Origin of the sequence: Spiroplasma endosymbiont of Amphibalanus improvisus (genome assembly GCF_964030645.1) — a bacterium.
GTDB lineage: Bacteria > Bacillota_I > Bacilli_A > Mycoplasmatales > Mycoplasmataceae > CAXIPX01.
On the sequence record NZ_CAXIPX010000003.1, the window covers coordinates 173,015 to 230,685 of the forward strand.

Genomic DNA, 57,671 nt, shown 5'->3' on the forward strand with positions numbered 1-57,671 from the left:
ATGTTAATAATATTAATGAAATAATCAAAAATAATAAAAAATATAAAATCATAATTGGTGCTTCAGCGGTTTTTTTAATTGCAATAATTATAATAATTACTTCAACACTTTTGGCGATCAATAGTTCAAACCCTGGACCTAATCCTGGACCAACACCGATCCCGGGTGATAAATTTGATTTTTCTCAATTAGGAATTGATGATGAATTAATTAAACAAGCAGGAATAAAAACATGGGACACAGAAAATGAGACAGGGGATGTCTACTTTCCATTAGAATGAGACCCTCAATATGGTTCAATTGTAAATGATGATAATCTATCGTGAATGTTTAACGAAGAAGCTGCTGCAAACTTCATTTTACCACTTATAGTCGAAGATATATTAGCGTCTGATAATAATAAAAATGGTGATTTTGATAATATCAGTGTCCATGATATTGCTTTAAGTTGAAATTATAATACAACAGCAGGGCAGTTCACCGAAACTATCAGTGCTAGTGACACTGATAATGCCCAACAACTATTAACTGGTAGTTATCAATTCATTATTTATAATTATCCACCAATTGATATTTCTAATTTTGGTGATAATGGGGTATTAACCATCCCTGGTAATAAAGTGTTCACTCCTGGTCAATGTCCTTCAGCTGAAAGTCCAAATTTAGATATTTATGCTTCACGTAAGTTAACTGATGCAATTAATGACTATTTCACACAAAATAATTTTTTTGAAGACCAAAATTTAAAAATGTATCAAAACTATTTTAACCAAACAAATCAAGATCCGAAAGGAACTTATTTTGTAACTCAGTATAAAATAAATAAAGAAGGCTTCTATAATGAACTTCCAAATACCGAATGTTTAATCGAAATTCCTATGGCTGAAAATGGTGATCAATTAAATGAATGGGTATCAGATGTCCCTAATAAAACTTTTAGTATTGATGTAAACACCAATAAGGAAAAATATAGTGATCCAACAGTGATCGGAACTTTAAAGGTTGTGTGTAGTTGAGAGGGAATTGGGCTATAAAAATTAAAATATATTAAAAAAAGACAATTTAAAGTGTCTTTTTTTAATATATAATTATTTAAGTTTAAATAACGATGATCATTAAAAAAGGACATTAATATGATTGATAAGCAAATTAAAAAATATTTAAATTTAGAATTAAATCGTCAGAAACAAAATGTCGAATTAATTGCTTCTGAGAATTTTGTCTCTGAAGAAATTTTAACAATTACCGGTAGTGTGTTGACCAACAAATACAGCGAAGGATATCCCTTCAAAAGATATTATGGTGGTTGCCAATATATTGATGAAATTGAACAATACGGTATTGATCAGGTAAAAAAAATATATAATGCTGAACACGCTAATATTCAACCACATTCTGGTAGTCAAGCAAATTTTGCCGCTTATTACGCACTACTAGAACCGCAAGATAAAATTTTGGGTATGAGTTTAGAAGCTGGCGGGCATTTAACACATGGTTATAAAATTAATTTTTCTGGTAAATTATACAATTCTAGAACTTATGGAGTTAATGCCGAAACAGGGTTATTAGACTATGAAGAAATTGAAAAAATTGCTCTTGAATTTAAACCAAAATTAATTATCGCTGGTGCAAGCGCTTATTCTAGAACAATTGATTTTGCTAAATTTAAAATGATTGCCGATAAGGTAGGAGCTTACTTAATGGTAGATATGGCGCATATTGCTGGTCTGATTGCTGCGGGTTTACATCCTGCACCATTTCCTTATGCTGATGTTGTAACTTCAACAACCCATAAAACTTTACGTGGACCTCGTGGAGGAATTATCCTGTGTAAAAAAGCATTGGCTAAAAAAATAGATAGTTCTGTTTTTCCTGGTAATCAAGGAGGGCCGTTGGAACATGTTATCGCTGGAAAGGCGCAATGTTTTTCAGAAGCGCTAAAACCAGAATTTATTGAATACCAAAAACAAGTAATTAGTAATGCACAAGCATTAAGCGAACGCTTAAAAGAACATGGTTTTAAATTGATAACAAATGGCACTGATAACCACTTAATTTTAGTCAATGTTAAAGATTCAATAAATATAACAGGTGCTCAAGCACAAGAAATCTTAGAAAAAATTAATATAACATGTAATAAAAATATGATCCCAAATGATACAGAATCGCCATTCATTACCAGTGGTATTCGTTTAGGAACCCCCGCAATGACAACTGTTGGTTTTAAAGAAAAAGAATTTAAAATCATTGCAGATGTTATGAATTTAATATTAAAAAATAATACATCAGACAATATAATTAAATGTCAAAAAATAATTTTGGACTTAATGAATAAATTTAAGATCTACAATAATATTAAATATTAATAAATTATATTTTTTAATTAGTAAGTATTACCAAACCATGCCATAAATTATAGATAGGTTATAATAAAATCTTAATAATATGATGATTATTAAAATAATCCTTTATTTTAATAAATAATTTCTCTAAAATATATTATAGTGTGCGTACCATTGGTTTTATTTTAGAGGAGTTATTATATGCATAAAAAAATAATAAACATTGCCGTTATTGCCCATGTTGACGCTGGTAAATCAACTTTAGTTGATGCGTTTTTAAAACAATCAAAAGTTTTTCGTGAAAATGAAGAAAAGTCAACACAAACACAAATTATGGATAATAATGATTTAGAAAAAGAACGTGGAATTACCATATATTCCAAAAATTGTTCTGTTCAATATAAAGACTACAAAATTAATATTGTAGACACTCCAGGTCACAGTGATTTTTCATCTGAAGTTGAACGTATTTTAAAAACTGTAGATACAGTCATTTTACTAGTCGATTCATCTGAAGGTCCAATGCCTCAAACTCGGTTCGTGTTATCAAAATCATTAGAATTAGGTTTAAAACCAATTTTATTAATAAACAAAATTGACAAACAAGACCAAAGAGCAACAGAAGTAGTTGACGAGGTTTTGGAATTGTTCATGAATTTAGACGCTAATGAAGAACAATTAGAATTCCCGGTATTATATGGGATTGCAAAAAATGGGATTGTTCAAAAAGAATTAACAGATAAGGGTGAAAATTTAGTTCCTTTATTTGAAGAAATTATCAATCATACTGGTGCTTACAATCCACAATTTGAAGAAGAACCAGTACAATTACAAATTTCTTCACTAGGTTATGATTCATTTATCGGTCGTTTAGGGATCGGTCGTTTATTCAAAGGTAAATTAAAGAAAAATCAAAATGTTGAAATTTCAACTAATAACGGTGATATTTTAAAAGGGAAAATAAATGATCTTTTTATTTATGAAGGATTAAAAAGAACAGAAACAGATTTAGCTTGTGCTGGAGAAATTGTAGTAATTTCAGGGATTGAAAACATTTCAATTGGAGATACTATTTGTGAGGTTGGCAAAATAAATGCGATGCCCAAAATAATTATTGAAGAACCAACAATGAGTATGAATTTTTTAGTTAACAATTCACCATTTGCTGGTAAATCTGGTAAATATATCACAACAAGAAATATTAAGGAACGTTTAGACAAAGAACAAGAAATCAATGTAGGTTTAAAGGTTGAACCTATGACCGATTCATCAGCTGATGGTTTTAAGGTATTTGGACGTGGCGAATTGCATTTATCAGTTTTAATTGAAAATATGCGTCGTGAAGGTTTTGAGTTAGGAGTTTCTAAACCTCAAGTAGTTTTTAAAGAAATTTCTGGTCAAAAACAAGAACCAATAGAAGAAGTGATCATTAATGTGCCGACTGAATATGGTGGAACGGTAATTAAGAAATTGAACTTAAGAAAAGGTTTGATGCAAGATATGGATTCTGATGGCGTTAGGGATAAAATAACATACCGTATTCCCACAAGAGGATTAATTGGTTTTCGTAAAGAATTCACTAATGATACACATGGTGAAGGTATCTTAGTCAGAAGAGTGGATGGTTTTGAACCATACAAAGGAGAAATCCCTAGAAGAGGAAATGGTGTTTTGGTGAGCATTATTGAAGGTGTAACTTTAGCTTATGCATTAAATGCTCTAGAAGAACGCGGAATTTTATTCATTGGACCTCAAACAAAAGTCTATGAAGGGATGATAGTAGGATTACATTCTAGAAATAATGATTTAAATGTCAACCCATGTAAAGCCAAAAAATTAACAAATACTAGATCTTCTGGGACAGATGACTCAGTTCGTTTAACACCACCAACAGTTTTTAATCTGGAAGAATCATTAGAATTTATAGAGAACGATGAATTAGTAGAAGTAACACCGGATGCTATTCGTTTAAGAAAAACCATATTAAAAGAAAACGAACGTAAAAAGGGGGGTAAAACAAATTTTTAAAAAAATATTTTTTATAAATTTGTTGCATATTGTGTTTTAGAAATGTATAAAATAATATTATGTTAAAGTAAAGGAATTTTAAAATTAAATATAAGAAGTATTTAAAATGAAAACGACAAATAGTGATGATTCAAATGTTAAAATTTTGAACAAAGATATTAAAAAAATTAGCAATTTAAAAGAAAAGAATGTTTTTGCCACTCGTATGCATAACGTTAATCTAGGTATTTTATCTTTTGGTTTAGGTATTTTAACCTTAGCTAATACATGATTTCAATACTTAGTAGTTACTGGAGATAGTGATCCTAACAAAATAATACCTTTTCAAGCAGTTTGCGCTGCCATTCAATTATCAATTATTGTAATAATTTTACTAAAATGAATTGTAGATTTTAAAACAATTAAAGTAGCTTTATTTGAACCGACAGAAACAGCACACTTACCATTGTTGTGGTTGTTATTAGTTTCATTCTCAACATTTTTATTTCAGTTAGCTGGAAGTGATGTGACAGGAGATCCTGAAAATAAATTTTTATTTATGTTTGGTCAAATTTTATGATGAATCGGAATGATTCCTCAAATTTTATATTTTGGGTTCTGATGATACGTTATGGTTAAAAATGGAAAATTTAAAGATATCGATTCTTCTATATTAATTCCAAATATAGGTTTATCTGTAGGGACAGCTGTGCCCGCAAATATGTTTGCTAACAATTCTATCTACAGTGTGATAATTCCAATTTTATGATTATTTAGTTTTTTAATGTATTTATTATGTTTAGTATTAATTTTATGAAGACATTTATTTGTTCAACCGGCATTAAGTGAAAAATTAGCTCCAACTATTGCAATCATCGGTTCTGGAGGTTCATTACTACTAGCTACATTCTATGGAATAGGGGTAGACGCTCATAACGCTGGTACTGATCAATTTTATGATAAATTATTCGGTACTAACTGAACTATATTTATGATTTGAATGTTATTCATTGTCTCAACTATGATGGGGTTCATTGTTTATATGTCTATATTTAAATATTTATTTGCAAAACAATTTAATCCAAATATGAATTCATTCACATTTCCAACTGCAATTAGTGCTGGTGGAACATTAACATTTGCAGCATTTTCAGGTGATATGGGTTATGGAAGTTCATTGATAAATGGATTAAAAATCGTTGGTTTAATTCAATTATGTGTATCAACATTAATTCATACACATCTACTGATTAGTAATACTTTTGCAACTGGTTATGCTTTATCTGTTAGTCCAGAAAATTACAAATTGGATAATACAAAAATCAAAAAATATTACCTTAATTTCTTAAAAGATTAATAATTAATTTTTAAATAAAAAAAACATTTGGTTAATCCAAATGTTTTTTTTATTTAAAGGAATTTTTTTTGCAATAATTAATTATTTTTGAAAGGAGGTAAGAATGAATGTACTAAATAAACAACAAACTCAAAATATAATCGGTGGAACACTGAGCGGGGCAGTTTTTTCAGGAATTGCCGATATAATACAACGGTCTATGTTTGGGGTTAATTCTTTGATAAGTTCAATTAATTCTTCTATTTTAGTTTCACAACATAGCGACACACCAAAGGGAAGTTACAAAACCAGTGATGGTGCTATGTTTGAATGAGATGATTCAGTATTATTGAGTGACAGTAGTTCTCTGATCAATTAAATGAAACTAATCGCAAATGAAAAATTATCAAATTATAAAGCTGGTTTTGGATGATTATTCATTCCTTTAGCAATTGATGCAGTTTATGTATTAACTAATGTGATTTCAGATATTGTTCAAACCAATACACAAAATAAACTTATTGCAGATGTTAATACTAGAAAAGAAGAGGAATGAAAGCAATTTTTAAATAATACTAATCTCATTTATTAAAATTAAAAAAAGATTATTTTTAAGTAATCTTTTTTTTATTTTTTTTACTACATTTTCATTTATTGGTTCTTCGGTTTTATTATCATTTTTACAATTTTTAACTTCCAAATCACCATCAGTTTTACTAAAATAGAATTTTTTTTCTTCACCATCTAACAAACGGTTTATATTTTTATGATGTTTACAGATCAAAATAATACCAGATAACAATAATATAATGTTGGAAATATATCATGAATCTAAACAAGTTTGTGAATAATTTAGCGCAAATGAATATTGATGAAAGTTAGAGAAATTTAATTCCCAATTAATATTATTTAAATCTAATCAAAAAGATGGCATCTGATCAAAGCCTGAAATTCAGGGTAACCAACAAAACAATACAATAACAATGGTTGCTATAATACTAGAAAATGAAACTTTTTTAAAAATAAAATATAATGACCATCACACAAAAGCAAATATTAAGAAATAAAAAATATTAATACAAATAGTCAAACCAATAAAAGTAGAAACAGCTTTTCCACCTTTGAATTTAAACCATATAGGTCAACAGTGACCAATTATAACTCCGAAAGCAGGGATATAGTATGAGATACCACCAAATAGTGCATATGTTTTTGTTGTTATTAAAGAAAATAAAAATGACATAATTATAGTAAATGGTACCTTCGATACATCTAAGAAAAAAACTAAAACACCTATCTTTGGGCCTAAAACCCTATACGTATTGGTTGCGCCTGCATTTTTGCTAGAATATTCTCTAACATCTGTATTATAAATTTTTTTGCTTAAAATTATTGATCAATTTATCGATCCTACAAAATAACCAATTATAAAGCAAATTATTGTCCCAATAATGGAATATCCTAAATCATTCATAATAACCTTCTTTTAATTTTGTTATTAATTATACAATATTATTTGTAAATATAATCATTAATTTTTTTTTAGTATATAATATACATAAGAATTTAAAAAATGAAGGTTATTAATTATTAAGTCTATAACTTATCAATTAATTCTTCGCAATTTTAAAAAATAATTCCAGATAATAATTTAAATAATATGAATGGTGAACGAAATGGCGAATAATAATTATGATGAATCTAGTATTATAATTCTTGAAGGTTTAGCGGCGGTCAGAAAAAGACCTGGTATGTATATTGGTTCGACTGATTCTCGTGGCTTGCATCACTTAATATGAGAAATTGTTGATAATTCAATAGACGAATCATTAGCAGGTTATTGTGATGAAATCACAGTTGATTTATTAACAGATGATTTTGTTTCGGTAGAAGATAATGGACGTGGAGTTCCTACCGGGAAACACAAGAATGGCAAATCTACGCCTGAAGTGATTTTTTCTATTTTACATGCAGGTGGTAAATTTGGTTCTGGAGGTTATAAAACCTCAGGTGGTTTACACGGAGTTGGTTCCAGTGTTGTTAATGCTTTATCTGATAAGTTTGATGTAGTGATCCATCGTGATAAACAAATTCATGCAATTTCCTTTGCAAACGGTGGGAATGTAGCTAAAAAATTAAAACAAATTGGAACAACTAAAAAAACAGGTACGATTGTTAAATTTCATCCTGATCCTTTAATTTTTAAAGAAATTAAATTTAGTTTTTCTACTATTTGTTATCGTTTACAAGAATCTGCTTTTTTAAATGATAACTTGAAAATTAACATAAATGATCATAAAAATAATCGACAAGTAACTTACCAGTACTCAGATGGTATTCAAGATTTTATGAATTTTTTGAATGAAAAGAAAAAAAAGTTAACTGACGTTATTTTATTAAAAGAACAAAAGGGTAAAGAATTAAACATTAAAATTGCCATTCAATATACAGATGATTTTAACGAAAACATTTTATCTTTTGCAAATAATGTTAAAACACCAGATGGTGGGACACATTTAACTGGTTTTAAGAGTGGTTTATTAAAAGCAGTTAATAAGTATGCACGAGATGAAGGAATTTTAAAGGAAAAAGAAAAGAATTTAGATTCTTATGATATTCGCGAAGGATTATCAGCTATTATTTCCATTCAAGTGAATGAAAAATTAATTCAATATGAGGGGCAAACTAAATCTAAATTAGGTACTCCAGAAGCTAAAGTGTTTGTTGATAATTTTGTTTCTACACAATTTTTATTTTGACTAAAAGAAAATAAAAAAATAGCTTATGAGATAATTCAAAAAGCTTTATTGGCAAGATCGGTTCGTGAACAAGCGCGAAAAGCGCGTGATGCTGCGCGAAAAAATAAAGGAAAAAGTCGAAGCAACTTATTAGTTGGTAAATTAACACCACCTCAGGGTAAAAATAAAGCAGTTAATGAATTGTTTTTAGTTGAGGGGGATTCTGCTGGTGGTAGTGCAAAGGGTGGACGTGATTCTTCTTTTCAAGGAATTTTACCCTTACGTGGAAAAGTGATAAACTCACAAAAATCTAAATTGGCTGATGTGTTAAAAAATGAAGAGATCAACGCGATCATTAACTCTATTGGTGCTGGCTTAGGAAATTCTTTTGAAATTGAAGATGCGAACTATGCTAAAATTATCATTATGACCGATGCTGATACTGATGGTGCACATATCCAAACTTTATTGTTGACATTTTTTTATCGATACATGCGACAACTAATTGAAAATAAACGAATTTATGTAGCGCTACCACCTTTGTATAAAATTACAAACAAAAGAACAAAAGAATATAGTTACGCCTGAGAAGATGATGAATTAGCGCAGATTTTAGAAAACATGAATGATAAATATGAATTGCAGCGTTACAAAGGTTTAGGTGAAATGAATGCTGATCAATTATGAGAAACAACGATGAACCCTGATACTCGACAATTAATATTAGTGAACATTGATGATTTATCAGTCGTAGATAAACAAGTAGACATTCTAATGGGTGATGATACTGCTAAAAGAAAAGATTGAATTAATGAAAATGTTAAATTCATTTCAGAGAAAAATGAATATATAAAAATTGAAAAAAATGATGATACACAATAAGGGAAAATAAGATGGTAAAAAATTTGACACCTGATGACGGGCAAATGAATTTAGATGAATCATTAGATTTTGATTCAAGCAACAATGGTGACGATGGAGATGGTGGTGATCATAAATCTTCTGAACTAGTATATAGTTTGGATTTTTTAATGTCTGAGCGATTCGGGAGATATGCGAAATACATTATACAAGAACGTGCCTTACCTGATGCTCGTGATGGTTTGAAACCTGTTCAAAGAAGAATTTTATATGCCATGAATGAATTGCGTTTATTTCACAATACCGCTTATAAGAAAACAGCGCGTATTGTTGGTGAAGTAATCGGGAAGTATCACCCACATGGTGATACTTCTGTAAATGATGCTTTGGTTCGTATGAGTCAAAAATGAAAATTGCGTTACCCATTAATAGATATGCACGGGAATAATGGTTCAATTGATGGTGACCCTGCTGCTGCGATGCGTTATACAGAGGCAAGACTGACAGAAATGTCTAGTTTTTTATTAATGGATCTTGATAAAGAGACAGTAGATTTTATAGCTAATTTTGATGATTCAGAAATTGAACCAGCGATTTTACCTGGTCGCGTCCCCAATTTATTACTAAATGGTGCAACCGGTATTGCTGCTGGATATGCGACTAATATTCCGCCGCACAATATTTTAGAAATTATTGATGGTTTAATTTATCAAATAATGAATCCGGAATGTAAAATTAAAGATTTGTTAAATTTTGTAAAGGGTCCTGATTTTCCCACAAAAGGGACTATTCAAGGTGTAAAAGGAATTAAAGAAGCTTACACCAAAGGGAAGGGTAAAATTATTATTCGTTCTAATTTTTATTTCGAAAAAAATAATATGATAATTGATGAAATTCCTTATGATGTTATTAAAAAAGATTTAGTAAAAAAGATTGACGATGCTCGTTATAACGAGCAATCTTTGCTGATAAAAGAAGTTCGTGATGAAACTGATCGTAATGGGTTGCGTATTGTTGTTGAATTAGAAAAGGATGCAAATCATGAATTAGTTCGTAAGTATTTGCTGAAAAATACAAATCTTCAAGTTTCATATAATATAAATATTGTTACAATTATTAACCAACAACCAAAATTAAGTAATTTAAAAGATTTGTTTTCAGCTTTTATAAAACATCAGATTGAAATTGTTACTCGACGTTCAAAATTTTTGCTAAATAAATTTAATAAGCGTTTAGAAATTATTGATGGTTTAATTAAAGCAGTTTCCATTTTAGATAAGATTATCAAAACTATTCGTTCCTCAAACAATCGTCAAGAAGCTATTGACAATTTAATTTTAAAATATAAATTTTCGACAGTTCAAGCAACCGCGATTGTTCAGTTGAGATTATATCGTTTAACATCGACTGACATTGTTAAAATTGAACAAGAAAAAGGGGAACTAATCAATAAAATTAATCGTTTAAAAACAATTTTAAATTACCCAAATGAATTAAACAATGTCATCATCGAACAATTAGAAGAAATCAAAAATAAATATGCAGATTCAAAACGTTTGTCACAAATTGAAAATAAAATGGAAGAAATTGAAATTGAATCCACCGAAACAATTATTGAAGAAAAAGTAGGAATTTGAGTATCTCGCGATGGTTATCTAAAATGCTTGGAAAAATCAGTTGCATTAAAAGTTAGTCCGGACAATTTTGCTCATAAACCTCAAGATATTTTTATCGCTAACTTTATAACTTCAAACTTAAATAAATTATTATTAATTACCGATCAAGGTAATTATGTAATTATTCCAATTCATCAAATTTCACGTCATAAAGCAAAAGATATCGGAGAGCACATTAATAAGATTGCTCAATTGCCAAGTGCTGAAAAAATAATTCAGTGTATCGTGATTAATGACTTTGATAATAAAGATAATTATAAAGTGGTAACTATTTCTTCAGAAGGATTTTACAAGCAAACTGTAATCAAAGAGTTAGAGGCAACAAGAATTTCTAAAGCCTTAAAAATAATGAAACTGCGAGAAGGTGATTATTTGGTGGGTGCCCAGTTGATAAGTGATGAAGATACTTTGGTAATTATCACGCAAAGCGGATTTATTTTCAAACATTCTACAATAGACTTCGCCAATACAGGTCCTAAATCATTAGGAGTCAAAACAATAAAATTAACAGATGACATTGTTGTAGGGGCTTATATTTATAATTCACATAATAAATATAGTTTAACTTTCTTTAATGATAATAATGGTGTTAAAAAAATTAATTTAGATGAAATTGATTATAACCGCAAACTTACCAAAGGGGTTTTAAGTTTTAAAAAGATGCAACGAACAAAAGTTCAAATAAAGAGCGCATTCTTGACCAATAAAAATACTATATTAAGTTTATTGGATAAAAATGACACTCTAATTAATTTTAGTTTAGAAAAGATTAGAAATACTTCGACTGCAACAGGCTTTACAAATTGTAGTTTAAATGATATTTCACAAATTGTACTACCTAAATATTACAAAATAATAAGATAAATAATTTAAGGAGTAATATAATGATGAAAAATTGAGAGCAATATAAAATTGATCGTAAACAAATATTAAAAAATAAAATGGTTGAAGATGGAGTTGATGGAATTTTATTTCATTCATCAATTAATCGTCAATGGTTTACCAATTTTAGCACTACTGAAGGATATTTATTATTTAGTGATAAAGCGATTATTTTATATTTAGACGGCCGATATATAACAGCTGGAAAAGAACAGGCTGCAAATGTTGATGAAATTAAATTAATGCCAACAAATTCGCAAAATGCTTTTATTGAATTATTGTCTAATGATTTAAAAAATAATAATATTAAAACTTTGGGGTTCGAGAGTGAATACACAAATTTTGATGAATATTTTAAATTAAAAACTCAATTAAAAAATTTTGTTTTAAAACCAATGAATGTAAATCAAATCAGAACTATTAAAGATGGTGAAGAGATCCAAAAAATTAATGGTGCTTGTGAAATTGCTGATAAAGCTTTTGCGTCAGTCTTGAAAAAAATTAAAAGCGGAATGCGTGAAAAAGAAATTGAAGCAATTATTGCTTCCTCATTTATATTAAATGGTGCCGATGGAGTTAGTTTTAATTCTATTGTGGTTTCAGGTAAACGCGGGGCCTTGCCACATGGGAGAGCAACTAATAAAATTATTGAAAAAGGTGATTATGTAACAATTGATTTTGGTTGTATTTTCGAAGGATATTGTTCAGATACGACAAGAACTATTTGCATAGAACAAGATAACTCAAAGATGAACGAAATATATGCAGTGGTTGCTCAGGCACAAAAACTAGGGATTGAAGCTGTTAAACCAGGGGTAACTACCAAACAAATTGATGATATTTGCCGAGAGTACATTACAAAGGCAGGATATGGAGAGTATTTTATCCATTCAACAGGACACGGACTAGGAGTTGAAGTCCATGAATTTCCAAGAGTTTCACCATTTTGTGATGTTCCATTAAAACCTGGGATGGTTATTACAGTAGAACCTGGAATTTACATCCCAGACTTAGGGGGAGTGCGCATTGAAGATGACATTTTAGTAACTTTTGAAGGTTATGAAGTTTTATCTAAAGCTCCAAAAACTTTGGATAAACCAATCATCGTTTAAGGTTAATCGAAAATGAATTATTCTGTGATAATTGTTGCCGCTGGTCAGGGTAAACGTTTTGGTTTTCAAAATAAATTACTTTTAAAAATTGGCGAACAAACTGTAATTGAAAAAAGTATTAGTGTTTTTTTACAAGATCCGAATTGTCAAAAAATAATAATTGGTGTTTCTAAAACTATTTCTGAATTTTTAGAAAATAAAATTAAAAATTTAACAAAACCAGTTTTATTGGTCGAAGGCGGACAAACAAGAGCTCACACTGTTTTAAGCTGCATAAAAAAAGTTAAAACAGGAAATTATTTATTAATACATGATGGAGCTCGTCCCTTTATTAATTTAGAGTTTATTCATAAGATTTTAGAACCACTAAAATCTTATGAAGGGGTAATTCCTGGAATTAAACCAAGTGATACAGTAAAGAAAATAACTACTTCTAATTTAGTTAGTCAAACATTAAACCGTGATGATTTAATGTTAATTCAAACTCCCCAAGCTTTTCATTTTAATAAAATTGAAGAAGCATATTATCGATGAAGTGATAATGACCTACATAATGTTAACGATGATAGTCAAATTTTAGAAAACTATAGTGATAATTGCTATATAAAAATTATCGAAGGAAATCCGAAAAACATCAAAATAACATTCCCCAGTGATTTTAAATCTTAGCTTTAAAAGGTTTTTAATAAATATGTTATAATTATAATAGAAGTAATGACTGGAGTTTTTCTTGTGGGTATTTTTAATTTTTCGCATAAAAAAAATAATGGTAACAACAAAACCCAAGATGGGGGAAAACCTGCTAATTTTTCTGGTATGCAAGATTATAATGAAAATATAGAATCTATTTCTAAAATTGTAAAGAAAGAAAATGACACTATTAACTTTTATAGTAATCTAAATAAAACTCATAATTTTACAAAGCCATTAAAACAACCAGAAGGGGTTACTCAAAAATTTATTCCAGATAATAATAATAATAACGGTTTGTCCCTGAATGAAAAACTGAGAAATGCTAGAATGAAGGTCAATGCTTTGCAAAAGGAATTACCTAACGATAACGAAGAATTAATAAGAAGACTTAACAAACGTCGTGAATTATCCAAAGAACAATATGAACAACAAGATTTTCAAAAAGTTTTAGATGATATTAAAAAAAGAAATTTTGACCAAAGAATGGATCGTATGTACAAAAGAATCCAACTGGCAAATCGAGACAACAAGGATAACTCTTATTGAGAAACTACTCGAAGTAATCTTAGTCCTTCTTCTTTACTAAATCCTAATAATAAAAGAAGACCAGAAATAATTAATAAAAGTTATCATCAAATTAAAAGACCTAATCCTATGCAAGGGCCACCGGAAATAGACATGACTATTGAGCATTATTCAGAATCACATGGATCAAAAGAAAATATGCAAAATATTAAAGACAAAAAAATACAATTAAATCATCAATCAATAAATCCTGCTGGAGTGCCAAATTTTTACAATAACCCCTATAAAAACAATGATTTAAAACAAAATCATAACAATGAAAATAATGTAGATCAAACAATAAAGACGAAACTAAATGAAAATACTGTCACAATGACGGTAAGTCAACTAAATAAAATTGTAAAAAATACTGTTAATGATGTTATTAAAAATATGAAAAACAAAAAGTAGAAAGCTATCCTTATGTTAATAGACTATATAATTTTAGGTATTCTTTCGTTTTGTATAATTGGTTATGTTTTGGTTTTAAAAAAATTTGGTTTTAAAAATCCGAAAGAATGAATATATTTGATTCAAATTTTTACTTTTTTTTTAGGATTTTTTATTATCTCTGATTTTAACTATGATTTTATTATCAATAGTCTTGATATAAATATTGCAAACAATTCGTGATTATTTGTATTTGGTACCACTAGCATTTATTCAGCGATTTTTTTTATTCCAGTTTCAATGATATCTGCGATGATTAGAAGTAGAAAAAATATTTTTTATATAGCCTACAGTTTCTTCTTTGTTAGTGCTGTTTTAACATTAGTTGTCCCTTCGTTACCTACTGTAATAATTTCAACTATATTTTGCGGGATGGCATTAAGTACTAATTCTTTATGGTATGTTTCATTTAACGAGAATTTTTTAAATGATTCTCGTCCTTTTTATGCAGTTGGATTTTTAATGCCAGCTTTCTTTTTAGGGAATCTAATTGCAATTAATTTACAAAATATCATTGGTTTAAATGGTAATGGTAATTTATTAATGGGAATAGCTATCGGAATTATTGCAATTAGTTTTTTAATGAATATTTTCTTAAAAGAAAATCAGAAAACACTTGGTGCTTTTGACATTAAAGTGCGTGATAGTTTAATGAAATTTAAATGAATTAAGGTTTTTAGTGTTTTATTTTTATTATTTATTATTACTAGTGTAATTTCTCTAGGTACAGGAGATTTTTATCGGTTATTTGTCGGTCAATTAGATTATCAAAATAATGTTAATTTTGATTCTTTTCGCCAGTATTTATTTATTGCTGGGGAAATGATTGGTGCATTTGTCGGTTGCAGATTAATTATTAATAGCGTTAGTGTTAAAAATAGCATTACTACATTTTTTGGGATAATTATATTATATTTTGCAGTCATACCATGAATTAATGATTCAATTATTATAATGTGTTTAAGCTTCGTTTTTGGAATTAGTGCTTCTAGTGTATTTTGTTTATTACTTAGTTTAATTTTGTCTTATAATGCCAGAATTGTCCTAAAACCCATAACCGGTATATTTTCTGGTCTAAACGCATTAATTGTTGGTTTAAATCAATATGGTCAACGCTTAATTTTAATTAATCATTTTGGAAATAATGTTGTCAATGAGTGACATATATCTAATAATGACATACCTCAAAATATCTTTTTCTGAATTTCTTGTTCTTTGATACTACTATGTTCTATAGGAATTTTATATAATAACTTAAGAGCAAAATATTTTATGAGTGAATATTATTGAACTCATAAAAATAATGCGTGATTAACCAATTTTGATAAACTAATGGAAATAGATAATCCGCATTTAAACTTAAAATTAATGGAATTTAAACCAAAAGGAAAAGGAATGAAAAATGATAAACGTTAATGATTTAAAACCAGGCTTAACAATTGAATTTGATAATAACATTTATATAGTAATCGATGCACAACATTCAAAAACTGGGCGCGCTCAATCACATGTTAAAACAAAAATTAAAAACTTACGCAATAATGCGATAATTACCTTTACTTTTACTGGTGGTCAAAAAGTTAAAAAAGCGATTATCGATAAGAAGGAAATGCAATATTTATATAGTGAAAAAGACGAAGTTTTTTTCATGGATAATGAAACTTATGAACAGATGTCTTTGTCAACAAACAAAATTAAATGAGAACAGAAGTTTTTGAAAGAAGGATTAAATGTAACTATTCAAATATTTGATGGAGAATTATTGAATATTGTTTTACCTGAAAAAATATCTTTAAAAATTACAGAATGTGAAGAAGCCATAAAAGGAGATACTACATCTACAGCTTTAAAAAAAGCGATTTTAGAAACTGGTCTAGAAGTGATGGTCCCTTTATTTATAACCAATGGTGAGAATATCTTAGTTTCTACATCTGATGGAAAATATTCAAAACGAGGATAATTTATCATATTGATTTTTCAATATGATAAAATGATATTAATTTTATGAAAAGGAGCATATTTATGGAATTATTAATTTCAAATTTTAATCATCGAGGTGATTTAATAATCAGTGAAAAGGTTATCAAAAAAATGACTTCATATTCACTAAAAAATTATATGGAAGAATTTATAATTAAAGATATTTGGATAAACACTGCAAACAATGACCTTCATTTATCCTTGACTGTTGAACTATTACAAGAAAAAAAATATACTGAACTTTCAAATTTAGTTCACCAAAATTTAACTCATTTTTTTAAAGATTCATTAGGTAAAAAAATTAAAAATATTAATTTAACTGTTATTAATAAATAATCATTTAATGAGAAAGGTTGAAATAATGCGATGGGGATACCAGTTTTTTGTGTAAAACATCAGAAAATTCATGAATGTGACTATAATAAAATTCAAGAAATTAGCCAAAGAAATGAAAACAATATTAAAAGCAGAATGCAACGAATATTAAATCCTGAAGTACCTGACAATAATGTGCACATTCCTGATGGTGGGATTAATGGAATATTAGATAATGCTCGCACCCGTTCTGATATAATAAAAAATAAAGTTTCTGGTATTCAATCTAAAATTTCAGAAGATGAAACAATCGCAATACCTGCTTCAGAAATTCAAAGTAAAATGGATCTGCTAAGAGCTAGGGTGATGGGTGGTCAGGAAGTTAAAAACACTGAAAAAAAACTTGACGGGGAACTGCAGGGACTGGCAAAAAAAGCGGCAGATGCTTATAAAAAAACTCACAAAGAATTATTAGATAAAATTAATAAAACCGAAGATATTTCTAAAATAACAAAAAAGAGTGCGATAAAAGAAGAAACTGCTATTCTTAAAGACGAAGAACAAAAATACATCACTGTAGAACAAGCGAAAAAAATGATTAAATCTGCTTTATCCAAAGTTGTTAAAAAAGAAATTGATGAAACGAAGAAAAAAATTGATCATCAAAATAATGGTAAAACTGTCAAAAAGTAAGATTTTTATTTACTGGAATAACTTGATTTTTTGTAAAAATAATGTAAAATATTTTTAACTATCATAATTGAATTAGGAGTTTAATTTATGTCATTAAGAATGAAAATGAAAATGAAAAATAAAAATAATTCTACTTTACCAGACATTCAAATGGACCAATATGGACAAAATCCACAAATGGACCAATATGGACAAAATCCACAAATGGACCAATATGGACAAAATCCACAAATGGACCAATATGGACAAAATCCACAAATGGACCAATATGGACAAAATCCACAAATGGACCAATATGGACAAAATCCACAAATGGACCAATATGGACAAAATCCACAAATGGACCAATATGGACAAAATCCACAAATGGACCAATATGGACAAAATCCACAAATGGACCAATATGGACAAAATCCACAAATGGACCAATATGGACAAAATCCACAAATGGACCAATATGGACAAAATCCACAAATGGACCAATATGGACAAAATCCACAAATGGACCAATATGGACAAAATCAAATAATAAACACAGAATTTCAACAACCAATAATGGAAAAAGAAATTGCAGAACAACCAATAATGGAAAAAGAAATTGCAGAACAACCAATAATGAACACAGAATTTCAACAACCAATAATGGAAAAAACTAGCAATGCTGTTGCGTTAAGTAATTTTGATATTCAAAACTCTAATTCTATTCAATTGCAAAATATTGAAAGAGCTAATAATTTAACATCCATCGATCCTCAAAATGTTGCTTCTAATTTTTATAATGATGCTGATTATGAAAACATAACACCAGAAGAAACAATTATTCAATTTAAAGAAATTTTGGATGGAAAACATGCTATGGTTCAAAAAATCTTAAAAAGATTGGTTACTTTAGGTTATTAATAATCAATATAAAAAATTTAAATTTAAAAACAAAAAACAGTTTGTTACTGTTTTTTGTTTTTTTTGATAAGGAATAAAAAATGGATTTAAATAACAATAAATTTAATTTAGCTGAACAAGACTTATTAGAATCTTTGCTAGAAAGTTATTACTTAGATGATGATCAATTAGATTACATAAATAAATTTTATAAGGAAATTTTTACTATAAATGATAATGAAAAATGTCTCTGTAACTCTAAATTAACATGAGAAAAATGTTGCAAAAAGAAAATGGATGATAATTCAACAGAAGAAAATTACATCAGTTTTTTTCAAACAATAAATAATCCTAAGTTGAAAAGCAAATATATTAATCAAATTAATAAATATAATAAGTTAAGCATTAAAGCAATTAAAGAGTCACCATGCTTTATAAATAATTGTCAAAATAAAAAAACTGCGATGAATCTATACAGTGCAGATGAATTGATGGAAATAAAGAATAAAAATTTAAAAGAAGATACTAATGAAGCTTATTTAATAAATGTTTTAGATAAAAAACACATTATTAAAAATATTGATACACCTTTTTTGAATAAAGAAAATGTTAATGATAATTATAAATTTTATGCTGTTTGTAAAGAACATAAAAAAATATTCAATAATTCAAAAGGTAAATTAAATAAAAATTTAATAGCGTTAATTAGCAAAATTTATAAATATGAAATTGTGAATAAATGTTATCAACATCAAGTTGTAAATTTTTATAAAAACTTACAAGTCGCTGAACAAGTATTTTTAATTATTAAATGAAGAATGCACAATAATGTTTTAATCGCTCTATATGATGATTTGCAATTAATGGCAGATAATGTTGATAATGAAAATAATAATTTTGTTACTAAACTATTTTTTTTACCCAACACCAATAATTTTTTATTAAATGATGTAATCTTACCGCCTGTAACACCAATAACTTTTCGACCAATCAATTCTATTAATAATCCATTTTTAAAAAAGAAACCTCTGTACATTCACACTAGTAAAACTCAACGTGATAAAGAAGATAAATTATTGGTGACTTTTACTTATCGAAAAGAATATAAAAATTTAGATTTATACTTTAAAGAATGAATTTCAAAATTTAAAAATAATAAACAAATTGAATCATGGATTTCTGGAATTGTAATTAGTTTATCTGATCAAATGCTAATTCAAAAACAATGATTTGAAAAGTTAAAAGATAGTGAAATCAAAATTATGAATTTACATTATTATTATCGTTTCGAGCACCCTTCAGGTTCTCAACAAGAATTATCTATTCAAACTTTTTATAATAATTTACATAAAAGCATTAACATTTTTAATAAAACTTTAAAAATAAGTTAAAGGTGGTATTAAAAATTGCCAATATTTTTAATCATTTTAATTGCCAATATTTCAATAGTGATTTTCATTATTTTTATTTTAGGTATTTTCCAACAATTTGTAATTAAAAAATACAATACAAAAGAGCAGGAGTTAACTGCCAAAATAAAAGAAATTAATAATTCTTATAAAGAATTAATCTCGATAAAGACTGAATGGAATTTAAAACCACAAGAAATTCTTTATTATCAAAGCAAATCTTGTAGTATTTACAAGGCGAATGAAAAAGAAAATAAAAAGAATCAAATTAATAAGTCTCAAAATAAAATTGTAAATTTTTCTATTTATAATTTAAATGGTTATTTAAATTTAAAATCACATAATTTTTCTAAAAATGATGTTTACGAAGGTATAATTTATATTACTAACAAAAGAATAATTATCAGTGGCGCGAAATTTAACACCAGCATTCAAATAGATAGTATTAATATGATCAATCCAAGCATCTTTCATATTAATGGGGAATATCATATTGGTTTTGTTATTTTTACTGAAAATAATATTTATAAAGGTATTAGTCAAGATTTAAAAATCAGTAAAATTATTCACTTACTTTTAAAGGTGAAAGGTTAGTATGAATGGATCATTAATTTCTATTTTAGTATTATTTTTTGCTAGTATTATTTTTTATGTAGTTTATCTTGCTAGGTATAAACGAATTAACGAATTTAAATCAAATGGTAACAATGTTTACAAAAATAAATTTTTAATATGATTTATTCATTTGTATTTAATTATAATTAATTTTGGATTAACCATAACAACCATAATTCTTTTTATTCTAATTGCCGAATGAAAAGAAGGCGATGGTTCTGAATTAGCTTACACATATTTTGGAATTTGGATAGCAGAATTTATTTCATATTTAGGGTATTTTATAGTGGTATTTTTGTGCAGTGAAAGTTCTATTGTTATTATCGATGAACATAATTATTATTTTTTAGATACAACTATTCCTAAAAATGAAGTTATAAGTATAACCACTAAAAAAATAATGTATAATGATAATGATATTGTGACAAAAAAACGTTTGATAGGTCCAATTTATAAACATTTATAATTAGATGTAGAGTAAAAAATGAAGTATATTGTAAAGAATTTTTTAAAATTTTTATCTAAAAATTTTATGCAATTAATAGGTTTATTTGTTGCGATTGTGACATTAGTTTGCTTAACTACTAGTTTTTTTATTTCATCTTCTTATGGTCAGGCGAAAATTGATGAAATGCAAAGTAGTGGTTTTTTAAATTCCATGATTGTAGAACCTCAGTATGCTGATTTTAATGTTAATGTTTTTCCGAATACAGATTATAATAATTTTAATAATGATTTATTATCATATATGGACACTGCTAAAATTCGCATTATTTCTAATGGTGATGGAAGTTATGGATTTCAGTTATCAGATCCCGAACATAATGATTTAGGGATTGGTGGTAATACTGGTGATTCAAAAATGGGACAAATCTATAATTTTGAACCACCAATTAATGATCAAGATGATGATTTATACATAGATTTTTTTCCATTAAAGGGTAAGTGGATTAATTTATTGCCCATTTCTAATGACCAAATATGAAATGATTATAATGGCGCAAGTAGTCAAGATAAAGATCAAATCAATCAAGATTTAGATTTATTATTTAGTATCAGCAATTATTCAAAAGACCAGAGTGCAACAACTTATACAAAAAAAGATTTTGATAGTGCAGCTAATATTTCAAAAACTATTGTGTGAGATTGTATTGTTGGTGTAGCGAAAGATGCAAGTAAATCACGTACAACAACAGTCGCAACCTATTATGATATTTTAAATCAAACTTCAATTATAATCAGTCCACAAAGTACTTTAGACAGTTCCTTTTCTGCAGCATTACCAGATAATAAATTTAAAGACATTACTTTGCAAGACGATGAATGTTTTATTTCAAAAGATTATATGAATAATAATAATCTGAATGTTGGTGATCAAATTGAAATGGGTGATCAAAAATTAACAATTAAGGGTACTGCTACTTCTTCAGTTTTTAATTCATTATATGGTAATGATTTAAAAAATAAAGAAGGTATTTGAGTGAGTGATGATATTGATGTCAGCGCCGGGCAAACAGAAAGTACCTTTGATCAAATTAATAATACAATCAAAGGTAATCCTAATTATACATATGATAATAATTATTATTTTAATATTAGTGATGATGATTTAACTATCAATCAAAACGATCAAAATTTTTACAATGGAAAATTATTAAACGCTTTCGTACGTATTGATAATTCAGATTTAAATAATCATTATTTTAAAATTGAATATCCTAATAGTACAAATAAAAATACAATAGGAGTTTATGGATTAAACGCTTTTCAAGAAGAAAGAAATCATTCATTATTTTCTATCATTTTAATTGCTTCAATTTTCTTGCAAGTTTTAACAATTGCGATGATTATCAATATTGTTGCATACATAATTAAAAATCATGTTAAAGCTATTGGAATTTTAAAGGCAAATGGTTTTAAGACAATAAGAATTGTGAATTCTATCGCTTCTGCTTTTGTAGCGATTTTATTAGCGATTGGATTGGCATCCGTTTTGTTTAGTTTTTTGTTTGGATTAGTCATCACATCTACTTATAACACTCAGATGGATATTAATAGTTGAAGTTTTAACGTTAATTGAACTATGACGTTAATTGCTTTTTTTTCACCTTTATTGATTGTATTGCCAATGATATATTTATCACTGATTTTATTCATTAAACGTCCAGCGCTATTCTTGATTAAAGATGTTAAAGATAATAAAAAAATTAAAATTTATAATAATCGTTTCGCTTTAAAAGGAATGTATACTTGAATATACAAAATAAAAGTAAGTTATCGGATAAAGTTTGCCTCTAAATTAATATGGGATTCTAAAACTAAAATTTTAAGTGTATTATTTTTCACCACACTAACTATTGTTGTTGTATTTTTAGTGATAAATATTAATTCCTTGATTTTAGAAACAAACACCACAGCACAAAAAGCAATTAATGGTAACTATGCCTATCAGTACAATAATCAGCAATTAATAAATAATAATCCGAAAGTTAAAACAAATTATCAATTCGAACCTGTCGAATATAACGATGATGATGCTAATAAATTAAAAGATCCCACACAAGCCGCTGGAAAATATATTATGGCAGAAGATATCCCTGATCAATTTATAGAAAAATTAAATGGTTTGCCTAAGGAATTGATAACACAACTACAATTGAATGGGGGGCGCATTTTATTCGGTTATCAAAGTTACGATCCAAACTTAGATCAATTGGGTATTTACCAATCTACAGATAACATTTATCCTGTATATCTTCAAAATAATAATTTTTGAAAGGGACATAATCCTTTTATTAATTACAAAAACAATTATAATTTAATTTTCCCTAGTACATTTTCAAACATCAGTTTTAATCCTTATCAAAATGAAAATATTGATAAAACCATTGATTTACAATTAACTAATTATGATTATAATGATTTTTTAAAAGCACCTTATTGCGACAAGGATAACATTGACAAGTTAAAAGATTATGCTCGTCAAACAAATAATATAGAGGATGCTAATAAAATTATTGCTGGAATCGATGAAATCGAAAACACACTAATACCGAAAATTGATGACAGCATTAGTATTTCATTGGTACCGGTCGCCATTAATAAAAGTTACAAGGAAGTGGAAAATGTTGAGCTAGGAGATTCTTTTTTAAGTTATTCAGAAAATAATGATTCTATAGACATTTATATTGTCTTTGATTGATTAGAAAGTTTAAATAATTCATTTATATTAACACCTTATGGTTTTGCTTGTGATAATATTTCCAACGAACAAAATAACATCAATACACCGATCGATAGCAAACCTACTGTTCCTTTATATAATTGAAAATTATCACTAAATACAGAATTAGAGTATACAAATAATTACATCTCTATTATCAGTCCCACAAACAATTATAATTTAACAGATCCTAACAGTGATTTAACTGTCAATATTTCCGGAATTATAAATAATGATTTTATATATGGTTCCATCGAAAGTGAATTAAATGGACTGCGGGCAATTATTGATATTATCGCTATTTTATCGATAGGTGTGACCTTAGTACAAACTTTACTTACTGTATTAGTGCTAATTAAATCCAATTTAAATATTATCAATACATTAAAAGCATTTGGTTATACAGATGCATGAATTAATGGCACTCTATTTTTTATTTATATACCTATCATATTATTAGCTTGTGCATTTGCAATGTTAATTGTTTCTATATTTAGTATTTTATTGTATTGGCAAGTTTTATCTATGACAGGCGTGTATGTAGTCTTTCATTTATTAGGTTACTTCATTATTATAATTGGCTTCTTCTTTTTATTAGCGTTTATTATATTATTATTGTTTGGTAGAAGATATAGCGATCGTAAGTTTCCACTTTACAAACACATTACTGCTTAATTTAAAATTATCAGTTAATTGCATTTGAAACATAACAATTATATAATTTAATAAAATAAATTACCAAAGGAAGATTTGTATGAGTAAAAATAGTAGAGTTAATTCCAATAAAAAACAAAATCAAACTGCATATACACAGCAACCTGCAAATATCAATAATCAAAGAGGGGTGGAAGAATTTTCTTATTTGCAAAAACAATTAGATAGAGTTAATGCAGAAACAAAGGATGGTAAGAAAAGGTTAGAAAATATTTTAACAAAAATTAATAGCAATAATAATCAACAAAATTTTTCTGATAATATTCAAAAAAAACCTGTTGAGAAAAAAACCGATTATAATCTACCTCAGCCATTTCAACAATCTCAGCCATTTCAACAATCTCAGCCATTTCAACAATCTCAGCCATTTCAACAATCTCAGCCATTTCAACAATCTCAGCCATTTCAACAATCTCAGCCATTTCAACAATCTCAGCCATTTCAACAACCTCAGCCATTTCAACAACCTCAGCCATTTCAACAATCTCAGCCATTTCAACAACCTCAGCCATTTCAACAATCTCAGCCATTTCAACAACCTCAGCTATTTCAACAACCTCAGCTATTTCAACAACCTCAGCTATTTCAACAACCTCAGCTATTTCAACAACCTCAGGAAAATCATGGACATGAAGAGATGCACCCTATTTCCGCTAGCGGAACCAAGGCTAGCGGAAATATTAATAATATTTATATCAATACTAATAAAAAGGATAAAGATAAAAAAGAAAAAACAAAGAAGTTGAATCGTTGAGAAGGCGATGGTCTTGAATTAACCGATGTATTCGGTGATATTCCTATTGAAGATGAAGATATTATTTTAAGTGATAATATTGCTTTAAATAATTTAGAAAAAAGTGAACAAAAAAGTGTGTCAAACCTTGATCGTGATGTTCAACCTAAAGAACAAAAAAGTAATTTAAATAAAAAGGAAATTGATTTAACAAAAAGTAATTTTCAAAATAAGACACAACTTGAAAAACTAAATAATAATTCTGAAACTGGAGAAATTGTTTCGAGGCATACTGCAAAAAATATTGATGAACAATTTTCCGAAGATGACATTATGCAAACTAGTAAATTCAAGAAAATTATTTTTATTGTTTTTATTATATTTGCAATAATATTATTAACTATCACTATAGTTTTTATCTTAAAAATTTTTGGAATATTTTAAATTATTATTAAATTAGTATAATTAATAATAATATTCAAATAAGGAAATAAATAAATATGGAAATTAAACAAGAACTATTTAATAAATATCGTGAAGAAGCGATTAAAGATTTAATAAATATTATGAAAATTCGTTCTGTGGCAGGAGGGTCTAAAATTACCCCTGAGGCACCGTTTGGAGTTGAAGTAAAGAAAGTATTAGATTATGCATTAAACCTTGCTGAAAAGATGGGTTTTAAGGTAAAATATGGGAAAAATAACAAGTATGGTTATGCCGAATTTGGAGAAGGGGAGCAAATAATGGGAATTATTTGTCATTTAGATGTTGTCCCTCCTGGAGATTTGTCAAAATGAGTAAAATCACCTTGGGACCCAATTATTGAAAATGATGAAGTTTTCGGTAGGGGAGCATTAGATGATAAAGGGCCTACCATCATGAATATGTATGCTCTAAAATATTTAAAAGATCAAGGTTGAACACCTAAAAAATATAAGGTTAGAATTATTTTTGGTCTAACAGAAGAGACTACTTGAGAATCAATTAAAAGTTACATTGAAAATGAACAAATACCTGACTTTTCATATACACCCGATGGTGAATGACCGTTAATTTATTCAGAAAAACGTATTGTTAATTTTGATATTGTAGGTCCTGGAATTAAAAGTATAGAAGTGACCGGAGAGGGTGCTTATAATGTTGTTAATGATATTTGTACATTAACAACTAAAAAAGATTGCAATTGTGTTTCTACAATAATCAATAATATTGCCAATGAATTTGAAACAAACAATTGAGAATATTCAAAAAATGAAAAATCACTAATTTCTAAAGGGAAAGCAGCTCACGGGAGCACTCCGGAATTAGGTGTTAACGCAGCAATTAATTTAGCAAGAGCTGTACATAAACATAAAAAAGGTACTAAAATAGCATTAATGGATTACATTCAACACCACTTCGCAGAAAATGCTCACACAATGCCAAAAGTTTTTACTGATTGAGAAGATGATTCTGGTGTAGTTTCAATTAACGTTGGAAAATTATACGTCAATGCAAATGAAACACGTGTTTGTTTAGATGGTCGTATGCCCGCTTCTTATAGCGAAAAAGACATTACTGATGCTATTGAAAAAGAATTGAAACTAAATTGACCAGACCTAAAATTAGAGGTTACTGATTGAGAAGATCCAGTTTACATTGATCCGAAATCAGAAATGGCAGTTAAATTATTAAAAATTTACCAAGATGTTACAAAAGATTATGAATCTAAACCTTTAGCAATAGGTGGTGGTACTTATGCTCGTGGCATTAAAAATTGTATTGCATTTGGGGCTGTAAGTTCTATGGAATTAATGCATAATGTTAATGAACGTATTTCAATTAAGGAATTGGAAAATATGCTAAAAATTTACATTAAGGCTATTTACGAATTAGCTTAATGTAAATTTAAAAAAAATATATGCAAAAAAAAGCAATTACACACTGTAATTGCTTTTTTTTGCATATTATAGTAAAATTATATTAACTATATAAACAATAATATTATCATATTATTGTTTATATTTCAAACAATATTTCATTGTATAATTTCAGCATTTAAATTTGAGGGTCGGTATGAAAAGAAATAACGTACAGTATTTTGAACAGCAACAAATTAATGATAATGTTGTTTATAATAATCAAATGCCGATGAATCCAAATCCGATGCAAGGACCACCGATGATGCCGATGAATCCAAATCCGATGCAAGGACCACCGATGATGCCGATGAATCCAAATCCGATGCAAGGACCACCGATGATGCCGATGAATCCAAATCCGATGCAAGGACCACCGATGATGCCGATGAATCCAAATCCGATGCAAGGACCACCGATGAATGATAATGTTGATTATAATAATCAGATACAAATGAAACAAATCCATAATTCAATTAAAGAAGGTAAATTATTAAATCAACAAATTAATAATTTAATCAATGTTATTGAAAATAGTTTAGATATAAAAACAAATCCAACACCAGCGCCAAATAATAATGATATGAATATGTTGCTTAAACAAATTATTAATGCTCAAGATAAAAAAATAGATAACTGAAGACAAGATAATCGTAAAAATTATAATCAACAACAAGTGCCGAATGTTTCGGTTGTCGTTCAACAACCGAATCAAATTCGTTCCACAAATCCAAATCCGATGCAAGGACCACCGATGATGCCATGAATCCAAATCCGATGCAAGGACCACCGATGATGCCGATGAATCCAAATCCGATGCAAGGACCACCGATGAATCCAAATCCGATGCAAGGACCACCGATGATGCCGATGAATCCAAATCCGATGCAAGGACCACCGATGATGCCGATGAATCCAAATCCGATGCAAGAAGAACTAAGGGGAAATAAGAGGGCTAAAAAAGAGGGCCGCACAAAGAAAACAATTTTTGTTTATATAATAGGGCTAATCCTTTGAATATTATTACTAGGGATATTAACTTATACATTATTAGTGATATTCAATATAATTTAATTAATGGGGGATAAAAATGAAAAAAGATACAGGTTCAAATAATAATACCAAAACTACCACTAACCACAAAAAGAAACACTTTAATAATTTTACTACAATTAGTGCAAAATATTATTCTAATGTCTTAAAAGAAAAGAAACCGTTGGTAGATATGGTTGGTTTAAAATACAAAAATATTTTAAACCAAGGTGAAAAAATTGTTAAAAAACAAAAACCAATTAATTTAAAACATTATAAAAATAAGCCAATGAATAAAAATGAAATGTCCAATTTATACGAAGAGAAGTTTTTTTCACCACCATTAATGAGCGATGAAATTCAACCAAAAACAATTGTTAGAGGTGAAAATACCGGTTATTTAGCACCTTTATCCATAATCGATCCGAAAAAAAGACCGAATTTAAAATCGAAACAAAGTAAGGTATCTGTAGAAAATAAGAAAATTGAAAAAGTAAGCACAGAACAAAAAACTTATAAACAAAATGAAAAATTGACTAAAAGCGAATTATTAAAATTAATAGAACAAAAAAATAAGATGGATGATAATAATTATATAAAAAACATTAGTAAAAATAATAAAAATAAAATGGGTAAAAAGGTTAACACTCCCTCTTTATCAACGCATGAAAAATTAAAACAAAATTTAAAAATAGAAAATTTATCAAATTTTAATAAAAAATGAAATAGTTAAACAAAAAACAGACAATGCACATAATTGTCTGTTTTTTTGTTTTATTTATTATTAAAATATTTAGATAAATTAGTTATTCTTTTAATTATTTTCTGAACATCTCTATATTCGCCGTTTTCTAATGCTATAAATTTTGCGATTGTTTCATCAACATCATTTATTTTAGTTTCTTTTTTATTAAATATTAATTCTTCATTAGAAATTAAATTTTGCGAACAATTTTCTTTTTCACTAATTATAGATTCTGGTAAATCTAAATTTTCATTTTTCAACTCTTTATTTTCAATATCATTTAAAATTTCTTCAAGTGGATTTTGTTCGTCGTAAGACAAATCTTCATTTTCAATTTCAGCCATTAATTCTTCAAAAGCATTATCTTGAAGTTCTTCGTCTAAATTATCTTCTTCGACAAATTCCATTTCTGGTTCTTCGTCTGAAGTAACTTCTTCAACTATTTTTAATTCATCGATCACAGAAGGATGAGCTGTTGAAATAGGTTCATTGAAATCTTGCTCAATATAAGGTGTTTCAAATTCATTATCTTCTTCAATGAATTCCATTTCTGGTTCTTCGTCTAAATTATCTTCTTCGACAAATTCCATTTCTGGTTCTTCGTCTAAATTATCTTCTTCAATGAATTCCATTTCTGGTTCTTCATCTAAATTATCTTCTTCGACAAATTCCATTTCTGTTTCTTCATCTGAAGTGTCTTCTTCAATGAATTCCATTTCTGGTTCTTCATCTAAAGTGTCTTCTTCAATGAATTCCATTTCTGATTCTTCGTCTAAATTATTTTCTTCGACAAATTCCATTTCTGGTTCTTCATCTAAAGTAACTTCTTCGACAAATTCCATTTCTGTTTCTTCATCTGAAGTAACTTCTTCAACTATTTTTAATTCATCGATCACAGAAGGATGAGCTGTTGAAATAGGTTTGTTGAAATCTTGCTCAATATAAGGTGTTTCAAATTCATTATCTTCTTCAATGAATTCCATTTCTGTTTCTTCATCTGAAGTGTCTTCTTCAATGAATTCCATTTCTGGTTCTTCATCTAAAGTGTCTTCTTCAATGAATTCCATTTCTGTTTCTTCATCTAAAGTGTCTTCTTCAATGAATTCCATTTCTGTTTCTTCATCTGAAATGTCTTCTTCAATGAATTCCATTTCTGGTTCTTCATCTAAATTATCTTCTTCGACAAATTCCATTTCTGGTTCTTGATCTGAAGTAACTTCTTCAACTATTTTTAATTCATCGATCACAGAATTTTTTGCATTATTGTTGCATGAATTATCTATATCATCAATTAAATTTTTAGCTTCTAAAACATCATTCAATTGGTCACAAACAACATCAGTTTCTAATGGTTTGTCTTCCATAAACATTTTTTCAAGATCATCAATATGTTCATTAACAACATTCTTTAAAACTTTAATTTTTTTATTAATTGCATTTCTGTCCATAACAAAACACCCATTCATTAAAAATTAATACTATTATTTATTTTGCTTACCTATATTAGTAATTCTATTGATTAAATATTGAACGTTTTTATGTTTACCATCTAAAATTTCTTCAAATTGAATGATTGTTTCTTCTGGTGAAATTGGACCATCATAATTCACAACCGCATGATCATAATTCAATCCACCATATAGAACTGGTTTTTGTTTTGCTTGATCAGCAACTTCTAAATCATATAATTCTACTTTTTCTGAATTGTTATTTGCATTTTCAATTTCTTCTTCTAAATCAGAAACTTCTTTTGATAATCTTACTACTTCATCAGTTAAATCTGAAGAAGTAGTTTCTTCATCTTCTGTACATTCACAATTGTCTTTAGAATTTGTTGCTCCATTTAATTCATTATACTCTTTAACTAAATCTTCTAATTCAACTTGATCATCAAAATTATCTTCTTCAACTGTATATTCTTCAAAATCATCTTCAGATAATTCAATATGTTCTTCTTCTAATCCATTATTTTTTGGGTCATTATCATATAAATCTTCTAATTCATTTATGTTATTTGTTTTAATTTCATCTAATAAAATCATCTTTTCTCCTTAAAATAAAATACAAAATAAATTTTTAATAATGTTATTAGTATACTATTTTTATGTGAAAATTCAAGTATTTTATACTAAATTTAAAATTATAGTAACTAACTCTTTAACGATTAAAACAATGACCACAATAATATATATTCACAAAATATAATTGCTTTTTAACTTTTTATTAATGTAAGGGCCTAGTGTTCCACCTGTAATTCCCCCTATCGCTAGTGCTAATAACAACCATAAGTTGTTTAAATCTAAATTATGAAAATAACTATAATTAAAATAAAAAATGCTGGTAAAAAATGAGATACTTGCAATACTAATTTTCCACATCAAATTATTGGGTGCTATGTTGTTTAAATCCTTTTCAAAACACAAATATAAAATAGGAACAAATAAAATTCCCCCGCCTAGTCCTAACACAGAAGAAAAAATACCGACAATAAAATTTATCGGAATTATTCAAAATTCATTTAAACTGAAAGGCTTAAGTTGTTTTTGGATAAAAACTAAACTTAAGGCAATTAAATCGACAATAATCAATAGAATATTAAAGATTACTACTGACTGATTGATGTATGGATTTATTCCAAACAAACCTAAAATAACGCCAGGAACCACCCCTAGGAAACCGTATAACACCAGTTTCCAGTCTGGTTTGGTTTCTTGCTTACTATACTTAATGACGCCCACAATTGATAACACCAGTATACAAAAAAATGATAACGTTCTTGCTAACTCAATATTATCATTTAAAACCAGCATTAACAGCGGTACAGAAATAATTCCTCCACCAATACCAATTAAACCACCCAAAAAACATGCTGCAAAACTGATTAGTAAAAAATAAAAAAACATTAATCCCATAAATTATAAATCGAACAGCGTATCACTATTTTTTTTGCTTTTTGTTTTTTTCTTGCTACTTTTTTCAGGTTTGTCATCATAAATTTTTAAATCAACATTATCTGCAGAATTTTCTATACCATTAATTGTTTTGCTTAAATCAATATCATTAAATTTACCAGTTAATTCTTGCTGGGAAATTTGCACATAGTAATTATCATCTAAATATTTCTTTTGAAATTTCTTCTTTCGTCTTTCAAAATCTTCGTCTTTGCCATCTGCTTTTTCTGGGGAAAATTTAAAAATTTCTTTACGAGTTACTTTTAATAATAAATAATCTAATATAGCTAATTGCACCTTACTGATTTTAATATTTTCATTATCCATCTTTTGAATAAATTTTATTCGACAAACAGAATGCTTTTTAGGCGTCAATAATTTCAAAGGTAATGCAGCAGCAAATTCCTTAATTTTAGAATTAAATTGTTGCATCGTTAAATAATTAGAAATATTGTTATATTTATCTAAATCCTGATTCTTAGCTTTTGCATATTTAGATAATAATTTAGGATCGTTAATTTTTTTAACTTCTTCATTTTTTTTAGTTTCACGAATTTGCACCAATTCTGAATTGTATATTTTTTTATTAATATTAATTGCTGAAAAATCTCAAACTAAAAATGTTAAAGTGAAGGTTCCAAAAATCAAACTTCAGATAATAGGTATCACTGCAATTAAAAATGGCATAAATACAATTGCGAAACTTCCATATATTTTGCGGTTGTTAGAATCAATTTTTAAATCATTTTTTCACAAGTTTTTTTTAGATTTTAATTTTCGAGCAAAACAAACAATAAACATAATGAATAAGAGTAAAATTAAAGTTGCTTTTAGAAAGAAAGAAATAATTAAAATTTGCTTATAAACAACAACATTATTGTTAATGACCAAACATAATAAATTTGTGAAAAATCAAGTAAACAATCCCGGGTCGCCAAAAATTTTATTAAACATAAAAAAATGGAAAACTAACTGACCATTAAAATCAATATAAAAAAATAATGAAGGTGCAATTAAGAAAAATGCAATTACCGACAAAATACAAAATCTATACAATTTAAATTCATACTTAATTTTTTTATTATTCATAATCATTACCCATATATTTAATAAAATACCATATTTTTTAAAAATTATATATAATCTATTAATAACATATTTTTAATAAGAGGTAAAACTAAAAATGAGCAAAATTTTAGTAATCAAAACTTCTATGATTCAAGAAGAAAAATCCATATCTACAGCTTTAGTTAATAGATTTATTAAATATTATAAAAAGAAAAATCAATTAGACGAAATAAATACACTAGATTTAAATACTGTTGAAATGGCAAACATTACTATGAACCAAGAAAATTTTAACGATAAAAGTTTTTTTAATTCTGAGCATAGCGCTCGATATATTGAACAATTGAAAAATGTCAACAAAATTGTCTTTGTCTCACCGATGACTAATTTCAATATTACAGCATTGGCCAAAAATTATTTAGACCATATTTTGGTAGCTGACAAAACTTTTTCATATAAATATGCCAAAGAAGGCGCTTCTATTGGATTGCTGCCACATTTAAAAGTACAAATATTAACAACACAAGGAGCGCCATTTGGATGGTACCAATGAGGAAATCATACTAAATATTTAGAAGGTACTTGAAATTTTGTTGGAGCAAGGATTGCCAAATCAATAAATATTTGTGGGACTAAATTACATGAAAATTCCAATTTAATGCCAGAACAATTGATTGATAAATATGATTTAGAAATTAAATTGGCAGCAGAAAAATTTTAAAATGAATAAAAAAGTAGATGATTAGTAATTTTGACCATCTACTTTTTTATTTTTCATAATTGCAACTCCATTAGATGTTCCTAACCTTGAAGCTCCTGCTTCAATCATATTTATGGCATCTTCATAGCTACGAACTCCCCCTGCAGCTTTTACTTTAGCGTTATCTCCAACAGTTTGTTTCATTAATTTAACATGTTCAATAGTTGCACCATGTTCTGAAAAACCTGTGGAAGTTTTGACAAAATCAATTTTAGCCTCTAATGCCAATTCACAAGCTTTTTTAATTTGTTCATTTGTTAATAAACAATTTTCTAGAATAATCTTAACCAAAACTTTATTATTGTTCGTTGTTTCTTTAACGCTTTTCATATCTTTTAAACATTCTGAATAATTTTCTCCTAATAATAAACCATTATTAATTACCATGTCTAGTTCATCTGCACCATCTTGGATTGCTTGGATTGCTTCTGCTTTTTTATTAATTGAAGAATTAGCCCCTAATGGAAAACCAATTACTGTACATACTTTTACATCAGAATCTTTTAATAATGTTTTAGCATACTTAATTCAATAAGGATTTATACATACTGAAAAAAAATTGTATTCTAACGCTTCTTCACAAAGCTTTTTGATATCAGCTTGGGTCGCTGTTGATTTTAATAATGTGTGATCAATGTATTTATTAATTTGCATATTTATAAACTCCCTTGATTAATCTAAACTATTTTGAATGATAATAAATATATCAAAAATTTTTTTGCTAGCTTCGGTCATTGTTTCACTAAATTTCAAGTGGTTATCAAAATCTGATATCACATCACTAATTACTCTAATACAATAAAAATTAATGCCAAAATTATTTGCAACATTTCATAAACTAGTTGTTTCCATATCTACAACATCTATTATATATGGAAAAGAATCATGAATAAATGATAATTTTTCTTTATTAATAAAAGAATTACTAGAAGCTACTGTTGCTAATTTAAAATCTAACTTTGTAGATAATTTATTTTCAATGTAGTTAACTTGTGTTTTTGTTAATGAATAATAAGGTTTTTCTTGTGGGATTTGACCAAATTCATAACCAAAACAAGTATTGTTTGCATCTAAATATGTAGCTTTAGTAATTAATACTGTGTTTAAAATTTTTAAATTATTATTAACTGCTGCTGTGGTTCCTAAATTTATAATTAATTCAATGTCATAATTATTAATAATTCAAGTTAAATTCATGGCACTATTTACCAAACCGATGCGAGTGATCGCCAATAAATAATCAGATGATAATTTATACAGTGTTAAAAAATTTTTTTTAACACTCAATGTTTGAGTTTTCTTGATTAATTGTTGTGCTTCTTCTAACGTAGGAATAACAATTAGTTTCATTTTTGTTCCTTTTTAACTCAGTGGTTATATGTGATAATTAATTGTTGACCAATGTTATTTAAACTGTGTTTAGTTAAAGCGACATTATATTGATTTTCCACACAAGCAATAAAGCATTCAACTAAATCTTTTTTAGCTAGTTCTCTTAAATCATCTACCATTGGATAGTCTCTTTCAACAGATATTTTATCAGCGATAAATACAATCATATCTAACGGTGTCATATCAACAGCACCTACCGTGTGTCGTCCAATTGCTTGAATGGCCTTTAAATCCTTTACATTCCACATATTTTGTAAAAATAAACTGCCAGAAAAACTATGTAAAACTGGCATTGGTTCAGATGCTAAACGCGGAGCATATTTTTTAATTAAATTAAGATGTTTATCATGACTTCAAAACTTAGTTATATCATGAAATAATCCTGCATATTCTGCTGAATGCACATCTACATTAAAATTTTTGGCTAATTCAACACATTTTTCAGCCACATTAAATGAATGACTAATTCTTTTTTGATCTAAACCTTGGTGTATCATTCGTTCTTGAACGTATAATAAATTTTCATTAATATATTTATTAATGACCGGCAATTGTAAATTTAAATCCTCCCCTTTTCTAACTTTGGTCGAAGATAAATTAACAGCTAGAAAGTTTTCACACTTTAATTTTAAATTGCCAATAATAGATTTAAATTTAGGGTTTAATGATTCACGAATAAACACAATAAAATTAACTCATTCCTTCATTTGTTCAAAACCTTTTCAAGACTCTAAAGTTTCTAGGTTGTCCGAACCAATAATGAAATCAAAATTATATTCAGGATATTTATTTATAAAATATTCAATAGTGTCAAAAGTATAATTAGGTTTTTGATCACTATTTATTTCTACTAAATCTATTTTGACATATTTTAAATCTTTAATTGCTAATTCAATCATTGCTAATCTATGTGCATTAGAACACATATTATCTGGTTTCAAAGGATTTTGATTAGTTGGTACAATCCACACTTCGTCATAACCCGATTGATTATGAGCGTGTTTAATTATATTTAAATGATCTGTGTGGAACGGATTAAAACTTCCACCAAATAATGCAATTTTCATAAAATTCCTAATTTAAAAATCTAATTTTGTTATAAATATTTCAATATCTTTTAATTGTTTATTGGCCATATTTTCTCTAGCGATTCTAATTTCTTCGCTTGATTTTAGAATACTATTAGCTGATTTTTTTATAATATCTTCATTTTTTGATAGACGGGTAAAGTTATCACTAAAGTTTTGTATTAATTTTGGTCACTGAGTATCAACTCATTCTTTGTATTTAACAAAACGATCAGAAGATTTATTATTGTTAAATTCTTTTTGACGTAGTAATTCTAAATCATATTCTTTCTTAATAATAATTTTAACTAATTGTGCTACAAAAATAAAACTATCAGGGTTTGCAAAATAAATATTATCATTGGAATCTGATTTTTTAAATGGTACTTCAGGATAACGTGTATTTAATGAAGTAGCAATTAAAATACCAAACTTAGCCTTTTTAGCGGCCATATCTGTTAATAATTTCGTCTCTCACTTATCTTTTCATTCGGCATTTTTAACTTCATAAACAATTTTTCCAATAACTTTCTTATTAACTCTAACCTCTTGTAAAAAATCTCCTTTTTGATTTTTATCAGTGATTTTTGAAATTACATCTTCAGTATCAAAACATTTAGTTAATTCACCATGAACTTCTTGTTCAAAATTTTCTCCTTTAGTTTTATTTTGAATAATTTTATTTTTTTCATTCAATAACTTTAAATTTTGAATTTCTTCTTTTAACTCAGAAATTTTGAAATCAAAATTCTTTTGTAATTCTAATTCTAATTTTGATTTTTCAGCATCTAAATTAGCTTTTTCTAATTTTAATTTATTATTTAAATCGACAATAGTTTGATCTCTTTGAGTAATGATCTGTTGATCTTTTTTTTCTTGTTCTGCACTAGCGAGTTTTTTTTCTTGTTCATTTTTTTCTTTAAAAGATTTGTTTGTGATTTCTAATTCAATTAATTGTTTATTCAATTCGGCTATTTTAGAATTAAATTTAGTATTTAATTCTAATGCTAATTTAGACTTAGTAGTTTCTAAATTTTTGTTTAATTCAGCAATAGTTTGATCTCTTTGAGTAATGATCTGTTGATCTTTTTTTTCTTGTTCTGCACTAGCGAGTTTTTTTTCTTGTTCAATTTTTTCTTTAAAAGATTTGTTTGTGATTTCTAATTCTGTTTTATCTTTTTCTAAACTTTTTATTTTATCAGCATATTGAGCATCTTTTTTATTTTCTAAAGTTGTTAATTCTAATTTTAATCGATTAGAAAATTTTTCTTCTTCTTCTTTTCTCAGTTTAATTAATAATTCTTGTTTAAATTTTTCTTTTTGTAACTCAAGTCTGTTTAAAATTTGATTATAAATTTTTCCATTTTCTTCAAAATCATTTTCAGTAACTTTATAATTACACTTAGGACAATTTCATGAATAATTAGACATTGGCAACCTCTTGACTGTTTAAATTGGTAATTAAATTCAACGTTCTGCAACAGAGTATTTATAACCTTCTGGAAGCATTAACTGAATTTTTAAATTAGAATTAGCCTGTACGCTTATTCAACCTAAACCAGATAATTCGATCATTACATTAGCACCAGAAATTAAATTAATATTATGTGATACAAATTTTTCATTGCTTTTTAAAGTTAAATTAGAATTATTTAAATAATTATCAATATTACGGATATTTGTACGGTGTAACTTAATATTACGGTTAACATAAAAAGTAAAATTATTGGTTTTTCCAGACAAAAATTTAAAAATTACTAATTTTTCATAAAATATTGCCTGATTAGAACTTAAAGAATAATTAATTGGTTTTAAATTTTTTTTAAATTCAAAGTATTTTAATAAATCAATTTGCTTTACGTTTTTAGCAAAATGAAAAATGTTATTTTCATTTATAATTCCAGGAGTATCGTAAATAATATTATTATTTAAATTAATTTTAATTAAATTTAATGTTGTACTTTCGTATGGACTAATTACTATCTCACTATCTGAATTATCATTTGAATAATGTTTAATTAATTTATTTAGTAATGTTGATTTACCAACATTACTTGAACCGATAAAATAAAAATTATTCAAACCTTTTTCGATTCAATTATAAACATAATCTAAACCATAATTTTTAGTTCCTGAAATAAACAAACAGTCTAATATTTTTAATTCTGAATTTTTAAAAATATTTTTAATGTGTTTGGACACTCTATTTAATGAAACGTTTTTATTGATAATGTCAAATTTGTTAATAACAATCACAAGATAGTAATCTTTAATTAATTTTTCAACATATTCATTACGAGTGCTGTTTATGTCATAAAAATCTAAAACATAAAAAATAATGTCTTCTTTTTGAAAATCAATGTTTCCAAGAATTTTAGCGAATTTTTTATTATCAATTTCATACGAAATAATGTTGTTATGATGTTTAATTTCATAACAACGCAAGCAGACTTCTTGTTCAAAATCTTTGATATAACCCAGTTCTGTAGGATTCTTATCTTGAACTTCTATTCCACAACCAGTACATTGTTTCGTTTGTTTTTTAGTTTTCATATTTGATGGACTCCCAGTTAACAATTTAAGTGATATTTTGTTTCCTGTCATTAAATCATTTCAATACCTTATTTCACTTTAACATAAATTATTCAAATAAAAAATAAAAAAGCAGTTTGGGTCGAACTGCTTTTTTCACTGAAGGTATCTGAAATGATGAGTAAAATTAAAAAAAGTATGGTCTTTTATTCTGATAGGTCTAAAAATTTATTTTTCTAATAATTATCATTAAAAATGTATCTCATCACCAGATACTAAGATAATACATCTTTTTTTAAAAAAATCAATAAAATAAACATTTTTTTCAACATTTTTAATCATTTTTCAACATTTTTAATCATTTTTCAAGATTTTTTATCAATTATTAGCTCGAATACTGTCAAAATTATTTTTGATGTAATTATATCATCCTGGATTAGGACCGTAATTATTATAAATCACACAATACTTATTAATGGCTTGTTCAAAATTATCTTCTAAAATGAATTTTGTTTTTAATAAATACATAAAAACTAATGAAGCACTTCTGTTAATGCCTCAAACACAATGCACATAAATTTTTTTATCAGCAATATTATTCTTAATTAAATTAAGTGCATGCTTAATCTGATTAGTGTCAATTTCATTATCTTGTGGATAATCTGGTCATCTATAAAAATAACGATTATCAATTTTAAAAATATCAGCATTTAATTGTTCTGCTATAGGATCATCTTGATATTGATCATAAATTTCAGCAGCACAACTTATTATTAAATCAGCATCTTTTGGTATATCTTTTCTAGAACCTAAAAATAAATTTTTGGTAATTTGTTTTGCTTGTCTTTCCAAAGTAATCTTCCCCTATTCTTCAACCAAACCATTGAAACAATCTTTAAATTCCTTTGCTTTAATCATTTCAATTTCTTCTTTATATGGAGCTTTATCATTCACATATGGTGTTTCTAAAATTTTTACAATATTATTTAATTGCGGATGATACACAATATTCAATAAAGTATCAAACCCAATCTTACCATAACCAATATTGGCGTGACGGTCACGGTGCGCATTAATATTATTTTTACTATCATTCAAATGAATACATAGTAATTTATCCAAACCAATTGATTGATCAAATTCTTGAATGATAATTTCTAAATTTTGACTTAAATCATAGCCGGCATCTCAAAGGTGGCAAGTATCTCAACACACTCCAACTTTATCTTTTAATCGAATTTGATCAATAATAATTTTTAATTGTTCAAATGAAGTTCCGATTTCCGTCCCTTTTCCAGACATGGTTTCTAGAGCAACTTTAACAGTTTGTTCTTCGGTTAAAATTTGGTTCAAACAATCAGCTACTTGGTTAAGTGATTGTTGTACATCACCACCAACACTACTTCCTGGATGTAATACAATAACACTAGCTTGCATTTGTTCTGCACGTTTAATTTCTTTTCTTAAAAAATCTATCCCGAATTCTTTGGTTGAAGTTTTAACTGTGTTAGCTAAATTAATAATATATGGAGCATGCACTACAACATCACAATGTTCAATGCCGTGTTCTGTTCTTTTTTGATGATATTCATCTAAAAAGAAATTGACCATATCAACTCTTCTCGCATTTTGAGGCGGTCCAGTAAAAACCATTAAAGCGTTGGCATTATTTGCTATAGTTTCTTCAACAGCTCCTAATAAGTAATTATTTATCTTATTGCACTTTACATGACTACCTAATCGTAAATTATATTTTTGCATCATTTCACCTCTTTTATATATAATATAAAAATATTTATAATAATGGAGATCTTTTTTTAAAAATGAAAAAATGAATTAATCACAAATATTTTTTTACAATTTTAATTAATATGTTTATGATAGAGTTTATATTAACTATATTATTTTTCATATTATGAAACAATGATAATTACAATTGGTCATTACCTTTGTTTATTATTTTTGCAATCGCCAATTTAACAACAATAATTATATATGGATACAATAAACATCGAGGCAAAAAAGCAAAACTTAATTCAGAAGAATTGAACAAACTAATAGAAAATATCAATAATAATGAATCGGCAAATTTTATAATTAATCAGATTAGTAATAATTTTGAAGAATACAAAATTTTTAATGGTAATAATAATGATAATTCATTAAAACAAACTGATTTAGTTTTAAAAGGTGAATATCAAAAACAGGAATTTGAAATTGGTACTTACATTAAAAGTTCCAAACAAAAAAATGAATTTGTTAAGAAAAATATTGGTATTTTAGAAAACAACAATAACTTATATCGATATTTAATCTTAAACTTTAAAATTAATAATAAAGCGACATTAACAATCACTAAAAAACCAAACGATTTGATCGATATTTATAAATCACTAAATCAATTTTATGAAGAAGAAATACCTTTAAACGATCATGATCAAAAATTATTGTACAAATATATTATTGAAAATAAAATTGTGCCATCATTTAAAATTAATAAACAAGATTGTGCTATTTTGTTAGATATTTATAATATTTATAGTTGAAATGATAATTCCGAAACAATCATTAATTTAAATGATGATGATAAAAAACTTGAAAATAATATTAAAAAAATTAATAACTATTTAAATATTTATGATGAGCTAATTAAAGAATTAGATTACTTATCATAAACCAAACCTTCACCATAAACTTTACGAACACTCAACGAGACAATACGTGCTACTGGGTCTAAAACATTTACAATACTTTTAATTTTACGAATTTCCATAACACTAGTTGTTATAACCAATTTATCCACTTGCACCATACGATTATTAATTTTTATTGATGTTTTGCTAATTTCAATTGCATGTTTAATGCCTTTAAAATCTAGTCCTTCAATTATTTTTTCTCCTTGAGTACTATATATAACTAAGGAATTATATTTAAAACGTGGGTATACAATATTTGAAATTAAAGTTTGAACTAAAACCATCGCTAACACACCAAACATTGTTGGACCGAAGAAATATTCAATACGCAATGTTGTAATTGAAGAGGGCGCCGCTGAAGCAGAGTAATTAAAATAAGATAGTAAATCAGAATCTGACATGATAATTGCATTAATCAAAATTATCAAAACAGCAATACTAGAATTTAAAAATTTATTAAATGAAGCAATTGATTTACGATATTTAAATTGAAAATAAGCCGCTATAAAGTCAGTTCCCGCCCCTGATGAACCAGCTTTGTATAATATTCCAGAACCAATGCCATACAAAGCACCAGCAATGAAAGAAAATACAAACAACCAAATTAAATATAAAGGACCATCACCATCTTGATTATTTTGGGTAAAAGTTTGAAAATCTACCAACATGATTAAATTTTCTGGATTTAATGCTGGTATTACTGAAAAAATAAAACTAAATACACTTTGAAAAATAACAGATATAATTGTTAAAATTGAAAATTTTTTGCCTACTTTAAAATATGAAAATAAAAACAAAGGTAAATTTAAAATAATTAAAAATATAAAATACCAGGTATAAGGTTGTATGTGTCCACCAAGTGGCATAAGATGCGAAATTAATGTCGCTATCGCCCCTACTCCTGAAGGGAAGATTCCATATTTTCCAGTTGGGAAAATAAAAAAATCATAAGCAATAGTCATAATAAGCGCACTGATTATGATTAAAAAAAGATCTCATCATAATTGTTTTTGCAAATAAGTTTTTAAGTCAGTTTCAAATTTATTAAAGTTTAATTTAACAGGTTTAATTTTGTGATGACTATCTGCGTCAAAATATTTTAAAACATTTTTCTTATTGGCAGAAATTTTTTTATGTAGTTTAGCTCTTGAAGCTTTTTTTTGTTCTTCTTTCTGTACAAATTCAATCGCTTGTTTTTGTTTATCTGTTAAAATATTAGAATCATATTTTAATTCTTCATCTTCAAATTCATGTCGATGATAAATAATAGTTTTATTGTCATCTCCATTATCTTTAATATTATTTTTTAACAATTTAGAGTTTAAGGCTTTTTGTTTTTTCGAAGATTTTTCTTCTTTTTTATCGTCAACTTCGATTTCTTCAGTGATTGATTTCATTAATATTGTTCCTTAATTGAATAATTTATTATAATATCTAAGTAATTTTAGCATTATAATAAATTAAATAATATAGTAAATTATTTAATTTATTTAAATATTTTGAGGTTATATGTACACTAGAGAGCAAACGAAAAAGATAATGATAAAAGATGTTCAAATTGGTGGGAATAATGATGTGGTAATTCAATCTATGACAACGACTAAAACTCACAATATCAAAGAAACTCTAAACCAAATTGATGCATTAAAAAAAGAAGGTTGCCAAATTGTTAGAGTGGCTGTACTTAGTCAAGAGGATGCTGATAGTTTGAAAGAATTAGTGAAATTATCTACTCTTCCAATTGTTGCTGATATTCATTTTAATTATAAATTTGCTTTGATAGCGGCAGATGCTGGTGTGGGTAAAATTAGAATCAACCCTGGAAACATTGGCGATAAAGAAAATACCAAAAAAGTTGTATTAAAATGCCAAGAGAAAAAAATACCAATTAGAATTGGTGTAAATAGTGGGTCATTACCGTATGACTTAGTTCAACAATATGGTTGAACTGCAAAATGCATGATTGAAAGTGCAAAAAGACACATTAAAATTTTAGAAAATTTAAATTTTTATAATATTATTCTTTCACTTAAAGCAACTGATCCTTTAATGGCGATCGAAGCATATGAACTTGCTGCTAAATTATGAGACTATCCGTTGCATCTTGGAATAACAGAATCAGGCAGTTATATTAATGGAGCGATTAAATCTGCAACAGGTTTAGGGATTTTACTGAATCAAAAAATAGGCAATACAATTCGCATTAGTTTATCAACTGATCCGGTGAAAGAAATTAAAACTGCTAAAAAAATCTTAAATTCATTAGGATTATATAAAAATATGGTTGATGTTATCGCTTGTCCAACATGTGGACGTTTAGAATATGAAATGAATTCAATTGTAGAAGAATTAGAAAAATACACAGAACAAATGCACTTTCCTTACAAAATTGCCATTTTAGGTTGTGCTGTCAATGGTCCTGGTGAAGCTAAGGAAGCAGATGTTGGAATTTCCGGTGGTAAAGAACGAGGCATTATTTTTAAAAAAGGTGAATTATATAAAATTTTACCGCAAGAAGAATTAGTTGATGCTTTAAAAAAAATCATTCAAAATGATTATAAACAATTTTTAAAAATACAAAATAAAAAACAACTAGAATAAAACTAGTTGTTTTCTTGAACAAAATTAAATGAATTATTAAGAATTAGGATTCTTTTTGTAGACCAATTTTTACTTTAAATGATCCCACTTTAATTGGGTTGTAATCATTTCTTGTGATATCAACAACTGTAAAATCTTTTTGGTATTTTTGGTTAACATTTCCGAATTTAACATTACGGTTTGTACCTTTACCTGTTGGTATAAAGATTGGTATTTTTTTATGATCTAAAGCTGGCACTGTTGTATAAACAACGATTTGTGAATATGGTGTTTCAACATCAGCTAAAGCTTCATTCAAGTATTTTGAAAATTCATTAGCTATTAATACTGAACCAAATTTTTCATCTTCAACAAATTCATGTGACATATTGTGAGTGATGTAAAATGCAATTTTAGCATCACAGTTCACTAATAAATATTTTTGTAAAACAGTTGCACCGTTATATGTATAAGATGATTTATCTTGACATTTTTCAGCAATTGACGCTGCAATTTCATTAGCAACAGTTTCAATTTTATAAACTTTATCTTGTTGAATGTCATACTTAGCAGATTTATTTCATAATAAATCTTCTTCATTAACACGCACTTGTTCTAAATAAATCAATTTACGTAATCATTTTTGAGAAGCATTTTTTCATTCATCTTCCCCTAAAATAACTTTAGATGGTCCTTCATCTTGAATTTTTTGTTTCATAACTTGAATCATATCTAAAGCTACAGGATTTTTTTCTTTACGATCAACTAACATTAATGATGGTCCATAACCAGTCAATACTTTATAAGTATTTGGTTTAAACAATTGAATTCATTTATCATGTTTAATTTCAAACAATTCATTAATGATTTCTAACTCATCAGCAGTTGATTGATTTAAATCTAAAATATATCTTGAACTTAATAAGTTAAATAATCTTCTTAATAAGAATTTTAATGTATTAACTGTTTCATACATTCTAAATTTATGTAATGGATCATTATCTCATGGAGATAATGCGTTGTTATAAATAACTTTTAAAGCTAAATAGTTAACACTTGATTTTTTAGCAACTTGAGCTAATGCTCCAGCTTCAGTATCAATTACGTCAATTGTATGACCATATTTATCAACCATTTCTTTAAATTGTTTTGAATTGTAGATCAACATATCAGCTGTCCCAGTAATTCCTTCAGATAATCCTAATTTAAAGTCTTTAATAACTTTTGAGAATTCTCCATCAAATTGGAATGATTCTGGTTCATTAACGATTTGACCATATTTAATATCTTTAAATACTGTTAAATCAGCATCTCTATAAATAAATTTTGTAGAGATTGTTGAATCTGCAGTATCATGTTTATCATTTGTTGATAAAGCAATATCAACGTTAATTAATGTTTTTAAACCACGGTATTTTTCTAATAAATAAGTTATTGCCATTGCAGCATTAGCTTTACCGTACCCTACAGTAGCGACAACAAAAGTTTTTCCATGGTATCTAATATGTTGAATAACACAGTTTTTTCATCAATATTTTTTAACTGTTTTTATTTCTGATCCACGATTTTTCATCGTAAAATATGCTGTTGAAATAACACCTATCATAAAAGCGACCCCTATTTCTTATTATTTAAATTATATTCAATATATAATCTTATACTAATTATATTAAATTTTGAAAAAATATGCAACTATTTTGACTATTTTTAACTAAGTTTGAATTCATCCAATCGGAGCTTTCTTAATTCGATTTAACCCTAATAATCACGCCATTCCAATAATGAACGCTACAATCGCAAATGTTATCAAAATTACTCCTCATGTAAACGGAGAAGGGATTATTATGGTGGATTTCGTGATTAATAAATTTTGTACAAAAATTCAAATCGGGATGTTGATAATTGCTGATAACGTAACGGCAATCGGGATAGAGAATCCGTAATTTCCAATTACAATAAAATTAATTTCTGGATTTTTATATCCTAAAGCTTTTAAAATTAAAATAAAACTAATAGATTCATCAATTAATCCAGTAATTACAACTGTTAGAATAACAAACAAAATCATCACCACTAAGGCAATATTAATTGAAAAAACTGTCAGTAATTGTTGATTTGCTACATCAAGTAAATCTTGTAAAATGTTTAACGGAAAAATATCAGAATAATTATTTGCAAAATAAGGTATATCTAAAAAATTATTAAGTGCATCTTGTGGAGAGATGTCTCCCAATGTGTAACTATTAGCATTTGCATCTGGGGCACTAAAATCATAATAATAATTATAAATGTTTTCATTATATCTGGGGTCCAAATTAGGGAAATCAGAATTTACAATGGCATCTATGTTAGCGTAAAGTGACGGAGAGGTTGAAACGATGGCATTGTAATAATAATTGTTATTTGAATTATAATTATTAACATTCGATTCTCAAAAGGCATTTTGACCCATATAAACAGTTGCAACGCTTAAATTTTCAGAAGCTACTCCCTGAACTTTTAAGGTCATTTCTTTTTTTAAATCATCTGAATGAAACGCATAATCAGGTACTGTAACATTAAATGTATCACCAGCATTTAAACCATCAATGACACTTACACTTTCACTAATAATGACAGGAACCACATCATCTGGACCTGTAGGTTGGAAATTAACTACAGTATTTAAATCATTCTGAGAAACCCCTTTCAAATTAAAATATTGTGCAAAATTTTCATCTGGCATTGTTTCTAAATATCAAAAAGGAGAATTATAACCTGTTCCAGGTAAAACATATAAATAATAATAAGCATAAGAATTTAAGGAGTTATACATAAAATTATTAAAGCTCACATAAGTGTTTTCACCCTTATAATTTTTAATCCCTTCCAACGTATTATTAAGTATGATTATTGATTCTAAAATTTTAGGATCCGGCAGTTGGAATGAACCTGTATAATAATAAGCATATTCTAAAAAATAATTTTGAAGATCATCGATAGACAAAATAAATGGATCACTAAATTTTGGGTCATCAGGATTAGTGTTATCAAAACTAAACAATTCCTGATTTTTTACTTTATTGAAATCAACATTATCGTTAGGAATATTGCTGTTATCTCATTTATCTAATTCTGTAAAAAAATCTTTATTCTTAGCGCGTTCTGTATTATACATCTGATCTAAGTCACTTGTATCATCATAGTCTTTAAAAGGTAGATATGGTTTGCTTATACCAGGCTTTTGTGGATCAGTAGAATTTACATAATTCATTTTATCAAATGTAATGGTGTTCCCACCAGAAAAAGCATAGCTAGATCAACCTGAATATGTCATATCATTAACTACATTTAAACTACTTAATTGAACCATCATTAGTAACGAGCAAATTGAAAACAATGAAAACACAATAACCACTTTGCCAAAAGATCGAAAGACATAAAATCCTTGCATTTTAAACAAAAATGGAAATTTACTAATTGAACGATTAATTTTTTTAACAAAAGTGTGAGATTTTTGTTTTTTAATATCATTATTCAATAAACTTAGGGTAGGTTTGAATAAAAATTTAATTGTCAATAAATATCCTAGAACTGTAAATAGTAATGGCACTAAAATTATAATAATTAATATAAATAATACTGAAGAGTAAATAGGTTCTATAACCATATTAATTCCATTGCTAAAAATAGACTGCATTTTTATTTGCATTGGAAAACTTAGTAACATTCCAACAACAGCACCAATGAAAATAGTAATGGCGGTTTTTAAAGCAAATATTCATGATAATTGACGTTTTTTATAACCAAAAGCTTTAAAAACACCCAATTGTGTAATAGTTTTATTCATTTCTTTTTTAATAACAAAATTAATAAAAACAACAGCTAAAAACAAAGCGATTATTCCCACTAATGCAAACAATATGATTTGTATTTCAATATTGAAAATATTTTTAGAAAAAGATAAATCATTAAAGGCGACATAGTTACTGCTGCCATTATCTGATATTGTTGTAATTTGATCTAAAATTTCATTTCACGTATTAACAGACATATTATCGCCATTTTCGATATAAGCTGAAATACTTCCAGAATATGTTTGATAATAATAATCAAAAGATTCTACTCCATTATTATCGAAATAATTATTTACTAAATCAACAAACTGGTCTTGTGAAATATAGAAAGAAGTATAATTATCAAAATTTTTAGTAAAAGAATTAAAAGAACTAACAGGATAAAAATCAGAAATTCTAGATCCAATTCCTGAAATTTCATATTCTTTAGTATAATTTGTAGATACTACATTTAATTTATCACCTATATCTTTATTATTGTAGTAACTATAACGTGAATTAATAACAACTTGATTATCATTTGGCGCATTTGAATCTTTATCTGACAAAACTACATTATCTATATCATCTGCATTAGAACTAAAGGGTTGAACAAAATAATAATTGCCATCATTTTCTAGATATAAACCAGGTGTATCATATGCTTTAAAATCTAGATTTAATTGAGTTTTTAACTGAGATAATAAAATTACAGATTCGTTAGGTACAACTAAATTTTTAACGTCCTCACTAGACTGTTTTAAAACATCGTATAAATTAGCGAAATCATGATTAACTGCATTATTTCAAACTGGTGGTGAAGTTAAAGTAGTGTTCATTCAAGTTTCAGAAGTGTCAGCTAAAATGAAATTAAAACGAGGTGTCAACATATCTGAACCTGACTTTATTTCTAAAGGAGAAGAATAATACTTTAAAAGCATCATAACATTTTCAATACAAGCATCTTTTATGGCTGATTGATTTTGAGGATCGTTGTCTGGGTCTGGTTTCGAATCGTCAAAACCAAAAAAATTTTCACAATATATTTTAAAATCAGGATTTGTTATATCAAATCAAGGACCTAAAATACTTTCTTGTTGACCTGTTATTTCATCTATATCTCAACCAATTATTTGCTGTTGATTATTCAATTCAATTGAAAAACCATCAGGATTACAATAATAATCATAAAGAAAATCGTCAGCTAATCTTCCTGAATTAATTTTTACAGCGGCATCATAATCATTATAATTACGATTAATTTTAGAATAAGACAAACTAAATTGAATTGGAGATGCCAACATTCCTATAACAAATAAAAAAATTACAATTACAAAAATTAATAAACCAATTGATTCTATTCAATTGGAAAAATATGTTCTTAAATAAGATTTACTGATATGCTTCAATGAAATAACCCTACTTTTTTAAAATATAACCTAATAATAATTATAACATTATTTTTATTTACTAGAAAAATTTTTTATTTTTTAAATAAAATAAATTTGTCCTGAATATCTATCGAATTTAACGGTTTACTTTCTAAAAAATCAATGCCTTTATATAAAACATTTTTTTTATATTTTTTATTAATCTGGTTTATTAATTGGTCCGTTTGAGAAATAATTTTATTTTTTTGATAATTATCAATTGTTAATTGTTCAAATGTATTATATTCATACTCTAAATGATAAAAACTTACTCCAAGAATTTGGATTGCTTTATCTCCTTCTCAATTTTTATTGAATAAATTAATTGCAAGTGCAAGCAACTCTTGATAGTTATTAGAGTAATTATCAAGAGTTGCTTGTCGTGTTATTTTTTTCTGTTCTGTTCGAAACATTATGGAAATACCTTTAGTTTTTAATCGTCGATTTTTCATTTTTAAATAAATGTCATTGGTTAAATGATGAATTACATTTATTAATTCATTAAATTCTAAAGGGTTTACGATGTCACTGGTTTCTTTGCTGATAGATTTTACAAAATTATTCGTATAAATTAATTGATCTCCACTCTTGCCTGTCAGTTTCAAAATTAAAGAATTAAAATTATTTTTGCCTAATGTTCTTATCAATAATTTCTGATTTTCAAAATTTAAAAAATCATCAACTGTATAAATATTTATTTGTTTTAATTTTTCTTGTGACACTTTACCAACAGAACAGATTTTCGCAATTGGTAAGGTGTTAATTGTTTTTGACAAATTTTGAGGAGTTATTATAGATATTCCCATTGGTTTTTTTAAATCTGTGGCAGTTTTAGCAAGAAATGGATTATAAGAAATACCGATAGAATTTGATATTTGAAATTTATTTCAAATATCTTGTTGAATTTTTTGAGCTAAATATTTAACACTTCTGTTTCTACCAATAATTGTTGTGACATCTAAAAAAAATTCATCAATACTGGCAATTACAATTTTTGAAGTATATTTCTGAGATAATAATTCAAAAATTTTAACAGAAAAATTTACATATAAACTATGAATCGCTGTTTCAACAATTAAATTCGGGCATAAATTTTTAGCATGGTAAAGCGACATTCCCACTTTAATTTTATACTTTCTAGCCTCGTAGCAGACTGCTGTAATAATCGCACTTGAAACATTCTTATGTACAACCACTACTGGTTTAGACCTAATTTGAGAATTAATAGCTTTATGACAAGTTGCAAAATAAGCATCCATGTCAATATGAAAAATCACTCTCATTATTTTGCAAATGGTCCTAGATATTTATTATTGAATAAAAACCCTACCCCTAAATGATATGTACATTTAATACTTCTAGAGAAATGGCGAGCATCAATAAAATCATTGTAAAGATCTAAATAATGTTCTTTAACATATTTTGGCATTTCTGTGTCGTAATCATTTTCTAACCCTTCTTTTACCTTAGGGTTTAATACTATTAAAATGATATAAACTCCATAAAATAATAAAGGAATTGTAGAATACAATTTAAAATTATAAATAGCACTTAAAAAAGACCCTTCTTGTTGTTGTGAACTAGCTTGATTATAGTAAGTTAAAAATATAACTCCCCCAATAAAACTAATAATATATGATCACAACAAAAAACCAGGCAGAATATAACCTACTCAAAAATAAACTCAGTAATTTTTTTCACTAGATATCCTTAAATTTGCCAAATAAGCTCGACCTAAAATAAAATCTAAATCCATTCCAGTTAATCTAATTCCATCGCTAACATCTGCTATACCAATTAAATTAATATAAAATACACTTTTTTTATAATTAATATGCCTTAGTGTAGAATATTGTTTAACACTGATTTCTACAATTAAAGAACTATTACCTTTATCTATAAAGTATTTTTGCGCCACATTTTGAAAAGGTATTTCAGAACTAATGGTTTTACGGACAAATGGTTTAGGGACTTTAATATTTTTAAAAATTATAAATCAATAAACTAAAACCAAGGCAATTAAAATAATACCTGCGCTCATCATAAAAATGGAAAGAGAATTTCATAAATTATCGCTTGTTGTTGAATAAACAATACTGTTCATAAACGCCCTCTTTACTTGTTAACAATTATTCTTATTAGAAATTTTTGAATTTTGTTCAATTAATTGTTTTTTTCTTTTATCAATTTCTTTTCTTAAATTAGGAAAAGTTCCTGCCAAAGATAATTTATGAGTCAATAATTTACGGTACAATGGATCTTCAGGATTTTTAATTGCCAAGTTTCGTAATTCAATACGTTGTTGAATTGTTAAATTTTCAATGTCAAAAAAGTTATGATTTTTAGTTTTAGCATTCAATTCTTTAGCTTTATTGATAATTGAAACTAAACTTTTAGGTGTTTCTTCAGTTTGATTTTTTGAATTATTTTGTTCAATATCGACATAATTACTCGCAATTTCCATCACTCGTTCTTGAACTTCATCTCTTTCTAATTTTTCTGAATAATTAAGATTACTTTTTTCTGTTATGCAATCATTCGATAACACTTCACTTAAATTATCATAAACAGCTTTTGAAATAACATTGTCATTAATTTCAGGATTAAAATCGAAATCACCATTATCTTTTAACTCATTATATTCTGTATCATTTTTTTCAACAGACAACATTTTTTCAATTTTTAATTTTTGAATGTTAGTTAGGGTTGAAATGTTTGTGTATTGACGTGTTTCATATTCAACATCATTTACCTTAAGGTTAATGATTTTATAATTTTTATTTAATTTTAATTGATTTTGAATTGTACTATTATTTTGAAAATTATATTTATTAAATTTATATCGAGTTTCTTCTTTTGAAACCCTGTTTTTTTGATTATCATCATTAGTGAAGATATTTATATCACTAGAATTATAATTTTTATTACTATTATAAATATGTTTTTCTGTTAAAAATGCTTTTACTTTATTTTGATTATTGTATGCCATATTTTTATAACTCCATCGGGGTCTTAAATCTGTATAATTATACATTTTTTTTACTTTTAGAACTATTTTTTCAATAACATTGATCAAGATTTTTCGATAACTTCATTAATTTGATTAATTGAAAATTGCTTAATTTGCTTAGTTTTACGAACTGCGCAAATAAATTCAATATTCTTTTTTTTATTACCTAACACAGGAGAATAAGTTAATTGTTCAACATTAAAATTATTATTATTAAAAAATTCAAACACACGATTTAAGGCTTTCAAATGTAATTCTTTAGAATTAATTTTTCCTTTACGAACATCTTCCTTATCGGACTCAAATTGTGGTTTTACTAAAAAGACAGCGCTCTGACCATCCTTTAAAAATAAATTAGCGTTAGGGATAATATGTTTCAAAGAAATAAAAGAAACATCACAACATATAAAATCAAATTGATGATTTAAATCTGTAAAAATTAAATTACGAAAATTAGTTTTTTCTTTAACAACAACTCTTTTATCTATTCTTAACTTGTAATCTAATTGATTAGTGCCTACATCTATAGCAACCACTTGTTTTGCACCATTTTGTAATAAACAATCCGTAAAACCACCAGTAGATGATCCAATATCCATGCAAATTTTATCTTTAACTTTTATCCCGAATTGTTTTAAGGCTTTATCTAATTTTAAACCTCCTCGAGAAATGAATTGTTGTGTATTATCTTTAATTCTGATCAAAGCATCTATGTCGACTAATTCAGATGCTTTTAAAATTGGGACTTCATTGACCAAAACTTTATTTTCCATTATTAAAGATTGAACTTTACTTCTTGATTCAACTAAACCCTTTTCGATGCACAACTTGTCGATTCTTGTTTTTTTCATTTTCATCATCTTTCTTTAAAAAATATAATGATTCTACATGATTTCTAAAATTATCAATTTGTTTTTCATGTTCATAATTTAACTTGTAGTTAGTTTGCAAATAATAATCACCATAATTTATAAAATCATCAACTATAACTTGAGAATCTTTAATTGTTCTTTGAATTTGATTAACTTTTAAATTATTACTAACGATTATTTTATTTGATTGAATTTTATCATTATCTTTTTTAGAAACAACCTGCGCATTATCAGCATCTATCCAGTTAGCAAAAATATCAGCATTTTTTTTCATTCAATACCTCATCTAATATTTAAAAAAGACCGTTTTATAGGTCTTTTTTAAATATTGAAAATTTATTATATTATTTCATATTGATTGTTGTACCATCATAATGTTTATCATTATTTTGTCCATGTACTTGTATTGTAAAATGCTTATCTCCATAAGCTCATTCTGCATCAGAGTGTATATATACATTTATTGTAAAATAATCATCATATTGATACAAATATTTTGCATAAAGGTCATCATTATTAAAATCATCAACATCAGAAATATTTGAATTTGAAAGTTCATGATTTACATATTCAACTACATTATTTAAAATTTCTTCTGTCCAATTATCAGTACTATAACCATTAGTATCTCTGCTAGGGTCACCTGAATATTCCTGAATTCATTCAGCATCAATTTGATTTAAGTCTACAGTTGAATCCAAAATATTGACTGTAAATGTTTGTTCACCCTTAAATGATGAAATATCTTTGCTTCCAATAGAAGAAGGTTTTACTGTAACTGGCACACTATATGTTCCTGGTTCTATTACAGGATTAGGTGAAGTTTGTGTATTATAAATACTAGATGTATCGATGCATATTTTATCCTTAGTTAGTTTGTTTAAAAAATTCAAAATTATATGGTCATCCATCCCATTAGGGGTTGATATTTTTTGAGCTACATCCAAAGTTGCTGAATTTAAAATAGATGATCAGATGTCTTCTTGAATTTGATCGATTAATTTTTTTTCAGAATCAAAATCACTTCTATCTGGTACAGCATAATTGATTGATGCAACATATGAAGTATCGCAAAGAGAAAGATCAAATTGAGGGTGAATATAAAATAATTGATAATCAGTAACATTTAAATCGTTGTAAAATAATGAAATGTCTGTTGGAACATATTCATTATCGCTTGAAACATGTTCACTATCGCTGTTATCAAATAATGATTTAGGATGTAAAGAAAAATTTAATATTCCATTATTGTAATAATTTGATGCATTTATATCATTTTGATTATCTGATGGTGTAAAAAGATTCCCATCTTTTGGTTTTTTAAAAATTAAATCTGATGTCGAAAAATTAAAAGAAGAGGATAAAGGTCCATAATTCATTGTTGCATCTATATCATCTGATAAATCATCCATAAACTGATTATTTAGACTTTCAACCATATCTTGAAAACCACTACGAGTTTGCTCTTTGTTCAAGTAAATTGTTTTAAAGAAAGAACTTTGATTATCTTGTAATGCACTTAAATCAACTTGAGGCGCAATTTCAATGTTAATATTTAAATCACCAACAAAATCACCGTCTCAACCATTAGAATTAATGTTAGCTTCAATATTTTGATAATATGGTGAATTTTCATTTTCATTATACACAAATGGATTATCATTGGCATTTGAACTACTTGGATCAAATTTGTTTCCATTTGAATCATAATAAGAAATGTCACTCATTATTTCATCAGTTAAAACACTATCGTCAACATTACCGCCATTTGAGTTGGCTTGAGTGGCATATAGTGAAACTTCTCCCTGTAAATAATCTCTAAATTCTTCTGTAAAACTTTTATATATATCACAAATGCCTCCATCTATATAATGATAAGCAAAGACTAAGGAATCCCTATCAGGTTCATAATTAACCATATTTGAAGCATCTTGATAATGCAAACTGTCTAAAACAAATTGAGGTGTAAGTGTAATCACGCAATCGTCAATTTCACCAATCACTTTTGAAGAGATACCTTCGATTCGAATTATATTATCACCATTTTTTAAATAAGTCATTGAATCATCAAATGAATCAGACAACGTATCATCTTGACTATTCAAACTTTGGATAACAGTTTCATTAATTTCAAAGTCATTAATAAATAATTTGTAATCAACAGTTTGTTTAATACTATTATCTTCAAATTCAGAACATAAACCACTATTTACAGAAGACTCAATCAACTCTAAATTATCTGCTTCACTATCCATTGCATTAAATGTTGACTGTGACATAGCTTTTTTAAAATCTGCTGAATTAATATTATTTAAATTATTTGTGTTCCTGAATAAATAAAAGCAACCTGATACAATTAAGGAACTGATAATTAAAACAATACAAAAAATAGAAAGAAAAAGTTTTTTATTAACTTTTGTTTTTATTTGATCTTGTTCATTGTTGTCATCGGTTTTAATTATTGTTGCTAATTTAGTTGTTTTATTAATTATTGCTTGTTCTGGAAGAACAACTATTGGATTGTTAATTTCTTTTACATTATTGCTACTCATACTAATGACCCTTTCATAAAATAAATACAAAAGAGGTCTAAAATAAAGACTATAAAATAAAAATATTTTCAATGTGTTTATAAGACCCGATTTGCTATTTTTATACCTATCAAAATAAATTATTACCGAAATGGACTAATTTACTTTCAAATTATACAATAAATAAAAAAAGAAATAAACAATTATTTATTTCTTTTTTAAAATTATTTAATTGATAAAATTTCAATTTTATAAGATGATTCAATTTCACCAACAATCACAACATCTCCAGTTTTATGGCCTAGCATTGCTTTAGCAACTGGTGACTCATTGGAAATTGAATTTTCAAATGTATCTGCTTCGATTGCTCCTAAGATTTTAAATGTATAAATATTATTATTCTTTAAATTTTTAAATTCCACCAAACTACCAAGTTTAACTTCATCTTTCTTAACTTTGGAATCTTTGATAACTTTTGCTTTTTTAAAGAAACTTTCAATTTCTTTAATTTTTCCTTCAACCTCTGCCTGACGGTTTCTAGCGGCATCATAATCAGCGTTTTCAGATAAATCACCTTGTGCGCGAGCTTCTTTTAACTCTTCGATAACTTTGGGTCTTTCAACTTGGATTAAGTGATTTAATTCTTTTTCTAATTTCTTTAAACCATCTTTCGATAGTAAAATTTCATCATTATTTTTCATGGTTGCTCCTTACATAAAAACATAAACTAATTGAATTATAACCTAAAAAGCAACTTTTATTTATTTTTTTGCTGTAAAAATGTTTCTAAAATTATTTGAGCAGCTAGTGCGTCTTTTGATTGTTTTCTCTTTTGTCGTGATAAATTAGCCTCTAACATAATGTTATTGGCCATCTTTGAAGTTAAACGTTCATCAATTTTATCTATATTAATTGTCATTTTGTTTTTTATTAATTCTACAAATTCATCAACCATTTGAGCACGGTAACCCACTGTTCCATCCATATTTATCGGATATCCTATTACCAAATAAGTTATGTTATCTTTCTTAATAACGTCTTCTAAAAATTTCAATGCCACAGAAAATTGATGTTCTGGGAAACGAATTGTAATATAAGCAGTGGAAATTATACCTTTTGATTTTGCTAACCCTATTGTTTTTGTACCTAAATCAATACCTAAATAATTTTTCATTAAATAACTTCTTTAAATTTATTTTCTAATATCATTAATAATTGTTTGTGATCTAAATTGGTAGTAATTACACCTTGGCCAAATTTATTATTACCGCCACCTTTAAAGGCAAAATCCTGATTTTTTATAAGTTGTGTTTTTATAAACTTCCCAATATTAGCGTTTGCCACATTAGAAGATAACAAACACTTAAATTCACCTGATAATGTCGGACTAATTAAACAAATATTGATTTTTGAATATTTGTTAATTAAATAATCTGAAATAACACTAAAAATTTTAGAGATATTTAGTCATTCTGGGTTAGGATTAATGATGTTTTGAAGCACCAATTTTTTATTTTTATTTAAATCAATCTCAATATTTTTTAATAAATTCTTGGCAATAACGTCGACAACTTGTTTTTGATAACTCACAAATTCTTCATTTAATTTTTTTAAATGCTCATCTACTTCTGTTAAATCTCTAAAGTTTTTTTCACTAGTTACGGCAAGCAATTTTTTCATATTAGAATTAACTAAGTATTGTTGATTAGCGTCATAAAAAGCCTGAATTTTTGGATAATATTTTTGAACACGATTTTTTATTTCTAATGCTAAATATTCTTGAATAGTTTCATTTGAAGTTAAAGCATAAATTCGATAACTACCACTACCCTTCGATTCATAATTGGTAATCATGAATTTTTCTATATTCTTTGTATTTTCACAATGAGTACCACCACATAGTTCACATGAAAAATCACCAAATTTTACAACTCTTACTTTTTCTAAATATTTTTCACCAAAAAAGGCAAGTGCATTATATTTATCAATTGCAGTTTTGTAATCAGTATAAAAGCATTCAGAAGAAATATTTTCTTGAATTTTTTGATTAACTAAATTTTCAATTTGAAT

General features: G+C 26.9%; 51 protein-coding genes (2 of these 51 running past the window's edge). 27 read left to right on the top strand and 24 right to left on the bottom strand.

The features are described 5' to 3' along the window. The 6 genes from AAHM77_RS01230 to AAHM77_RS01255 all read left to right on the top strand — a co-directional run. Positions 1 to 1,034: the 3' portion of a hypothetical protein gene (locus AAHM77_RS01230; RefSeq protein ID WP_342252319.1), read on the top strand. Its footprint begins 349 nt before the window's first position; only the last 1,034 of its 1,383 coding nucleotides appear in the window; its start codon lies off the left edge, out of view; it ends in the stop codon at positions 1,032 to 1,034. Positions 1,035 to 1,133: 99 nt separating this feature from the next. After that, on the top strand, positions 1,134 to 2,366 hold the full coding sequence (locus AAHM77_RS01235) for a serine hydroxymethyltransferase (protein ID WP_342252320.1): 1,233 nt from the start codon (positions 1,134 to 1,136) through the stop codon (positions 2,364 to 2,366). A gap of 177 nt (positions 2,367 to 2,543) precedes the next feature. Next, a complete protein-coding gene (typA, locus tag AAHM77_RS01240; protein ID WP_342252321.1) occupies positions 2,544 to 4,370 on the top strand; it encodes a translational GTPase TypA in 1,827 nt (608 codons plus the stop codon). Positions 4,371 to 4,476: 106 nt separating this feature from the next. Further along, on the top strand, positions 4,477 to 5,706 hold the full coding sequence (locus AAHM77_RS01245) for an SLAC1 family transporter (protein WP_342252322.1): 1,230 nt from the start codon (positions 4,477 to 4,479) through the stop codon (positions 5,704 to 5,706). A gap of 103 nt (positions 5,707 to 5,809) precedes the next feature. After that, positions 5,810 to 6,064 (top strand): hypothetical protein, encoded by a 255-nt coding sequence (locus AAHM77_RS01250; RefSeq protein WP_342252323.1) that lies wholly within the window; start codon positions 5,810 to 5,812, stop codon positions 6,062 to 6,064. Beyond that, a complete protein-coding gene (locus tag AAHM77_RS01255) occupies positions 6,065 to 6,277 on the top strand; it encodes a hypothetical protein (protein WP_342252324.1) in 213 nt (70 codons plus the stop codon). It begins immediately after the preceding gene. Here the strand turns inward: AAHM77_RS01255 and plsY are convergent. Then, positions 6,251 to 7,159 carry a glycerol-3-phosphate 1-O-acyltransferase PlsY gene (plsY, locus tag AAHM77_RS01260; RefSeq protein WP_342252325.1) on the bottom strand — a complete coding sequence of 303 codons (909 nt, stop codon included), beginning with the start codon at positions 7,157 to 7,159 and terminating at the stop codon, positions 6,251 to 6,253. The two genes, AAHM77_RS01255 and plsY, sit on opposite strands and share 27 nt — an antisense overlap. 202 nt (positions 7,160 to 7,361) lie before the next feature. On the opposite strand from plsY, the gene parE reads away from it, so the two are divergent. The 18 genes from parE (at position 7,362) to AAHM77_RS01350 (ending at position 28,885) form a co-directional block, all read left to right on the top strand. Beyond that, the gene (gene parE, locus AAHM77_RS01265; protein WP_342252326.1) at positions 7,362 to 9,305 is read left to right on the top strand and encodes a DNA topoisomerase IV subunit B; all 1,944 of its coding nucleotides are present in this window, start codon (positions 7,362 to 7,364) and stop codon (positions 9,303 to 9,305) included. A gap of 149 nt (positions 9,306 to 9,454) precedes the next feature. Continuing rightward, a complete protein-coding gene (gene parC / locus AAHM77_RS01270; RefSeq protein ID WP_425288819.1) occupies positions 9,455 to 11,824 on the top strand; it encodes a DNA topoisomerase IV subunit A in 2,370 nt (789 codons plus the stop codon). 20 nt (positions 11,825 to 11,844) lie between these two features. Next, positions 11,845 to 12,954 (top strand): M24 family metallopeptidase, encoded by a 1,110-nt coding sequence (locus tag AAHM77_RS01275; RefSeq protein WP_342252328.1) that lies wholly within the window; start codon positions 11,845 to 11,847, stop codon positions 12,952 to 12,954. A gap of 12 nt (positions 12,955 to 12,966) precedes the next feature. Then, positions 12,967 to 13,623 (top strand): IspD/TarI family cytidylyltransferase, encoded by a 657-nt coding sequence (locus AAHM77_RS01280; RefSeq protein ID WP_342252329.1) that lies wholly within the window; start codon positions 12,967 to 12,969, stop codon positions 13,621 to 13,623. Positions 13,624 to 13,686: 63 nt separating this feature from the next. After that, positions 13,687 to 14,622 (top strand): hypothetical protein, encoded by a 936-nt coding sequence (locus tag AAHM77_RS01285; RefSeq protein ID WP_342252330.1) that lies wholly within the window; start codon positions 13,687 to 13,689, stop codon positions 14,620 to 14,622. Between the two features lie 12 nt (positions 14,623 to 14,634). Beyond that, positions 14,635 to 16,077 (top strand): hypothetical protein, encoded by a 1,443-nt coding sequence (locus AAHM77_RS01290; RefSeq protein WP_342252331.1) that lies wholly within the window; start codon positions 14,635 to 14,637, stop codon positions 16,075 to 16,077. Continuing rightward, positions 16,064 to 16,621, top strand: a complete 558-nt coding sequence (efp, locus tag AAHM77_RS01295) for an elongation factor P (protein ID WP_342252332.1) — start codon at positions 16,064 to 16,066, stop codon at positions 16,619 to 16,621. Before AAHM77_RS01290 ends, efp begins: the two co-directional genes overlap by 14 nt. Before the next feature lie 62 nt (positions 16,622 to 16,683). Continuing rightward, positions 16,684 to 16,977 carry a hypothetical protein gene (locus AAHM77_RS01300; RefSeq protein WP_342252333.1) on the top strand — a complete coding sequence of 98 codons (294 nt, stop codon included), beginning with the start codon at positions 16,684 to 16,686 and terminating at the stop codon, positions 16,975 to 16,977. 30 nt (positions 16,978 to 17,007) lie between these two features. Continuing rightward, positions 17,008 to 17,649, top strand: a complete 642-nt coding sequence (locus AAHM77_RS01305) for a hypothetical protein (protein WP_342252334.1) — start codon at positions 17,008 to 17,010, stop codon at positions 17,647 to 17,649. 87 nt (positions 17,650 to 17,736) lie between these two features. Further along, positions 17,737 to 18,549 (top strand): hypothetical protein, encoded by an 813-nt coding sequence (locus tag AAHM77_RS01310; RefSeq protein WP_342252335.1) that lies wholly within the window; start codon positions 17,737 to 17,739, stop codon positions 18,547 to 18,549. Between the two features lie 80 nt (positions 18,550 to 18,629). Beyond that, positions 18,630 to 19,919: a hypothetical protein gene (locus tag AAHM77_RS01315; protein WP_342252336.1), complete on the top strand. Its 1,290-nt coding sequence runs from the start codon at positions 18,630 to 18,632 to the stop codon at positions 19,917 to 19,919. Between the two features lie 15 nt (positions 19,920 to 19,934). Then, positions 19,935 to 20,531 (top strand): hypothetical protein, encoded by a 597-nt coding sequence (locus AAHM77_RS01320; protein ID WP_342252337.1) that lies wholly within the window; start codon positions 19,935 to 19,937, stop codon positions 20,529 to 20,531. A gap of 1 nt (position 20,532) precedes the next feature. Further along, positions 20,533 to 21,018, top strand: coding sequence for a hypothetical protein (locus tag AAHM77_RS01325; RefSeq protein WP_342252338.1), 486 nt, complete (start codon positions 20,533 to 20,535; stop codon positions 21,016 to 21,018). A gap of 18 nt (positions 21,019 to 21,036) precedes the next feature. Continuing rightward, positions 21,037 to 24,450 (top strand): ABC transporter permease, encoded by a 3,414-nt coding sequence (locus AAHM77_RS01330; protein ID WP_342252339.1) that lies wholly within the window; start codon positions 21,037 to 21,039, stop codon positions 24,448 to 24,450. 79 nt (positions 24,451 to 24,529) lie between these two features. Next, on the top strand, positions 24,530 to 25,666 hold the full coding sequence (locus AAHM77_RS01335; protein WP_342252340.1) for a hypothetical protein: 1,137 nt from the start codon (positions 24,530 to 24,532) through the stop codon (positions 25,664 to 25,666). 56 nt (positions 25,667 to 25,722) lie between these two features. Beyond that, the gene (locus AAHM77_RS01340) at positions 25,723 to 27,102 is read left to right on the top strand and encodes a Sapep family Mn(2+)-dependent dipeptidase (RefSeq protein ID WP_342252341.1); all 1,380 of its coding nucleotides are present in this window, start codon (positions 25,723 to 25,725) and stop codon (positions 27,100 to 27,102) included. A gap of 175 nt (positions 27,103 to 27,277) precedes the next feature. After that, positions 27,278 to 28,060 (top strand): hypothetical protein, encoded by a 783-nt coding sequence (locus AAHM77_RS01345; RefSeq protein ID WP_342252342.1) that lies wholly within the window; start codon positions 27,278 to 27,280, stop codon positions 28,058 to 28,060. A 150-nt stretch (positions 28,061 to 28,210) separates the two neighbouring features. Beyond that, positions 28,211 to 28,885: a hypothetical protein gene (locus AAHM77_RS01350; RefSeq protein WP_342252343.1), complete on the top strand. Its 675-nt coding sequence runs from the start codon at positions 28,211 to 28,213 to the stop codon at positions 28,883 to 28,885. A gap of 41 nt (positions 28,886 to 28,926) precedes the next feature. Here AAHM77_RS01350 and AAHM77_RS01355 read toward each other — a convergent pair whose 3' ends face one another. From AAHM77_RS01355 to AAHM77_RS01370, 4 genes are all read right to left on the bottom strand, one after another. Further along, complete coding sequence (locus AAHM77_RS01355) at positions 28,927 to 30,345, bottom strand: hypothetical protein (protein ID WP_342252344.1); 1,419 nt, start codon at positions 30,343 to 30,345, stop codon at positions 28,927 to 28,929. A gap of 33 nt (positions 30,346 to 30,378) precedes the next feature. Beyond that, positions 30,379 to 30,939, bottom strand: coding sequence for a hypothetical protein (locus AAHM77_RS01360; RefSeq protein ID WP_342252345.1), 561 nt, complete (start codon positions 30,937 to 30,939; stop codon positions 30,379 to 30,381). An 81-nt stretch (positions 30,940 to 31,020) separates the two neighbouring features. Beyond that, the gene (locus AAHM77_RS01365) at positions 31,021 to 31,809 is read right to left on the bottom strand and encodes a sulfite exporter TauE/SafE family protein (protein WP_342252346.1); all 789 of its coding nucleotides are present in this window, start codon (positions 31,807 to 31,809) and stop codon (positions 31,021 to 31,023) included. A gap of 3 nt (positions 31,810 to 31,812) precedes the next feature. After that, positions 31,813 to 32,937 carry a hypothetical protein gene (locus AAHM77_RS01370; RefSeq protein WP_342252347.1) on the bottom strand — a complete coding sequence of 375 codons (1,125 nt, stop codon included), beginning with the start codon at positions 32,935 to 32,937 and terminating at the stop codon, positions 31,813 to 31,815. 94 nt (positions 32,938 to 33,031) lie between these two features. On the opposite strand from AAHM77_RS01370, the gene AAHM77_RS01375 reads away from it, so the two are divergent. After that, on the top strand, positions 33,032 to 33,637 hold the full coding sequence (locus AAHM77_RS01375; protein ID WP_342252348.1) for an FMN-dependent NADH-azoreductase: 606 nt from the start codon (positions 33,032 to 33,034) through the stop codon (positions 33,635 to 33,637). 21 nt (positions 33,638 to 33,658) lie between these two features. Here AAHM77_RS01375 and deoC read toward each other — a convergent pair whose 3' ends face one another. The 7 genes from deoC to AAHM77_RS01410 form a co-directional block, all read right to left on the bottom strand. Further along, positions 33,659 to 34,330, bottom strand: a complete 672-nt coding sequence (gene deoC / locus AAHM77_RS01380; protein ID WP_342252349.1) for a deoxyribose-phosphate aldolase — start codon at positions 34,328 to 34,330, stop codon at positions 33,659 to 33,661. 18 nt (positions 34,331 to 34,348) lie between these two features. Further along, a complete protein-coding gene (gene mtnN / locus AAHM77_RS01385; RefSeq protein WP_342252350.1) occupies positions 34,349 to 35,026 on the bottom strand; it encodes a 5'-methylthioadenosine/S-adenosylhomocysteine nucleosidase in 678 nt (225 codons plus the stop codon). After that, positions 35,017 to 36,135, bottom strand: coding sequence for a nicotinate-nucleotide adenylyltransferase (locus AAHM77_RS01390; protein ID WP_342252351.1), 1,119 nt, complete (start codon positions 36,133 to 36,135; stop codon positions 35,017 to 35,019). Before AAHM77_RS01390 ends, mtnN begins: the two co-directional genes overlap by 10 nt. A gap of 12 nt (positions 36,136 to 36,147) precedes the next feature. Then, positions 36,148 to 37,566, bottom strand: a complete 1,419-nt coding sequence (locus tag AAHM77_RS01395) for a DUF2130 domain-containing protein (RefSeq protein ID WP_342252352.1) — start codon at positions 37,564 to 37,566, stop codon at positions 36,148 to 36,150. Positions 37,567 to 37,596: 30 nt separating this feature from the next. Beyond that, positions 37,597 to 38,688: a GTPase gene (locus AAHM77_RS01400; protein ID WP_342252353.1), complete on the bottom strand. Its 1,092-nt coding sequence runs from the start codon at positions 38,686 to 38,688 to the stop codon at positions 37,597 to 37,599. A gap of 354 nt (positions 38,689 to 39,042) precedes the next feature. Beyond that, positions 39,043 to 39,519 carry a dual specificity protein phosphatase family protein gene (locus tag AAHM77_RS01405; RefSeq protein ID WP_342252354.1) on the bottom strand — a complete coding sequence of 159 codons (477 nt, stop codon included), beginning with the start codon at positions 39,517 to 39,519 and terminating at the stop codon, positions 39,043 to 39,045. Between the two features lie 12 nt (positions 39,520 to 39,531). Next, the gene (locus tag AAHM77_RS01410) at positions 39,532 to 40,428 is read right to left on the bottom strand and encodes a deoxyribonuclease IV (protein ID WP_342252355.1); all 897 of its coding nucleotides are present in this window, start codon (positions 40,426 to 40,428) and stop codon (positions 39,532 to 39,534) included. Between the two features lie 62 nt (positions 40,429 to 40,490). Between AAHM77_RS01410 and AAHM77_RS01415 the strand changes: the two genes are divergently transcribed. After that, a complete protein-coding gene (locus AAHM77_RS01415; protein WP_342252356.1) occupies positions 40,491 to 41,342 on the top strand; it encodes a 6TM ABC transporter family protein in 852 nt (283 codons plus the stop codon). Here the strand turns inward: AAHM77_RS01415 and AAHM77_RS01420 are convergent. Continuing rightward, the gene (locus AAHM77_RS01420) at positions 41,330 to 42,760 is read right to left on the bottom strand and encodes a YitT family protein (RefSeq protein WP_342252357.1); all 1,431 of its coding nucleotides are present in this window, start codon (positions 42,758 to 42,760) and stop codon (positions 41,330 to 41,332) included. The genes AAHM77_RS01415 and AAHM77_RS01420 overlap by 13 nt on opposite strands. Before the next feature lie 112 nt (positions 42,761 to 42,872). Between AAHM77_RS01420 and ispG the strand changes: the two genes are divergently transcribed. Then, positions 42,873 to 43,964 (top strand): flavodoxin-dependent (E)-4-hydroxy-3-methylbut-2-enyl-diphosphate synthase, encoded by a 1,092-nt coding sequence (gene ispG / locus AAHM77_RS01425; protein WP_342252358.1) that lies wholly within the window; start codon positions 42,873 to 42,875, stop codon positions 43,962 to 43,964. Positions 43,965 to 44,007: 43 nt separating this feature from the next. Here ispG and fib read toward each other — a convergent pair whose 3' ends face one another. The 11 genes from fib to alaS form a co-directional block, all read right to left on the bottom strand. Beyond that, entirely contained in the window at positions 44,008 to 45,549 is a 1,542-nt protein-coding gene (gene fib / locus AAHM77_RS01430; protein ID WP_342252359.1) for a cytoskeletal motor fibril protein Fib, read from the bottom strand. A 105-nt stretch (positions 45,550 to 45,654) separates the two neighbouring features. After that, the gene (locus AAHM77_RS01435) at positions 45,655 to 49,167 is read right to left on the bottom strand and encodes an ABC transporter permease (protein ID WP_342252360.1); all 3,513 of its coding nucleotides are present in this window, start codon (positions 49,165 to 49,167) and stop codon (positions 45,655 to 45,657) included. 74 nt (positions 49,168 to 49,241) lie between these two features. Further along, complete coding sequence (locus AAHM77_RS01440) at positions 49,242 to 50,471, bottom strand: Y-family DNA polymerase (RefSeq protein ID WP_342252361.1); 1,230 nt, start codon at positions 50,469 to 50,471, stop codon at positions 49,242 to 49,244. Continuing rightward, the gene (locus AAHM77_RS01445; protein ID WP_342252362.1) at positions 50,471 to 51,292 is read right to left on the bottom strand and encodes a hypothetical protein; all 822 of its coding nucleotides are present in this window, start codon (positions 51,290 to 51,292) and stop codon (positions 50,471 to 50,473) included. Before AAHM77_RS01445 ends, AAHM77_RS01440 begins: the two co-directional genes overlap by 1 nt. Positions 51,293 to 51,310: 18 nt before the next feature. Next, entirely contained in the window at positions 51,311 to 52,177 is an 867-nt protein-coding gene (locus AAHM77_RS01450; protein WP_342252363.1) for a hypothetical protein, read from the bottom strand. Between the two features lie 62 nt (positions 52,178 to 52,239). Continuing rightward, the gene (locus AAHM77_RS01455) at positions 52,240 to 53,049 is read right to left on the bottom strand and encodes a TlyA family RNA methyltransferase (RefSeq protein WP_342252364.1); all 810 of its coding nucleotides are present in this window, start codon (positions 53,047 to 53,049) and stop codon (positions 52,240 to 52,242) included. Then, the gene (locus AAHM77_RS01460; RefSeq protein ID WP_342252365.1) at positions 52,988 to 53,344 is read right to left on the bottom strand and encodes a hypothetical protein; all 357 of its coding nucleotides are present in this window, start codon (positions 53,342 to 53,344) and stop codon (positions 52,988 to 52,990) included. Before AAHM77_RS01460 ends, AAHM77_RS01455 begins: the two co-directional genes overlap by 62 nt. A gap of 70 nt (positions 53,345 to 53,414) precedes the next feature. After that, positions 53,415 to 55,622, bottom strand: a complete 2,208-nt coding sequence (locus AAHM77_RS01465) for a hypothetical protein (RefSeq protein ID WP_342252366.1) — start codon at positions 55,620 to 55,622, stop codon at positions 53,415 to 53,417. A gap of 203 nt (positions 55,623 to 55,825) precedes the next feature. After that, positions 55,826 to 56,302 (bottom strand): transcription elongation factor GreA, encoded by a 477-nt coding sequence (gene greA / locus AAHM77_RS01470; protein ID WP_342252367.1) that lies wholly within the window; start codon positions 56,300 to 56,302, stop codon positions 55,826 to 55,828. Between the two features lie 56 nt (positions 56,303 to 56,358). Beyond that, positions 56,359 to 56,775: a Holliday junction resolvase RuvX gene (gene ruvX, locus AAHM77_RS01475; RefSeq protein WP_342252368.1), complete on the bottom strand. Its 417-nt coding sequence runs from the start codon at positions 56,773 to 56,775 to the stop codon at positions 56,359 to 56,361. Next, positions 56,775 to 57,671, bottom strand: partial view of an alanine--tRNA ligase gene (gene alaS, locus AAHM77_RS01480; RefSeq protein WP_342252369.1) — the final stretch only. Its footprint extends 1,842 nt past the window's final position; only the last 897 of its 2,739 coding nucleotides appear in the window; its start codon lies off the right edge, out of view; the stop codon is at positions 56,775 to 56,777. The genes ruvX and alaS overlap by 1 nt, the downstream gene beginning before the upstream one ends.